At 66.6% G+C, this 57,671-nt stretch carries 49 protein-coding genes (2 of these 49 running past the window's edge); 23 read left to right on the top strand and 26 right to left on the bottom strand.

Annotation, left to right across the window (positions count from 1 at the left end):
• The 4 genes in view from ACVXZ4_RS17080 to ACVXZ4_RS17065 are tightly spaced (at most 41 nt apart) and all read right to left on the bottom strand, a layout consistent with a single transcriptional unit that may run on beyond the window.
• A protein-coding gene (locus ACVXZ4_RS17080; RefSeq protein ID WP_461795979.1) for a DUF4397 domain-containing protein crosses the window boundary here: on the bottom strand, window positions 1-595 show its 5' portion. 224 nt of this gene lie to the left of the window's left edge; the window shows 595 of its 819 coding nt (coding positions 1-595); its start codon is at window positions 593-595; its stop codon lies off the left edge, out of view.
• Window positions 596-636: 41 nt separating this feature from the next.
• Entirely contained in the window at window positions 637-2,619 is a 1,983-nt protein-coding gene (locus ACVXZ4_RS17075) for an ArnT family glycosyltransferase (protein WP_461795978.1), read from the bottom strand.
• A complete protein-coding gene (locus tag ACVXZ4_RS17070) occupies window positions 2,616-4,172 on the bottom strand; it encodes a glycosyltransferase family 2 protein (RefSeq protein WP_461795977.1) in 1,557 nt (518 codons plus the stop codon). The genes ACVXZ4_RS17075 and ACVXZ4_RS17070 overlap by 4 nt, the downstream gene beginning before the upstream one ends.
• Window positions 4,169-4,627, bottom strand: coding sequence for a GtrA family protein (locus tag ACVXZ4_RS17065; RefSeq protein WP_461795976.1), 459 nt, complete (start codon window positions 4,625-4,627; stop codon window positions 4,169-4,171). Before ACVXZ4_RS17065 ends, ACVXZ4_RS17070 begins: the two co-directional genes overlap by 4 nt.
• A 185-nt stretch (window positions 4,628-4,812) precedes the next feature.
• On the opposite strand from ACVXZ4_RS17065, the gene ACVXZ4_RS17060 reads away from it, so the two are divergent.
• Both ACVXZ4_RS17060 and ACVXZ4_RS17055 read left to right on the top strand, forming a co-directional pair.
• Window positions 4,813-5,670, top strand: coding sequence for a hypothetical protein (locus ACVXZ4_RS17060; RefSeq protein WP_461795975.1), 858 nt, complete (start codon window positions 4,813-4,815; stop codon window positions 5,668-5,670).
• A 451-nt stretch (window positions 5,671-6,121) separates the two neighbouring features.
• Window positions 6,122-6,985 (top strand): hypothetical protein, encoded by an 864-nt coding sequence (locus ACVXZ4_RS17055; protein ID WP_461795974.1) that lies wholly within the window; start codon window positions 6,122-6,124, stop codon window positions 6,983-6,985.
• 26 nt (window positions 6,986-7,011) lie between these two features.
• On the opposite strand, the gene ACVXZ4_RS17050 is transcribed toward ACVXZ4_RS17055, so the two are convergent.
• Both ACVXZ4_RS17050 and ACVXZ4_RS17045 read right to left on the bottom strand, forming a co-directional pair.
• Window positions 7,012-7,866: an EamA family transporter gene (locus ACVXZ4_RS17050; protein WP_461795973.1), complete on the bottom strand. Its 855-nt coding sequence runs from the start codon at window positions 7,864-7,866 to the stop codon at window positions 7,012-7,014.
• Window positions 7,867-7,874: 8 nt separating this feature from the next.
• Window positions 7,875-8,741, bottom strand: a complete 867-nt coding sequence (locus ACVXZ4_RS17045; RefSeq protein ID WP_461795972.1) for an EamA family transporter — start codon at window positions 8,739-8,741, stop codon at window positions 7,875-7,877.
• A gap of 172 nt (window positions 8,742-8,913) precedes the next feature.
• On the opposite strand from ACVXZ4_RS17045, the gene ACVXZ4_RS17040 reads away from it, so the two are divergent.
• Window positions 8,914-11,412, top strand: a complete 2,499-nt coding sequence (locus tag ACVXZ4_RS17040; protein WP_461795971.1) for a 5'-nucleotidase C-terminal domain-containing protein — start codon at window positions 8,914-8,916, stop codon at window positions 11,410-11,412.
• A 248-nt stretch (window positions 11,413-11,660) separates the two neighbouring features.
• On the opposite strand, the gene ACVXZ4_RS17035 is transcribed toward ACVXZ4_RS17040, so the two are convergent.
• Window positions 11,661-11,861 (bottom strand): hypothetical protein, encoded by a 201-nt coding sequence (locus ACVXZ4_RS17035; protein ID WP_461795970.1) that lies wholly within the window; start codon window positions 11,859-11,861, stop codon window positions 11,661-11,663.
• 148 nt (window positions 11,862-12,009) lie between these two features.
• Here ACVXZ4_RS17035 and ACVXZ4_RS17030 point away from each other — a divergent pair, with 148 nt between their 5' ends.
• The gene (locus tag ACVXZ4_RS17030) at window positions 12,010-12,978 is read left to right on the top strand and encodes a lysostaphin resistance A-like protein (RefSeq protein WP_461795969.1); all 969 of its coding nucleotides are present in this window, start codon (window positions 12,010-12,012) and stop codon (window positions 12,976-12,978) included.
• Between the two features lie 44 nt (window positions 12,979-13,022).
• Window positions 13,023-14,963 (top strand): DNA helicase RecQ, encoded by a 1,941-nt coding sequence (gene recQ, locus ACVXZ4_RS17025; protein ID WP_461795968.1) that lies wholly within the window; start codon window positions 13,023-13,025, stop codon window positions 14,961-14,963.
• Between the two features lie 592 nt (window positions 14,964-15,555).
• Here the strand turns inward: recQ and ACVXZ4_RS17020 are convergent.
• Window positions 15,556-15,903 (bottom strand): LysR family transcriptional regulator, encoded by a 348-nt coding sequence (locus ACVXZ4_RS17020; protein ID WP_461795967.1) that lies wholly within the window; start codon window positions 15,901-15,903, stop codon window positions 15,556-15,558.
• Window positions 15,904-15,987: 84 nt separating this feature from the next.
• Here ACVXZ4_RS17020 and pip point away from each other — a divergent pair, with 84 nt between their 5' ends.
• The 11 genes from pip (at window position 15,988) to ACVXZ4_RS16965 (ending at window position 31,824) form a co-directional block, all read left to right on the top strand.
• On the top strand, window positions 15,988-16,947 hold the full coding sequence (gene pip / locus ACVXZ4_RS17015) for a prolyl aminopeptidase (RefSeq protein ID WP_461795966.1): 960 nt from the start codon (window positions 15,988-15,990) through the stop codon (window positions 16,945-16,947).
• A 184-nt stretch (window positions 16,948-17,131) separates the two neighbouring features.
• Window positions 17,132-21,610 carry a DUF4082 domain-containing protein gene (locus ACVXZ4_RS17010; RefSeq protein WP_461798017.1) on the top strand — a complete coding sequence of 1,493 codons (4,479 nt, stop codon included), beginning with the start codon at window positions 17,132-17,134 and terminating at the stop codon, window positions 21,608-21,610.
• A gap of 58 nt (window positions 21,611-21,668) precedes the next feature.
• The gene (locus ACVXZ4_RS17005; protein WP_461795965.1) at window positions 21,669-22,748 is read left to right on the top strand and encodes a Gfo/Idh/MocA family protein; all 1,080 of its coding nucleotides are present in this window, start codon (window positions 21,669-21,671) and stop codon (window positions 22,746-22,748) included.
• Window positions 22,745-23,740 carry an NAD-dependent epimerase/dehydratase family protein gene (locus ACVXZ4_RS17000; protein ID WP_461795964.1) on the top strand — a complete coding sequence of 332 codons (996 nt, stop codon included), beginning with the start codon at window positions 22,745-22,747 and terminating at the stop codon, window positions 23,738-23,740. Before ACVXZ4_RS17005 ends, ACVXZ4_RS17000 begins: the two co-directional genes overlap by 4 nt.
• A 14-nt stretch (window positions 23,741-23,754) precedes the next feature.
• Window positions 23,755-24,879 (top strand): DegT/DnrJ/EryC1/StrS family aminotransferase, encoded by a 1,125-nt coding sequence (locus tag ACVXZ4_RS16995; RefSeq protein ID WP_461798016.1) that lies wholly within the window; start codon window positions 23,755-23,757, stop codon window positions 24,877-24,879.
• Between the two features lie 55 nt (window positions 24,880-24,934).
• Window positions 24,935-25,558, top strand: coding sequence for an LbetaH domain-containing protein (locus tag ACVXZ4_RS16990; protein ID WP_461795963.1), 624 nt, complete (start codon window positions 24,935-24,937; stop codon window positions 25,556-25,558).
• On the top strand, window positions 25,555-26,655 hold the full coding sequence (locus tag ACVXZ4_RS16985) for a DegT/DnrJ/EryC1/StrS family aminotransferase (protein WP_461795962.1): 1,101 nt from the start codon (window positions 25,555-25,557) through the stop codon (window positions 26,653-26,655). Before ACVXZ4_RS16990 ends, ACVXZ4_RS16985 begins: the two co-directional genes overlap by 4 nt.
• Window positions 26,646-28,190, top strand: a complete 1,545-nt coding sequence (locus ACVXZ4_RS16980) for an oligosaccharide flippase family protein (protein ID WP_461795961.1) — start codon at window positions 26,646-26,648, stop codon at window positions 28,188-28,190. Before ACVXZ4_RS16985 ends, ACVXZ4_RS16980 begins: the two co-directional genes overlap by 10 nt.
• 112 nt (window positions 28,191-28,302) lie before the next feature.
• Window positions 28,303-29,364 carry a glycosyltransferase family 4 protein gene (locus tag ACVXZ4_RS16975; RefSeq protein ID WP_461795960.1) on the top strand — a complete coding sequence of 354 codons (1,062 nt, stop codon included), beginning with the start codon at window positions 28,303-28,305 and terminating at the stop codon, window positions 29,362-29,364.
• Window positions 29,364-30,599, top strand: a complete 1,236-nt coding sequence (locus tag ACVXZ4_RS16970) for a glycosyltransferase family 4 protein (RefSeq protein WP_461795959.1) — start codon at window positions 29,364-29,366, stop codon at window positions 30,597-30,599. Before ACVXZ4_RS16975 ends, ACVXZ4_RS16970 begins: the two co-directional genes overlap by 1 nt.
• A gap of 34 nt (window positions 30,600-30,633) precedes the next feature.
• Window positions 30,634-31,824, top strand: coding sequence for a glycosyltransferase family protein (locus ACVXZ4_RS16965; protein WP_461795958.1), 1,191 nt, complete (start codon window positions 30,634-30,636; stop codon window positions 31,822-31,824).
• Here ACVXZ4_RS16965 and ACVXZ4_RS16960 read toward each other — a convergent pair.
• The 4 genes from ACVXZ4_RS16960 to ACVXZ4_RS16945 all read right to left on the bottom strand — a co-directional run bounded on the left by ACVXZ4_RS16960 (window position 31,821) and on the right by ACVXZ4_RS16945 (window position 36,140).
• Window positions 31,821-32,672, bottom strand: coding sequence for a glycosyltransferase (locus ACVXZ4_RS16960; RefSeq protein ID WP_461795957.1), 852 nt, complete (start codon window positions 32,670-32,672; stop codon window positions 31,821-31,823). The genes ACVXZ4_RS16965 and ACVXZ4_RS16960 overlap by 4 nt on opposite strands.
• A 91-nt stretch (window positions 32,673-32,763) precedes the next feature.
• The gene (locus ACVXZ4_RS16955) at window positions 32,764-33,888 is read right to left on the bottom strand and encodes a right-handed parallel beta-helix repeat-containing protein (RefSeq protein WP_461795956.1); all 1,125 of its coding nucleotides are present in this window, start codon (window positions 33,886-33,888) and stop codon (window positions 32,764-32,766) included.
• A gap of 160 nt (window positions 33,889-34,048) precedes the next feature.
• Window positions 34,049-35,413 carry an O-antigen ligase family protein gene (locus ACVXZ4_RS16950; RefSeq protein ID WP_461795955.1) on the bottom strand — a complete coding sequence of 455 codons (1,365 nt, stop codon included), beginning with the start codon at window positions 35,411-35,413 and terminating at the stop codon, window positions 34,049-34,051.
• A 1-nt stretch (window position 35,414) separates the two neighbouring features.
• Window positions 35,415-36,140: a hypothetical protein gene (locus ACVXZ4_RS16945; protein ID WP_461795954.1), complete on the bottom strand. Its 726-nt coding sequence runs from the start codon at window positions 36,138-36,140 to the stop codon at window positions 35,415-35,417.
• A 118-nt stretch (window positions 36,141-36,258) separates the two neighbouring features.
• Here ACVXZ4_RS16945 and ACVXZ4_RS16940 point away from each other — a divergent pair, with 118 nt between their 5' ends.
• Window positions 36,259-36,924: a hypothetical protein gene (locus ACVXZ4_RS16940; protein ID WP_461795953.1), complete on the top strand. Its 666-nt coding sequence runs from the start codon at window positions 36,259-36,261 to the stop codon at window positions 36,922-36,924.
• Window positions 36,925-36,955: 31 nt separating this feature from the next.
• On the opposite strand, the gene asnB is transcribed toward ACVXZ4_RS16940, so the two are convergent.
• On the bottom strand, window positions 36,956-38,833 hold the full coding sequence (asnB, locus tag ACVXZ4_RS16935; protein WP_461795952.1) for an asparagine synthase (glutamine-hydrolyzing): 1,878 nt from the start codon (window positions 38,831-38,833) through the stop codon (window positions 36,956-36,958).
• Window positions 38,834-38,975: 142 nt separating this feature from the next.
• Between asnB and ACVXZ4_RS16930 the strand changes: the two genes are divergently transcribed.
• Window positions 38,976-40,292 carry a glycosyltransferase family 4 protein gene (locus ACVXZ4_RS16930; RefSeq protein WP_461795951.1) on the top strand — a complete coding sequence of 439 codons (1,317 nt, stop codon included), beginning with the start codon at window positions 38,976-38,978 and terminating at the stop codon, window positions 40,290-40,292.
• Here the strand turns inward: ACVXZ4_RS16930 and ACVXZ4_RS16925 are convergent.
• The 8 genes from ACVXZ4_RS16925 to ACVXZ4_RS16890 form a co-directional block, all read right to left on the bottom strand.
• Complete coding sequence (locus ACVXZ4_RS16925; protein ID WP_461795950.1) at window positions 40,289-41,224, bottom strand: glycosyltransferase family 2 protein; 936 nt, start codon at window positions 41,222-41,224, stop codon at window positions 40,289-40,291. The two genes, ACVXZ4_RS16930 and ACVXZ4_RS16925, sit on opposite strands and share 4 nt — an antisense overlap.
• A complete protein-coding gene (locus ACVXZ4_RS16920) occupies window positions 41,221-42,237 on the bottom strand; it encodes a TolB-like translocation protein (RefSeq protein WP_461795949.1) in 1,017 nt (338 codons plus the stop codon). The genes ACVXZ4_RS16925 and ACVXZ4_RS16920 overlap by 4 nt, the downstream gene beginning before the upstream one ends.
• Complete coding sequence (locus ACVXZ4_RS16915; protein ID WP_461795948.1) at window positions 42,234-43,496, bottom strand: MFS transporter; 1,263 nt, start codon at window positions 43,494-43,496, stop codon at window positions 42,234-42,236. Before ACVXZ4_RS16915 ends, ACVXZ4_RS16920 begins: the two co-directional genes overlap by 4 nt.
• Window positions 43,497-43,517: 21 nt before the next feature.
• Window positions 43,518-44,204, bottom strand: coding sequence for a hypothetical protein (locus ACVXZ4_RS16910; RefSeq protein ID WP_461795947.1), 687 nt, complete (start codon window positions 44,202-44,204; stop codon window positions 43,518-43,520).
• A complete protein-coding gene (locus ACVXZ4_RS16905) occupies window positions 44,201-44,899 on the bottom strand; it encodes an acyltransferase (protein WP_461795946.1) in 699 nt (232 codons plus the stop codon). Before ACVXZ4_RS16905 ends, ACVXZ4_RS16910 begins: the two co-directional genes overlap by 4 nt.
• Window positions 44,899-46,464, bottom strand: coding sequence for a sugar transferase (locus ACVXZ4_RS16900; protein WP_461795945.1), 1,566 nt, complete (start codon window positions 46,462-46,464; stop codon window positions 44,899-44,901). Before ACVXZ4_RS16900 ends, ACVXZ4_RS16905 begins: the two co-directional genes overlap by 1 nt.
• 262 nt (window positions 46,465-46,726) lie before the next feature.
• Complete coding sequence (locus ACVXZ4_RS16895) at window positions 46,727-48,346, bottom strand: MFS transporter (protein WP_461795944.1); 1,620 nt, start codon at window positions 48,344-48,346, stop codon at window positions 46,727-46,729.
• On the bottom strand, window positions 48,343-49,164 hold the full coding sequence (locus ACVXZ4_RS16890; RefSeq protein ID WP_461795943.1) for a tryptophan-rich sensory protein: 822 nt from the start codon (window positions 49,162-49,164) through the stop codon (window positions 48,343-48,345). The genes ACVXZ4_RS16895 and ACVXZ4_RS16890 overlap by 4 nt, the downstream gene beginning before the upstream one ends.
• Before the next feature lie 76 nt (window positions 49,165-49,240).
• On the opposite strand from ACVXZ4_RS16890, the gene ACVXZ4_RS16885 reads away from it, so the two are divergent.
• Window positions 49,241-49,675, top strand: coding sequence for a MarR family winged helix-turn-helix transcriptional regulator (locus ACVXZ4_RS16885; protein ID WP_461795942.1), 435 nt, complete (start codon window positions 49,241-49,243; stop codon window positions 49,673-49,675).
• 513 nt (window positions 49,676-50,188) lie between these two features.
• On the opposite strand, the gene trxA is transcribed toward ACVXZ4_RS16885, so the two are convergent.
• A complete protein-coding gene (gene trxA / locus ACVXZ4_RS16880; RefSeq protein ID WP_461795941.1) occupies window positions 50,189-50,575 on the bottom strand; it encodes a thioredoxin in 387 nt (128 codons plus the stop codon).
• A 194-nt stretch (window positions 50,576-50,769) separates the two neighbouring features.
• On the opposite strand from trxA, the gene ACVXZ4_RS16875 reads away from it, so the two are divergent.
• Window positions 50,770-52,845, top strand: coding sequence for an acyl-CoA dehydrogenase family protein (locus ACVXZ4_RS16875; RefSeq protein WP_461795940.1), 2,076 nt, complete (start codon window positions 50,770-50,772; stop codon window positions 52,843-52,845).
• 32 nt (window positions 52,846-52,877) lie between these two features.
• Complete coding sequence (gene ypfJ, locus ACVXZ4_RS16870) at window positions 52,878-53,762, top strand: KPN_02809 family neutral zinc metallopeptidase (protein WP_461795939.1); 885 nt, start codon at window positions 52,878-52,880, stop codon at window positions 53,760-53,762.
• 3 nt (window positions 53,763-53,765) lie between these two features.
• Here the strand turns inward: ypfJ and ACVXZ4_RS16865 are convergent, their stop codons facing one another.
• On the bottom strand, window positions 53,766-54,446 hold the full coding sequence (locus ACVXZ4_RS16865; RefSeq protein ID WP_461795938.1) for an SOS response-associated peptidase: 681 nt from the start codon (window positions 54,444-54,446) through the stop codon (window positions 53,766-53,768).
• 125 nt (window positions 54,447-54,571) lie between these two features.
• Between ACVXZ4_RS16865 and ACVXZ4_RS16860 the strand changes: the two genes are divergently transcribed.
• Window positions 54,572-54,991 carry a hypothetical protein gene (locus ACVXZ4_RS16860; RefSeq protein ID WP_461795937.1) on the top strand — a complete coding sequence of 140 codons (420 nt, stop codon included), beginning with the start codon at window positions 54,572-54,574 and terminating at the stop codon, window positions 54,989-54,991.
• 6 nt (window positions 54,992-54,997) lie between these two features.
• On the opposite strand, the gene ACVXZ4_RS16855 is transcribed toward ACVXZ4_RS16860, so the two are convergent.
• A complete protein-coding gene (locus ACVXZ4_RS16855; protein WP_461795936.1) occupies window positions 54,998-55,627 on the bottom strand; it encodes a LysE/ArgO family amino acid transporter in 630 nt (209 codons plus the stop codon).
• A gap of 69 nt (window positions 55,628-55,696) precedes the next feature.
• Between ACVXZ4_RS16855 and ACVXZ4_RS16850 the strand changes: the two genes are divergently transcribed.
• On the top strand, window positions 55,697-56,605 hold the full coding sequence (locus tag ACVXZ4_RS16850) for a LysR family transcriptional regulator ArgP (protein ID WP_461795935.1): 909 nt from the start codon (window positions 55,697-55,699) through the stop codon (window positions 56,603-56,605).
• Here the strand turns inward: ACVXZ4_RS16850 and ACVXZ4_RS16845 are convergent, their stop codons facing one another.
• Window positions 56,606-57,259: a class I SAM-dependent methyltransferase gene (locus tag ACVXZ4_RS16845; protein ID WP_461795934.1), complete on the bottom strand. Its 654-nt coding sequence runs from the start codon at window positions 57,257-57,259 to the stop codon at window positions 56,606-56,608.
• Between the two features lie 74 nt (window positions 57,260-57,333).
• Window positions 57,334-57,671, bottom strand: partial view of an alpha/beta fold hydrolase gene (locus ACVXZ4_RS16840; RefSeq protein ID WP_461795933.1) — the final stretch only. 442 nt of this gene lie beyond the right edge of the window; only the last 338 of its 780 coding nucleotides appear in the window; its start codon lies beyond the right edge, outside the window; its stop codon occupies window positions 57,334-57,336.

Below are 57,671 nucleotides of genomic sequence, written 5' to 3'. Positions count from 1 at the left end.
CGGTGAGGGTGAGCGACCAGGGGCCGGCCGCGACCTCGGCGTATCCCGTTGCGGTGCCCGACTTGGCGTTCTGGGCGATGGAGATGCCGGTGGCCGTCTTCACGTCGATCGACGAGGTCTTGGTCGACGCCTGGATGAGGCGGATGCGCGCCTGCCCCGCGGCCGGGGTGGAGAGGTCATCGGTGAAGACCTTCAGAGCGAGTTTCTTGTTGGGTCCATAGGCGGCCACTGTCGACGCCTTGCCTGCTTTGACGGAGACGGAGGCACTCAACATGGGCTTGGCCGTCGACTTCGACCCCGCCGGCACCATCGCGATCGTGTAGACGCCCGTGGGCATCGACCGGTAGCTGGACACCGCTCCGTACTTGACGCTGTCGAGGTCGTAGACGGATGCTCCGCCCATGAGCGCGGTGACGCGCACGTCCACCGATTTCGTGTCGGGGGAGAGGTGGGCGATCCGCAGCCAGCCGACCGCTCCGGTGGCCGCGGGAGCCTCTCCGGTCGCGGCGAGTGCCGGGGTGGCGGTTGCTCCGATCGCGACGACCGCCACCAGCGCGGCGGCGCTGACGAGGGAACGCAGGGTGATTTTCTTCATGATGATCTCCTGTTCGGGTGAGGCGGATGTTCGTGGTTGGGCTACGACACGACGCCGGAGGGCGCTGCCGGGGAGTAGACGAGTTGCATGGATCCGTCCACGACGGAGACGGAGGCCGGGGAGTATTGGCCGGTGAGTCCCGCGACATAGGCCTTCGCAGCAGCAGTCAATGAGCCTCCGCGCACGGCGGGTTCGCCGTCGAGCGCAGAGATCCGCACCACTCTGCGAGGCTGGTCTCCCTCGCCGGCCTGCATCGGGAATCCCGAGACTGTCACCGACCCGATGGCGAGTTGGCTCCCGAGGGCGAGCGGGATGCGGATGTCGACGCGCCCACCGGTGAGGAGGTCGCGATTGGCCGCCGACACCGATAGGCCCGGGTTGCCGGCGAGTTGCGTACCGGCGGTGGAGGCCTGGGCCGTCTGGGTCGCAGCCGCCTTCTTCGCTGCGCTGAGCCCGTCGGGCTCGATGCGACGGATGTCGACCGCTTGCGTCCCGCGCCCGAAGGACGCGACGACGACCGAGTTGGTGATCGCTTTCTTCACCTGCGGGAGGGAGTTGGGGAAGCTGCGCATCGAATCCGTGGTGATCACATAGTCGGAGTCCTTCCAGCCCTGCGGCGACCCGGCCTTGACGGCGGGGTCGGTGTCGAGCTTGTAGTACCAGAGGACGTTGTCGCGCGACCAGCCGGCCTTCACGAGATCGACCCACATCGCGTCATCCACGATCATGCGGTTGCTGTGCGGGATGTTGTCGATGGCCCAGCTCTCGGCAGAGCGCAGCGGTGAATCCAGGTCTGCAAGCAGGAATCCGCGAAGCTGCACGGTCCAGAGCGGAACGGCGGCGACCACGGCGACCGCGGTGACGGCCACCCAAGCGCCGGCTCGTATCCGCGTAGCGCCCCGGCTGTGGCGCACCGCTCGCACCGCCTTCTCCGCCATCGCCGCAATGAGGATCGCGGCGAAGGGTAGGAGCACGATCACGTAGGGCACCGGGAGGTAGCCGTTCGGCCGGAACATCGCGGCGATCAGGAACACCATCATCACGGCGATCGGCCGCAGTCGCGTGAAGAAAACGGCGGAGACGGAGGCGAGCGTTCCGAGCACGATGATCACCGGGTCGAGTTGCCACCACATTGAGAAGGTGCGCACGATGAGACTGTTCGGGTCGATCACGGATCCGCTACCCGCTCGGGACCCGAGCTGGAAGAGCACGCCATCGGTCAGGCTGGACTTGCCGGGGGAGGGCAGTAGCTCTCCCTTGATGGCCGCGAGAAGCAGGTAGCTCGATCCCACGAGAACGAGCACCGTTCCGGCGACCGAGAGGGTGTAGCGTCGCGTGGCCTTGTGAGAGGAACGCACCATCATCCAGGCAAGGAAGGGGAGCGCGAGAAGAAAGGTCTCCTTGCTCAGGACAGCGATGCTGAAGAGCGCGGCGGATGCGGCGAAGCTCGCGAGCTGCGACCGCTTGTTGAGCGCCAGGATGAAGGCCCCGAGGAGCCAGGGCAGCGCGATGTTGTCTAGATACACCGTTCGGTGGAATTGCAGGGCGAGGGGGGACAGCGCGAAAACGAGAGCTGCAACTGCACTCGCCGCCCGGCCGATGCCGAGACGCCGAGCGAGGGCCCAGACGAGCACGACGCTGATAAGGGTGGCGACGATAACCGCCTCGCGTGCGGCGAGCACGGCAAGGTCGTAGCGGGAGAACGCGCCGGTGAGTTGGGCGTATCCCGCGATCTGGATCCAGCCGAGCGGCGGATGATCGTAGCTGTACGTGTAGTGAGCCAGCTGGCCGAAGGCCGATACCGCGTAGGCCTGTGCTGTGTAGGTTCCCTCGTCGTCGATGCGCTGAGGCGAGCCGCTGAAGTTGAGGAAGGAGACGATGGCGGAGATGACGAGTACCGGGGAGATCCACGGAAGCGCGAGACGGTGGCGCACGTAGAACCGGGTGGCCACACGCCCGATGCGGTGGCCGCTTTCCCCGAGGAACTCGCGAATGGGGGTGTGGGAGAGAGTAGCGCTGGTCATCGGGTCGCCCCTTCATTCTCTGTCTCGCGGCTTTCGGCGAAAGAGGGGCCGGAGTCCACGGTCTGGAAATAGTCGAATTCGCTGTGTCCTGTCGTGGTGAGCACCGGGGTGCCGGCGGGCAGACCGATCGCCGAGTTCTGGGCGACGACGGGTTCGCGGTGAGCTCCGGTGTGCTCTGTCTTCTCCCAGCCGGTCTCCCCCTTCAGCTGACGGAAGACGGCGCGGATCGCGGCGGCGGCGAGGAACACCTGAAAGGGGAAGGTTCCGAGGACGAGGCGCACGTAGTCCCGGATTCGCACCTTCTCGTTGTAGACGCGCCCGAAGTCGCCGAGACCGGCTATCTCGACCGCCACGGTGATGAGCGTCGGAGCGATCGGGATGAACGTGATGAGCGCGATCGGAGTCGGTACCTTCACGAAGAAGATCAGCACGAGCGAGACCGGGATCATGATGCCCGAGATGGCCTGAAGGAATGGCATCGCGAGCATGTACCGCGCGAACAGGCGCTGCGTGCGGGTCGGAAGCTTCTTCCATTCGCCCTTGCGCAGCACCTGGAGGAAGCCCTGATTCCAGCGTGTGCGCTGCTTGAACAGCGAGGTGAGAGAGCCGGGGGTCTCCTCGCGGGTGACGACCTCCGGGCTGTAGGCCACGACGACCTCGGCTCCGGCGCTCGAGAGCCGAACGCCGAGCTCGCAGTCCTCGGCCAGGCATTCGGCATCCCAGCCGTCCGTGAACTCGAGCCATTCGCGGCGGACGAAGACCGTATTGCCGCCGAGGGGGATGAAGCGCGCGCCGGCGTGGAAGTGCAGGCGGGAACGGAACCAGAAGTAGTACTCCAAGACGTTTCGCAGCGACCACCAGCTCGTCCTGAAGTTCATCAGCTGCACACCGCCCTGCACCACGGCGGCGCCGGTTTCGGTGAACTTGGAGTCGATCAGGCGCAGGAGACCGGGATGCACCTCGTCCTCGGCGTCGAATACCCCGACGATATCCCCGGTGGCGAACGCGAGGGCGGTGTTGAGCGCCTTCGGCTTGTTCTTGGGGACGCTGTGGTCTATGACCACGGAGATGAGGTCGGGATGCCGAGCGGCAGCCTCTCTGGCGACCCGCTCGGTGCCGGGGTCATCGTTTCCGACGATCGCGATGATCTGGACATGCGGGTGGGTCTGGGTGGCGAGCACGTCGAGTGTCCGCCCCATGACCTCCTCTTCGTGTCGACCGGGCACGAGCAGCGTGAAGCTGTGAGCCGGTGGCGCCGTCTTCTCCGAGAAACCGGTGCGCTTGAAGTTGCCGTCGGACTTCCAGGCATGGAGCATCCACCAGAGAGTGGTCACGGCGATCGCCGTGAGCGCGGCCGCGACCAGCACAAGGGCCGAGATTGCGAGGATGGTCGGCAGATCCAGTCCGCCGAACGCTCCGGTGGAGTCGGTCGGAGAGATCAGTCCGACGCCTCCGCGGTTGGGCACAGGACCCGTCGAACCACCCGTGGAATCGGGGGAGGGGGGAAGTACGGGGGAAGCGGCGAACAGCACGAGGGGGGTGAGCAGATTCATGCGGGAGAACCTTCTTTAGTCGCGGGAAAGACCAGGAATCGGTAGGAGAAGTAGCGAAAGGTGGTGCCGAGCACCAGCCCGACGCCATTCGCGGCGATGTTGTCGGCCAGTGGGGTGACCAGGCCGAGAACATAGTGGGAGACGAACAGGCAGAATGCGGCGATCCCGAGCCCGAGGACGTTCGAGATCGCGAACATGACGCCCTCCCGCCACACCGCTCGCGTGCGGTGTGCGCGGAAGGTGAGGTACCGGTTGCCGAGCCAGGCGACGATGGTCGCCACGGTGACCGAGACCACTTTTGCGGTGATGGTGTGCTGATGCAGCGGGCCGAGCAGGAGCACGTTGTAGATGGTGAAATCCACGACGAACGCGACCAGTCCCACGCCGCCGAAGGTCACGAGCTGGGTGAAGCGAGCCTGGAGGGAACGAGCCTGGGTGGCGCGTTTCCCCCTCACCCGAGTGGCACCCGATCGGGGGGGATTTATTGTGGACATGTAGCTTCCTTCGGGGAGCTCGCCGAAGTGGATTGCACAATGTCGCGACAATCAGGCCTTTCACAGTTCATCGTTACGCGCTGTTCACCGGCCCGAACGAACGGCGAAATCTAGGCGGGGCGACGCGGGGCGACGAAGATGGAGGGATGTCCTCCCCTCGCGCTGCGTCACCGCGATCTGCAGTGATGCTCCGCGCCGTCGGGGCCGTGGCCCTGATCGCCGTGGCCGTCGGTGGGCTGTCCTCCGGCCGCGAGCCCGCCGACGCCGCATCGCCTCCGCACCACGATCTCGCCGTCGCCGGCGTTGCTAGCTTCGACCCCGGGTACATCATCTCCGACCGGGTGCTGTCCGATTCGCGATCGCTTTCTGAGGCGCAGGTGCAGTCCTTTCTCGCCGAAGAGGCTCCCGGGTGCGCCTTCACGAGCGAGACAACCTGCCTGCGGGCCTATCGGTCAGACCTGCCCGCCCGTGCGGCCTCGCCCGGCGGCCAGTGTGCCGCCATCGACGAGGAATCGGCGGTGCTCGCCAGCCGGATCGTCGTGCAGGTGGCCCGCGCCTGCCTCATCAACCCGGAGGTCCTGCTCGTGATGCTGCAGAAGGAACAGGGACTCATCACGGCGGTGTCCCCGACGGACCGCGCGTACCGCGTGGCCATGGGATACGGATGCCCGGACTCCGTCGCGTGCAACACGGAGTTCTACGGGTTCGCGTCTCAGGTGTACCGGGCGGCGAAGCAGCTGCGCAGCTACCTGCTGGATCCCGCGCACTGGCGCTACCGGGTGGGGCCGGTCGCAGTGAAGTTCCATCCTCAGGCGACCTGCGGTGCGACGGTGGTGGACATCCGCAACCAGGCGACCGCCGCGCTCTACAACTACACCCCGTATCAGCCGAACTCCGCAGCGCTGGCCAATCCGCGAGGGAAGGGCGACGCGTGCTCGTCGTATGGCAACCGCAACTTCTGGGTCGACTTCACCGCCTGGTTCGGCTCGCCGACCGAGGGCTGAGGCCTGTCGAAGCGTCACGGGCGGCGGGGCGGTCCTCTCGCTGATCCGTCCCTGGAAAGGTCGCGCTGACGATTTTGTTTGCGGCCACGGCCCCCCAATTCGGGGGAGAGGGTCCGAGCCGCGCGTCGGTTCTACCGTCACGATAGGGGTACAGTCTGTCCGCTGTACCCCGGCTATCCCAACTCCGCCTTCATCGGGCATTTCTCGAATTGAGATCGATATCACGAATGTTTCATTGGCGATAGCTCAATCGGAGGGAATCTTACACAGTGAACGAAACCGCGTTCCGGCCGGCGCTGGCGGGGCCGCAAGGGGTACAAAATGCCACCGAGCGACGTGCCAATTCTGTTAGCGTTCCAGATGTGAGGCGCTCCCTAGGCGACTCACGGAAACGCTGCGACTAACCACCCGACACAGCACACGTACACCTGTGACTGAATCGGGGGATTCCATGTCTTTCAGCGACTTCGCACCATCCGCAGTGGCCTATCGCCGGGCACTGGCGGCACTTGTCGTCGGTGTCATCGCGGCCACTGTCGCGGTCGTCTCCCTTGGCGACACCGATCGGGCAGATGCCCGCACGACACAGCCTGTCCGTTCCGAGATCGTCACCAGCGGCACCGCGCACGCGGCCGCAGCGAGCTCCGCCTCGCTGTGGACCCGACGGATCTCCCTCCTCACCCCCGTGACGGCCCTCCCCGTGACGGTGATCGCCGAGGCGGCGGTCGCCCCGGCTTCCACCCCCGCGGTCGCCCCGGCTTCCGCACCGCGACCGGCCACCGTGGTGCTCGGAGACTTCCTCTCCCAGCGGGATGTGCGCCTCGAAGCCATCGCCCGGGCCGCCACCAAGGCGCGTGCCGAGAAGGCGGCGGCTGAGGCTGCCGCTGCCGCTGCCGCAGCAGCCCAGGCCGCCGCCGTCGCTGCGGCGCAGGCGGCCGCCCAGGCCGCAGCGCAAGCGGCGGCAAACGCAGCCGCCCGCGCAGCCCAGGGCTTCGTACAGCGGGTGTGGACGAGTGGATTCCAGAACGAGATCAACCAGTGCCGCGGCGCGGTCGATGTCACGGCCGTCTATCACGTGAGGGTGATCGCCGAACACAGCAACTGCGGCGGCAACCGGTTCCCCACCGCTTCCGGTGCGATCGTCACGATCACCGGCCTCGATGCCGGCCGCTACCGCGTGATCGGTGTCGTCGCGCACCTCAACGGCGAGGTCAACCACGCCGAGGACATCCCGCGCGGTTACGACCTGCTCTTCCAGACCTGCGCCAACGGCTTCACCGACATGAGGTTCACCGCCCTCCAGCGCATCGGCTAGAGCCCGGATCGCACGGGCGCCGGTCGTCAGGCCAGCGCGAGCAGCGCGGCCGCCACGAGCGCGACTCCGAGTCCTGCCCACTGCACCGGAGCTATCCTCTCGCGCAGCACCACCGCAGCGAGCACGATGGTGCCGGCCGGGGCCAGGGCGTTCAGCACCGAGACGATCGAGAGCTCGCCCGCCCTGAGGGCGAGGAGGAACAGGAAAGCGGCCGCGGCATCCGTCAGCCCACAGAGCACGGCGAACCCGACGGTGCTGCGGCTGATGGCGGGTCGGGGTATGCCACGCCGCGCCAGCCGCTGGCTGAAGAGCACGACCGCCATCACTATGCCGGTGACGACGAAGGTGATGAGGAGTGGGGCCGGCCCACTGTCCGGCGGCGTCAGGTCTATGAAGACCAGGTAGCCGCCGATCGCGACGCCCGCCCCCACCGCCATGAGGATGCCGCGCCTGCTCGGCCGCACGGCCCGCTCGCCCGGCACGAGGCAGATCAGGATGATTGCGACCAGCCCCACCAGGAGGCCGAGGTAGCCCAGCCCGCTCAGGCGCTCCCCGCGGGCGAAACCGATCGCGATCGGGATCGCGGCGGCGACGAGGGCGAGGATGGGGGAGAGGATGCTCATCGGCCCGATTGCGAGACAGGCGTACAGCAGCACGAGGGCGACCGCACCGCAGACACCGGCGAGCACACCCCAGAGCAGTACCGGTGCTCCCCACTGACCGGGGAGCAGCACGGTCGCCACCACGAGCACCGAGAACCCGGCGACCGAGTTGATGAGCGTCACCCGCACCGCGCCGGTGCCACGCGCGGCGAGACCGCCGAAGAAATCGCTCGCTCCGTAGATGACGGAGCCGGCGAGGGCGAGGGCGACGCTCAGCACGGCGGTCCCTAGGCCAGTGCAAGCATGGCGGCGGCGGCGAGGGCGAGAACGAGGCCGACCACCTGCACGGGTGCGATCCGCTCCCGCAGCAGGATTGCGGCGAGAAGGATCGTGCCGGCGGGGTAGAGGGCCGTGAGCACGGACTGCACGGTGAGCTCGCCGAGGCGCAGGCCGAGCAGCAGAAGGGCGTTCGCGGTCGCATCGATCACCCCAGCGATGACGGCGAGCGCCAGTCCCGGCTTCCAGCCGCCGCTCGTGGCGGGAGTGGCTCCGCGCCGACGCACCCAGAGCGTACCGATCCCGATCGCAGTGAACATCACGACCGCGTTCACACCACGGCTCACGACGAGCGGCACAAGGCCCGAGTCATCCGGAGTCAGGTCGATCAGGATCAGGAACACACCGATCAGCGTGCCGGACCCGACCGCCATGGCGAGTGCCCGCAGCGAGGGCCGCACCGCCCCCTTCTCGGGCACGAAGCCCACGAGCACGACGGCGACGAGGGCGATGACGATGGCGACATAGCCGAGGACGTTCAGGCGCTCGCCCCGGATCACCCCGGCGACCACCGGCACCACGGCCGAGATCACGGCGGTGAGCGGGGAGAGGATGCTCATAGGCCCGATCGCGAGGCACGCGTAAAGCAACACGACGGCGAGGGCTCCGGTGATGCCGGTGATCCCGCCGAGCAGCACCGCCGAAGAGGACCACACGCTCGGAAACAGCGGGAGGGCGATAACGAGGACGACGAGGCCGGAGAGGCCTCCGATCGCGGTCACACGAACGGCACTGATGCGCTTGGCGGCCATGCCTCCGGCGAAATCGGCTGATCCGAAAATGAGCGCTGCCGTGACGCCGATGAACACAGCGAGCACGGGTGACCTTTTCCAGTGGGAGAACTCAACGGTAGCGGTAACCACCGATGACCATTCGATGAAGTCCCTTCCATCGGCGGCACTCCACCGGCTAGGGTGCAAATCACCCCCCGATCGGGGGTGGACCTGATCGTCTGCACCCGGTGCACATTCCAAGGAGTCTCACGCAGCCATGGCACCCTTCCGTTCCCGTCGACACATCCTTCCGGCGATCGCTCTGGCCGTCGCTCTCGGCATCCCGACCCTCGCCGGGTCCGCCGCCTCGGCAGCCGAGGCCCCGGTCGCCATCGACATCCTGAGTTTCAACGACTTCCACGGTCGGCTCGAGGCATCCTCGCCGTCGGCGGGGGCCGCGGTGCTCGGAGGGCTGGTGAAGTCCTTCCGGGCGGCGAATCCCAACACTCTCGTGGTGTCGGGCGGCGACTCGATCGGTGCCTCGACGTTCACGAGTTTCATCCAGGACGACAAGCCCACCATCGACGCCCTCAACGCGGTCGGCGTCGACGCGAGCGCGATCGGCAACCACGAACTCGATAAGGGTCAGGCCGACCTCGAGGGTCGCGTGATCCCGGCCACCAACTACCCGCTGCTCAGCGCGAACATCTACAACAAGACGACCGGCCAGCCCGAATTCGCCCAGTACGCCCTCAAGCAGGTGGGCGGCGTCACGGTCGGCTTCATCGGCGCGACGACGGATGAGACACCCTCGCTCGTGAGCCCGGCAGGGGTCGCGAACCTCGAGTTCCGGGATATCCCGACCGAGGTCAACCGCGTTGCAGACCAGCTCAGTGACGGTAACGCGGCCAACGGCGAGGCGGATGTCATTGTATTGACAGTCCATGAGGGAGCAGCGGATGCCACGCTCGCGAGTGCCACCGGCGACTCCGCTTTCGGCAAGATCGTGAACACGGTGGACGCCAACGTCGATGCCATCGTCTCCGGTCACACGCACCAGGCCTATAACTGGCAGATCCCCATCCCGGGAACCGACCGCACCCGCCCCGTTCTCCAGGCCGGCAAGTACGGCGAGAGTTATGGACACCTCTCCCTCTCGGTCGACCCCACCACGAAAGCCCTTCTCAGCATCACCTCAGAGGTGAAGCCGCTGTTCGGAGCCTTCGCCCCCGACCCCACCGTCGCCGCTATCGTCGCCGCCGCGGTGGCCGCGGCGAAAGACAAGGGTTCGGTGCCCGTCGGCACGATCACCGCCGACTTCAACCGGGCGAGCCAGAAGGACGGCGTCACCGAGAACCGGGGAGGGGAATCCCCCCTCGGCAACTTCGTGGCCGACGTTCAGCTCTGGGCCACGAACGGAAAAGCGCAGGTCGCGCTCATGAACCCGGGCGGCCTCCGTACCGACCTCAAGTACAAGGCCAGCGCGAACACTCCGAACGATGTGGATGGTCGCGTGACCTACCAGGAGGCCGCGAGCGTTCAGCCCTTCGCCAACACCCTCGTCACCGAGACACTCACCGGCGCACAGCTCAAGCAGGTGCTCGAAGAACAGTGGCAGCCCGCCACCTCGACGCGCCCCTTCCTGAAGCTCGGCGTCTCGAAGTCCCTCGAATACCGCTACGATCCCACGGCGGTCGCGGGCAGCCACATCACCGGCATCACCGTGAACGGCGCGCCCGTGGCATCCACCGATTCGATCACTGTCGTCGTGAATTCGTTCCTTGCCTCCGGCGGTGACAACTTCCTGACACTCGCGAAGGGCGCGAACGCGGGTGACACCGGCAAGATCGACCTGCAGAGCATGGTCGACTACTTCGTCGCCAACCCGGTCGCGTCTCCCGACTACGCCCAGCGGGCCGTGGGAGTCACTCTCTCGTCGACAGCTGCGAAGCCAGGCGACGTCGTGACACTCGGCCTGTCGTCGCTGCTGTTCTCGAACGGGGAGCCGAACTCCGGCACCGCCACCGTGAGCGCGGGCGGGGTGGTGCTCGCCCAGTCGGTCATCGACCCGACGGTCGTCGACCTCGGTGACGAGACGGGGCGGGCATCGGTGCCGGTCACCATCCCCACGAACACACCGGCGGGCACGTTGGTGCTGACCGTCGCCGTACCGCAGACCGGAACGTCGATCGAGGTGCCGCTCACCATTACGGTGCCGGCCATTACCTCCGTCACCGCCCCTACGATCAGTGGCACCGCGAAGGTCGGTCGCACACTCACGGCCTCCCCGGGAACGTGGAGCGTCGCCTCACCGACCTTCGCGTACCAGTGGAATCGCGCCGGGGTGCCGATCGACGGGGCGACCGCGGCGACTTACACCCTGGTGCCGGCGGACGCCGGCGCGGCGATCACCGTGACGGTCACCGCCACCGCACCCGGCACGTCCGCCGGAGTCACGACCTCGACGGCCGTCACCGTCGACCGCCTGACCTCGACCACCCGCGGGACGGTCGACCGGGTGCTGGTGCGTCACAACTCGCCGGTCACCTATCGCATCGTGGTCTCGGGCCGCGGCCTCGTGCCCACGGGTGACGTGGTCGTGCGGGACGGGCGCTCGGTGATCGCGACGGTCACGCTCACCCCCGCCGACAATGGGCGGGCGACCGTGATGCTGCCCAAGCTGAGCCGCGGCATCCACCTGCTGACCGCGACCTACGGGGGAGACGCGCAACTCGCGGATTCGGCGTCGTTCCCGTCGCTGGTGTTCGTGTACTGATCGATGACCGGCGGAGGTAGCCCTCGCCGGTCTCGGTAGCGAGTTGCACCCTTTGCGGCTTCCCGAACGCTGCATCCCGCGAAACGGTGCAACTCGCGGGCTGCCGCGCTCGCGGCAGCGGTGAACGCACCCGCGACACGTGCGTCCGCCGCCACTTCGCACCGATGACGAGCCCGAGGTGAACGCATCCACACTGCGCGAGTTCTTCCGCCCCTACCGCGGCGAAGCGACGGCCTGACCGATCAGTCTCAGGCGCCGAGCCCCTGCAACACATGGAACATCACGTACGCCGGCCAGACGATGGCCTTGAGGAGGCCGAAGACGACCTGCAGGAATGAGCCGTCGCTCGTGGAGATGAAATAGATGGCCGCCCCTACGTAGGCGAGGAGAAAGACGAATCCCCACTGCCCGTCCCGCACGATTCCGCGACCTCGACTGTTTGTCGCCATCTGACTCTCCCGACCTCGAACTGACCTCAGAGCTTCTGGCCTCCCAGCCTAGCCAGCCCGGCCACACTGCGGCAGGGCGGCAGATGTCCCGCGAATTGGGGAGTCCGGCTCTGGCCGGACTCCCCGCTTCAGTGGTTAGGCTCGCCGCGTGGAATTCGCCTATCACCGCCTCGCCCGTAGTGCTCCCGGCTATCGCTGGTGGAAGCCCCTTGTCACGGGACTGATCGCGCTCGGCATCTTCATCGGCTTCACCATCGTGCTCGTCGTGCTGTTGCTCGCGTCTACGCTGGTGTTTCCCGAAGTGCGCCCGGTGATCACGAAGCTCATCACCACTGGCGAGATCGACAACAGCCTTCCCGTGATTCTCGCGTTCTCGCTCTCCTCGATCGCCGTGATCCTCCCCTCGGTCTGGCTCGCCCGCCTCATCATGGGGCCGCGCCCGGTCGGCCTGCTCTCGTCGATCGCCGGGCGGTTGCGCTGGCGGTGGATGGCCCGGCTCATCCTCCCCGTCGTGATCGCGTACGGCGCCTCGACCCTGTTCTCCGTGGTGCTGATGCCCCTCCTGACCGGCGAGTCGATCCCACCCGCCACCGTGTCGTCGAGCACCTGGATCGTCGTGCTCGTCGCGGTGCTCCTCGTGCCGGTGCAGGCCACCGCAGAGGAATTCTTCTTCCGTGGGTACCTTGCCCAGACGATCGGCGGCTGGCTGAAGCATCCGCTGTTCGCGATCCTGTTGCCGGTACCGCTCTTCACCATCGGCCACCAGTACGACGTCTGGGGACTCATCGACGTGTCGGTGTTCGCCGTGGTCGCCGGATGGCTGGTGTGGCGCACGGGCGGGCTCGAGGCATCCATCGTCGCCCATGTCGTGAACAACACGGTGATCTTCGTGATCGGCGCCTTCGGGCTCGTCGACGTGAACTCCAAGACCGGAAGCGGCCTCGAAGTCGTGATCTCGGCGGCCACACTCGCTCTCTACGCGTGGCTCGTGGTGCGCGCGGCGAAGCGGTTCGGGCTCCAGCGCGTGCGTGTGGTCGCGCCTCCTCCTCCGCCGGACCCCGGGACGATCGTGCACAGCGACGCCGACCCGGAGGGCGCTGTCGCACCCCGCGGTTAGACTCGCCCGGTGGGTCGGAACCCCACGAGAAAAGGATCTGTGCGGTGAGCTGGAGTGCGGAAATCCCCTGGGATCCCGATGACCTCGAGCCTCCGGACGATTTCGCCTATGAGCCTCCGGGGGCCGAAGATCGTGAGCGGGAGTTCATCGCCCGCGAGCCGGTCCGGCCCGCCAGCTCCAAGTACTCCAGCGCGAGCGATGCCCTGCACACCGTATTCGGCTACGACAGCTTCCGCGGCGACCAGGCTGAGATCATCCAGCAGGTCGTGGACGGCGGGGATGCCCTGGTTCTCATGCCCACCGGCGGCGGCAAGTCGCTCTGCTACCAGATCCCTGCCCTCGTGCGCGAGGGCACCGGGGTCGTAATCTCACCGCTCATCGCCCTCATGCAGGACCAGGTGGATGCCCTTTCCGCGGTCGGCGTGCGTGCGGCGTTCCTCAACTCGACCCAGGACCAGTCCGAGCGCCGCGGGGTGGAGCATGCGCTCCTGAACGGGGAACTCGACCTGCTCTATCTCGCCCCGGAACGGCTGAGGGTGCCGGCGACTGCCGACCTGCTCGACCGCGCGGCGATCTCGCTCTTCGCCATCGACGAGGCCCACTGCGTGTCGCAGTGGGGGCACGACTTCCGGCCGGACTACCTCCAACTCTCGATGCTGCACGAGCGCTGGCCCAGTGTGCCGCGCATCGCCCTCACCGCCACCGCCACAGAGCAGACCCACCTCGAGATCCAGAAGCGGCTGCAACTGACGGATGCCCGGCACTTCGTCGCGAGCTTCGACCGGCCGAACATCCAGTACCGCATCGCGCCGAAGAACGCGCCACAGCAGCAGTTGCTCGAGCTGCTGCGCAGCGAGCATCCCGGCGACGCCGGCATCGTCTACTGCCTCTCGCGCGCCTCGGTCGAGAAGACCGCCGAGTTCCTGGTGCAGAACGGCATCGCGGCCCTGCCGTACCACGCGGGACTCGACTCGCGAGTGCGGGCGGCGAACCAGTCCCGGTTCCTGCGCGAGGACGGCATCGTGATGGTCGCCACCATCGCCTTCGGCATGGGCATCGACAAGCCGGACGTGCGTTTCGTGGCCCACCTCGACCTCCCGAAGTCGGTAGAGGGCTACTACCAGGAGACCGGCCGGGCGGGGCGCGATGGCCTGCCGTCTACGGCCTGGCTCGCCTATGGCCTGCAGGACGTCATGCAGCAGCGCCGCATGATCGACGGGTCGGAGGGAGATGCCGAGCACCGCCGGCGCCTCGGTCTGCATCTCGACGCGATGCTCGCGCTGTGCGAGACCGTCGAGTGCCGACGGGTGCAGCTCCTCGGATACTTCGGTGAGACATCCGCCGCCTGCGGTAACTGCGATACCTGCCTCGCTCCGCCCGAGTCCTGGGACGGCACTGTGGCCGCCCAGAAGCTGCTCTCCACGATCGTGAGGCTGCAGCGCGAGCGCAACCAGAAGTTCGGCGCCGGCCAGATCGTCGACATCCTGTTGGGTCGCACGACCGCGCGTATCACCCAGAACGACCACTCCTCGCTGTCGACCTTCGGCATCGGCACGGAGCTCACCGAGCAGGAGTGGCGTGGAGTCGTGCGCCAGTTGCTCGCGCAGGGGTTGCTCGCCGTGCAGGGGGAGTACGGCACTCTCGTCGTCACCGAGGCGAGCACTACGGTGCTCGGAGGCCAGCGGCCGGTGATGTTGCGCCGCGAGCCGGAGCGGCCCGCGCGTCCCTCGAAGTCCCGTCGCAGCGCCCCCGCCGTCGACCTGCCCGCCGATGCGGCTCCCGTCTTCGAGCGCCTCCGGGCGTGGAGGGCGGCCGAGTCGAAGGAGCAAGGCGTGCCGGCGTACGTCATCTTCCACGACGCGACTCTTCGCGAGATCGCCACCGGCACTCCTACCTCCCTCGCGGAGCTCGGCACGATGAGCGGGGTGGGAGAGAACAAGCTGGCCAAGTACGGCGAGGCGATCCTCGAGGTGCTGGCGGGCTGAGCGATGCGGGCGAGCGTGTCTTCCGGGCTGAGCGATGCGCGCGGGCGAGCGATGTTGCGAGCCGGTCTTTTTTCAAGGGCTGCGCCGGCTACCGGGCTACTTTCCGGGCTGATCTGACTCCCGGGCTGCGTGCCGGGCCGGGCTGGCCCGACTCCCGGGCTCGTTTTGGGCCCGGCTGGCCCCGGTATAGATTCGGGGCCACCCGACTCCGGGCTGCGTTCCGGGTCGGGCTGGCTGCCGGTCGCGCGTGCCCTCGGCCGCGAGTTGCATTCTTTTGCGGGTCCACGGGCGTGGCGTCCCGCAAAAGGGTGCAACTCGCGGGATCGGGACCTCGCATCCCTGCGCGCTCTCGGGCTGAATCGCGACTGAGTCGCGGGCGGGCAAGCGCCCGCCCGGCAGGTCGAGGCCCACGCGCCGGGGAGGATGCGTTCCGGCTGAGGGGTGTGTGGAGGCCGTTCTCGGCGCGATCATCCGGTCGACGTCCCCCTCCGCCGGTCGCGCCGTGCCCTCGGCCGCGAGTTGCACTCTTTTGCGGGTCCACGGGCGTGGCATCTCGCAAGAGGGTGCAACTCGCGGGCCTGCAGGCGAGCGACTACCGCGACTGGCGGTTCTTATACGGCCGCGGCTCGCCTTTGACGATCGGTGCGCGTCCCGTGCCCTTCGATGCCTTGGCTTTGCCGCCGGGCGGCGCCGCGGGGGCGGGCGGACGATCATCGAATTCCGCGAGTTCGATCCGGGCATGATCGAGCAGGGCGGTTCCGGCGCCTGTGAGGGTCGTCGACTCCTGGCGGCGATCGAACAGGTCGGAGCCGACCTGGGCCTCAAGCGCGCGGATCGACGAGTCGAGTTTCGCGCGAGAGATTCCCAGCGAAGCGGCGGCGCGCACGAAATGCAACTCCTCGGCGACGGCGACGAAATGCCGCAGGTGGGTGATCTTCACGCAAAGCTCCTCGGTTCCCGCCCAGCGCAGCGGATGCCTTCAGGGTACGCGGCCCGCACCGCGACCGCCCCGTAGGCTCGAAGCATGCGCAGCTTCTACCCCGAGATCGAACCCTACGAATCCGGGCTGCTGGATGTGGGTGACGGCCAGAGCATCTACTGGGAGACCTCGGGAAACCCCGACGGCAAGCCCGCTGTCTTCCTGCACGGGGGACCGGGCGGCGAGACTCAGCCCAACCACCGACGGTTGTTCGATCCGGCGAAATACCGCATCATCCTCCTCGACCAGCGAGGCTCCGGGCGCAGCCTTCCGCACGCCAGCGACGCCGGGATCGACCTCAGCACGAATACGACCTGGCACCTGGTCGACGACCTCGAACTGCTCCGCCAGTACCTGCGGATCGATCGCTGGCTGGTGTTCGGCGGATCCTGGGGCAGCACGCTTGCGCTCGCCTACGCCGAGACGCATCCCGGTCGAGTGTCGGAGCTGGTGCTCAGAGGCATCTTCACCCTGCGCAAATCCGAGCTCGACTGGTTCTACGAGGGCGGTGCCGAAGCCGTGTTCCCGGATGCCTGGGAGGGATTCCTCGCCCCCGTCCCACTCGACGAGCGCGAAAACCTCATCCAGTCCTACCACCGGCTCCTCGCCGATCCCGACCCCGCCATCCATGGTCCGGCCGCGGTCGCCTGGTCGGTGTGGGAGGCATCCACCATCACCCTGATGCCCCGACCCGACGTCGTCTCGACCTTCGCCGACCCGCACTACGCGCTCGCCTTCGCCCGCATCGAGAACCACTATTTCGTGAACCGCGGATTCTTCGACGAGGGTCAGCTCATCCGTGACGCCGGCGTCCTCGCCGACATTCCCGGCGTGATCGTGCAGGGGCGCTACGACATCTGCACTCCGGCGGTCACCGCCTGGGACCTGCACCGCGCGTGGCCGCAGGCCGAGTTCGTCATGGTGCCGGATGCCGGCCACGCCTACGACGAGCCGGGCATCCTCTCCGCGCTCATCGACGCGACGGACCGCTTCGCGGAGGACTGAGCGGCCTCGATCGACCGCGCCCCCAATTCGGGGGGCAGGGGCACTATTCTGTCCCACCTGCTTGGCGTAGGGGTTCTGACTGTGTCACTATTAGCGCGTGCGATATACCCGAATTTCGCACCATTCCGGCGTACCCGAGCGCCGCGTCCTTTGGATTCTGGCCGCTCTCGGCACAACCCTCACAATGGTGCTGTCCCTTCTACTGCTCACCGACGTCACCCGCGTCAGTGCAGCTTCCACCTGCGCCCCCGGCGTCAACCCAATCGTCTGTGAGAACAGCAAGCCGGGAACGGATCCGTCCGTCTGGGACATCGATGGCGCCGGCGACTCGAGCATCCAGGGCTTCTCGACCGACATCAGCGTCAACGTCGGCTCCAGCATCGGCTTCAAGATCGACACGCCGGCTCGCGCGTACTCGATCACCATCTACCGGACCGGTTACTACCAGGGGCTCGGGGCACGCCAGATCGCCACCGTGACGCCGTCTGCGACGCTGCCGCAGACGCAGCCGCAGTGCATAACCGACAACACGACGCAGCTCTACGACTGTGGCAACTGGGGTCTCTCGGCGACATGGAATGTGCCCTCCGATGCCGTTTCCGGCGTCTACATCGCGCTTCTCAAGCGCGCCGATACCGGCGGCACGAGCCAGATCACCTTCATCGTGCGCGATATCTCCAGTCACGCGGCCGTTCTGTTCCAGACTTCCGATCCCACTTGGCAGGCCTACAACTCCTACGGTGGCGCCAACTTCTACCAGGGTGCCGGCGTGGGACGCGCCTACAAGATCAGCTACAACCGTCCGGTCGTGACGCGTGGAGCAAGTGACGGTCGCGACTTCTACTTCGCGAACGAATACCCCATGGTGCGGTTCCTCGAGAAGAACGGGTACGACGTCAGCTATTTCAGCGGCGTAGACACCGATCGATTCGGGTCCGCGCTCACAAACCACAAGGTGTTCCTGTCGGTCGGCCATGATGAGTACTGGTCGACGGGCCAGCGCGCCAATGTCGAAGCCGCGCGCGATGCGGGCGTCAACATGCAGTTCCTCTCCGGAAACGAGGCGTACTGGCACACCCGGTACGAGAACTCGTCGACCAGTGGCACGAGTGTGCCCTACCGCACCATCACGTCGTACAAGGAGACCTGGGCTGATCCTGCCGGGAAGATCGATCCGAGTCCGACCTGGACCGGAACGTGGCGCGATCCGAGGTTCGCCTCCCAGGCGAACGGCGCCGGACTCCCGGAGAACGCGCTCACCGGCACGCAGTACATGGCGAACTTCAGCGACCTGCCCGTCACCGTCTCGGCGGCCGAAGGCAAGACACGGCTCTGGCGCAACACCACGCTGACATCCCTCGCGGCGGGAACGACGGCTGCTCTTGCGCCCCACACGATCGGCTACGAGTCTGATGAGGATGTCGACAACGGGTTCCGCCAGCCCGGTCTCGTGCATCTGTCCACCACCGTCGGCCCAACTCCGCAGTACTTGCAGGATTTCGGCAAGAACGTCCTGCCGGGTACGACAACGCATAACCTGACGCTCTACCGTGCCGCCAGCGGCGCACTGGTCTTCTCGGCCGGCTCCATCCAGTGGACCTGGGGTCTCGACCAGACCCACGACGGTGCAGGCGCCCCCGCAGACAAGCGCATGATCCAGGCCGAGGTCAACCTCCTTGCCGACATGGGCGCGCAGCCGGGCTCGCTGGACTCCACGCTGGTTCCCGCGTCAGCAAGCTCGGACGTGACCCCTCCCACGGCGACCATCACGAGTCCCGCCGCCAATGCGGCTGTCGTGAACGGAGCCAGTATCACGGTCACGGGCACGGCATCCGATGTCGGGGGTGTCGTCGCAGGCGTCGAGGTGTCCACGGACCGCGGAGCGTCCTGGCATCTCGCCACCGGAACGACATCGTGGTCGTACACGTACCTGCAGCAGGGTGCCGGCGCCCAGGCAATTCAGGTGCACGCGGTGGATGACAGTGCCAACTACTCGAGCACGCCGACATCCGTCACCGTCACTGTCGCCGGACCGTTCTCCGTACTCGGCAACGTCGTTCCGAAGACGGTTGACAGCGGTGACGGCGGTGCTAATGAGCTCGGTCTGAAGTTCACTCCCGCTGCCGATGGCTATGTGTCCGGGGTGCGCTTCTACAAGAGCGCCGCCAACACCGGCAGCCATTCCGGCTCCCTCTGGTCAGGCGCGGGCGTTCGTCTGGCCACCGTCGCGTTCTCGGGTGAGTCGGCGAGCGGATGGCAGACGGCCAAGTTCGCCACCCCGGTGGTCGTCACCGCGGGAACCACGTACACGGTGTCCTACTCGTCACCGAAGGGCCACTATTCTGCCGAGGCCTACTACTGGGGCTACCGAGGGAACACGGCCGGACCGCTCACAACAGCGGGCGGTTTCGGCGCTGCTTCAGCAGGGGTTTACGGCACACTCGGCGGCTTCCCCGCATCCAGCTACCAGGCGACCAACTACTTCGTGGATGCGGTCTTTGCGACCTCGGATGCGTCGGCTCTCGTCGCCACCAACCAGTGGCCTCTCGACGGATCGTCGAGCGTTCCAGCGAGCACCACGATCAGCGCGCACCTCTCGAAGGTGGTGTCGGCTCCGTCGGTGTCGTTCTCGGTGCTCGACCCCACCGGCCTTGCGGTCTCCGGTACGACCGTCTACGACCCGTCGACCCAGAACGCGACGTTCACTCCCGCCGCAGCACTCAAGGGTTTCGTGAAGTACAGCGTGAAGCTCAGCGCGCAGGACACCACCGGGATGCCCGTCTCGAACGGCGCAACCTGGAGCTTCACAACGGTGAAGCCCGCCAGTGTGAACGGAGTCTGCCCCTGCGGCCTGTTCGATGACTCTGTGGTGCCGACGGTGCTGCAGGCCGGTGACCCGAATGCCGCGTTGAGCCTTGGCGTGCGATTCAGCCCGACCTCCGCCGGAGTGATCAGCGGGGTCGAGTTCTACAAGGGAGCCGGCAATACCGGCACGCACACGGGGTCGTTGTACACCTGGGACGGCACCCTGCTCGCCACGGCGACCTTCGCCAATGAGTCGACGTCTGGCTGGCAGACCGTCATGTTCTCCAGCCCCGTTGCGGTCACCGCCGGAGGACTTTATGTCGCCTCGTACAGCACGACGAGCGGTAACTACTCGCTCACGCCGGGCGGATTCGCCGCGGCGGTGACCAAGGGACCGCTGCAGACCGCGAGTTCCGCCGGAGCATATTCGTACTCCGGGTCGTTCCCGTCGAACCAGTCGACGACGAACTATCTCGTCGACGTCGTGTTCAACAACCCTCCGCCTGCGATCTCCGTGGTCAGCCAGACCCCGGCCTCCGGGGCGACGACGGTCGATCGCGGCACCGCGGTGAAGGTGGTGCTTTCGGCGCCTGTGGCAGCGGGATACTCTCTGGCCGCCAGCAGCAGCGGGGGCGCCATCGCCGGAACGACGAGACAGTCAACGGATGGCACGACTCTCACCTTCACCCCGACCTCGACGCTGCCCAACAATGCTTCGGTACAGATGGTGCTCTCTGGCGTAGTTTCGACCGGGGGTGCCTCGTTGGCGACCCAGACATGGGCGTTCACCACCGCAGACACCACGAGCACGACGACGCAGACCTCGTTCTTCTCTGCTGAGACCCCGACAGTGCTGGCGGCCACCAACGACTCGTCCCCGGTTGAGCTCGGAATGTCGTTCACTCCGTCGGTCGCTGGAACCGTCACTGCGATCCGGTTCTTCAAGGGCACCGGCAACCTCGGCACCCACACGGGTCACCTGTGGTCCTCGACGGGTTCGCTACTTGCCACGGTCACTTTCACTGGCGAGACGGCGACAGGGTGGCAATCAGCCTCGCTGTCGACCCCCCTCGCGTTGACAGCGGGTGTGAAGTACGTGGTGTCGTACCTGGCGCCCCAGGGCCACTATTCCTACACCGCGAACTACTTCTCGTCTGCCAAGACCGTCGGAGCGCTCACGGCGGGCGCCACTACCAATGGCCTTTATCTCTACGGAGCGTCAGGCGGATTCCCGACGGGCAGCTACCAGGCGACGAACTACTTCGTGGATCTGGTGTTCTCGAGCAGTGTGACGCCTACTCCGACTCCTACTCCGACGCCTACTCCGACACCGACACCTACCCCGACACCGACGCCTACCCCGACACCGACTCCCGGTGCGCCGGTCTCGTTCTTCTCGACCGAGACACCGGCGGTCGCGGCGGCGAACGACTCGGCGGCGGTCGAGCTCGGGATGTCGTTCACCCCGTCCTCTCCGGGCTCGGTGACGGCGATCCAGTTCTACAAGGGCACCGGAAACGGCGGCATGCACGTTGGCCACCTGTGGTCCCCGACCGGCACATTGCTGGCCACGGTGACCTTCTCCGCAGAAACGGCAACAGGCTGGCAGAGTGCCGCTCTCTCCACACCGGTCGCCCTGACTGCGGGCCAAAAGTATGTCGTCTCCTACCTGGCTCCTCTCGGCCGCTATTCATACACATCCAATTACTTCTCCACGGCGAAGACCGCCGGCGTGCTCACCGCGGGTGCTACGACGAATGGGCTTTATCTCTACGGAGCCTCGGGGGGCTATCCGACGGGAACGTATGGCGCGACCAACTACTTCGTGGACGTGAGCTTCACTCCCGCAGTATCGTGAGGCGGGGGTGTGCTGATGCCGCCCGAGCCCTCGAAATAGTTTTTGATATGGGGGAGTAATGACGGATAAATTCACTGTCGCAGTGGTCGGGGCCGGATACTGGGGTCCGAATCTCGCTCGTAATTTCAGTTCGAGTGCGGACTGGGAACTGCTTGCCATCTGCGATCTCGACCGGGAACGCGCGGAGAAGCTCTCGGCGCGGGTCGGACACGTCGACGTCTACACCGACCTCGCCGCATTGCTGGCCCGCGACGACCTGGACGCGATAGCCGTAGCCACTCCCGCCCGCACTCACCACCCCGTGGTGATGGCGGCCCTGCGCGCGGGCAAGCATGCGCTCGTCGAGAAGCCGCTGGCCGACAGCCGCCTGCACGCCGCCGAAATGGTGGCCGGAGCATCCGAACGTGGCCTCACGCTCATGGCCGACCACACCTATTGCTACACGCCGGCGGTGCTCAAGATCCGCGAACTCGTGGCAAGCGGTGCCCTGGGAGAGATCCTCTTCATCGACTCCGTACGAATCAATCTGGGGCTCGTGCAGCCTGATGTGGACGTCTTCTGGGACCTCGCCCCCCACGACCTTTCGATCATCGACTTCATCCTGCCCGGTGGATTGCGCCCGCAGGCGGTGTCCGCCCAGGGCGCGGACCCTCTCGGAGCCGGCAAGTCCTGCATCGGGTACCTCACGGTGCCCCTTCAGAACGGGGCGATCGCCCACGTCCACGTGAATTGGCTGAGCCCCACCAAGATCCGCAGCATGATCGTCGGTGGCACGAAGCAGACCCTCGTCTGGGATGACCTCAATCCCCAGCAGAGACTCAGCATCTACGACCGCGGCGTCGACCTCGCCCAGCAGTCGAGCGACAATGCCGATCGACGCGCGTCGACCGTCTCGTATCGTCTCGGCGACACTTGGTCGCCCGCTCTCCCCGAACACGAAGCTTTGGGAGCGATGGCAACGGAGTTCGCCTCGAGCATCCGTGATGGTCGACCGGCGAGAACGGACGGCCACGCGGGCCTCCGTGTCCTCTCGGTTCTCGAAGCAGCGAGCCGCAGCCTGGCGGACGCAGGAAACATGGCGCCTGTCGAGACCGGAAGTCTCGACGGCGCGCCCGTACTGGTGGAGGCAGCAAAATGACCGAACTCGCAGGCGCGAATGTGCTCGTGACGGGAGGGGCGGGGACCATCGGGTCGACGCTCGTCGACCAGCTTCTCGATGCCGGTGTCGCGCATGTCGATGTGCTCGACAACTTCGTGCGGGGTCGACTCGGAAACCTCGAGCCGGCGATGACCTCCGGGCTGGTCACGATCGTCGACGGCGACATCCGGGACCGTGACCTGGTGAACGACGTCACCCGCGGAAAGGATCTGGTCTTTCATCAGGCTGCGATCCGAATCACCCAGTGTGCCGAGGACCCGAGACTCGCCCTCGAGGTTCTCGTCGACGGCACCTTCAATGTTTTCGAGGCCGCCGTGGCCAACAAGGTCGACAAGATCATCACCGCGTCCAGCGCATCCGTCTACGGAATGGCCGAGGAGTTCCCCACCGGGGAGCGCCACCATCACCACAACAACGACACCTTTTACGGAGCGGCCAAGTCATTCAACGAGGGCATGATCCGCAGTTTCCGTGCGATGAACGATATCGACTATGTGGCGCTTCGATACTTCAACGTCTATGGACCGCGGATGGATGTGCACGGCCTGTACACCGAGGTGCTGGTGCGGTGGATGGAACGGATCGTCGACGGAAAACCGCCGCTCATTTTCGGTGACGGACTCCAGACCATGGACTTCGTCTTCACCACCGACATCGCCCGCGCCAACATCCTCGCGGCATCGAGTGACATCCGGGAAGGGGTGTACAACGTGGCGAGCGGATCCGAGACCAGCCTTCTTGGGCTCGCAGAGTCGCTTCTGCGCGCGATGGACTCTGAGCTCTCGGTAGAGCACGGCCCGGCGCGCGCGGTGAACGGGGTCGAGCGAAGGCTTGCTGACACGTCGAGCGCTCGTCGTGACCTGGGATTCGAGACCCGTGTTGAGCTCGAGGAGGGTCTGCGCCAACTCGTCGAGTGGTGGACTCCTCTTCGCGACGAGATCGCGGCCGGACGCCCGGAGGCAGCCGCGTGACGCGAATCAACGTGATGAAGCCGTGGATGGGCGCGGAAGAGATCGCCGCGGTGACCGAGGTGATCGAATCCGGCTGGGTGGCCCAGGGACCGAAGGTCGCGGCGTTCGAATCCGCTTTTGCAGAAGCGATGCAGGCCGAACATGCCGTTGCCACGTCCAACTGCACCACCGCACTCCATCTCGCTCTTGTGGTCGCGGGAATCGGCGCCGGTGACGACGTGGTGGTTCCGTCGTTCTCCTTCATCGCCACGTCGAACGCTCCCGTCTACGTGGGGGCGCGGCCCGTCTTCGCCGATGTCGATCCGCTCACGGGCAACGTGACGGCAATCACCATTGCCGCCGCGCTGACCGATGCGACACGCGCTGTCATCGTGGTGGACCAAGGCGGAGTTCCGGTCGACCTCGAACCCATCAGGGCTCTCTGCGATCCCCGGGGAATCGTCGTGATCGAGGATGCGGCCTGCGGCGCCGGATCGACCTATCGCGGACGCCCGGTCGGTGCCGGGGCTGAGCTGACCGCGTGGTCCTTCCATCCTCGCAAGATCCTCACGACAGGTGAGGGGGGGATGCTCACGAGCTCGAACGGGGAGTGGGCGGCTCGAGCCCGCATCCTGCGTGAACACGCGATGAGCGTCTCGGCGGCCGATCGACACTCCAGCATCCTCTCGCCCCCCGAGCAGTACAACGAGGTGGGCTACAACTTCCGGATGACGGACCTCCAGGCCGCGATGGGACTGGTTCAGCTCGGTCGGCTGCCGCTTGCGGTCGCCCGGCGTCGTGCGAACGTTGCCGAGTACAGCGCCCGGCTCGCAGACGTGCCCGGACTCCGCATCCTCACCGATCCTTCATGGGGCACAAGCAACTTCCAGTCCTTCTGGATCGAGGTGCTCCCCGCCTTCCCGCTGACCCGTGACGGACTCCTCGAACACCTGGCCGGCGACGAGATCTCCGCCCGCCGCGGAATCATGGCCGCGCACCGCCAGCCGGCCTACGCGGGCGCGGACGCCGGTACGGCCGACCTGAGCGTCACGGAACGCCTTACCGACAACACCCTCATCCTCCCGTTGTATCACCAGTTCGAAGAGTCCGATCGCGAGCGGGTCATCATGTCGATCCGGTCGGCGGGTGGAGTGGCCTGACATGGAACAGGTGGTCCTAGTGGGCGCAAGCGGGCTTGCGAGAGAGGTTCTCACCGTGCTCAGGGAGACCGGCAACGGCGGCCCCTTCGCACTCGTCGACGACGATGCAGCCGGGCTCGGGCGGGAATTCGATGGCGTCCCCGTGCTGGGAGCGATCGACGATCTCTTCCGTTTCCCCGATGTCCGGCCCCTGCTGTGTGTAGGCTCCGGCGCGGCTCGGGAGCGGATCGCCGAGCGACTCCGCGGCCAGGGTTTCGGGGACGCCAGTTTTGCCACGGTGATCGATCCCAGCGTGCGAAATCCGAGTGGCAGCCCGATCGGGCCGGGGTCGATCCTGCTTGCGAATGTCACCCTCACCGCCGACGTGACGGTGGGCCGTCACGTCGTGATCATGCCCGGCGTCACCCTCACCCACGATGATGTCATCGAAGACTTCGCCACGATCGCGGCCGGGGTGGCACTCGGCGGGGGCGCGAGAGTGGGCCGTGGCGCCTACCTCGGAATGAACTCGTCGGTCCGCCAGCACGTCACGGTCGGCAGCTACAGCACCCTCGGAATGGGTGCTGTATTGCTGCGGGATCTTCCCGATAATGAAACGTGGGCGGGGGTTCCCGCCATCCCCCTCGCGCGAGTTCTTCAGCAGTTCGCCGATGAATCCGTATCAGGAGAAGGCTCATGACCCTCGTCCCCATGCTCGATCTCTCTCTCCAGCACGCGCAGGTCGCCGACGAGATCCGAGAGGGATTCGACCGCGTGATCAGCGCGACGAGCTTCATCCAGGGACCGGATGTCGCTGCCTTCGAATCGCAGTTCGCCGAATACTGCGGCATCGAGCATGTCGTCGGTGTCGCAAACGGAACGGATGCCATCGAGCTCGCCCTTCGTGCCGCCGGCATCGGACCGGGGGATGAGGTGATCGTGCCCGCGAACACTTTCGTCGCGACGGCCGAGGCCGTCGTCCGCGCAGGAGCGACCATTGTGTTCGGGGACTGCGACGAGACGTATCTTCTCGATCTCGAGAGCCTTCGCGAGCAACTATCCCCGCGCACCCGGGCTGTCGTCGCCGTGCACCTGTACGGCCAGACCGCCGATGTCGACGGCATCAGGGCTGTGATCGGCGACCGGGACGTCGTCGTCGTCGAAGATGCGGCCCAGGCGCAGGGGGCGCGCTATCACGGACGCCGGGCGGGATCGCTCGGTGATGTGGGCGGAACGAGCTTCTACCCCGGCAAGAATCTCGGTGCCTACGGTGATGCAGGCGCTGTGCTCACGAACTCGGCCGAGTTCGCGCGCCTTGCACGGACCATCGGCAGCCACGGTGGACTTCGCAAATACGAGCACATCGTCGTGGGCACCAACTCCCGGCTCGATACGCTTCAGGCGGTTGTGCTGTCGGCTAAGCTCAAGCACCTCGACGACTGGAATGCCGAGCGCCGGGCGATCGCGACCCGGTATACGCAATTGCTTTCGGATGTCGCGGGGGTGCAGACTCCGGTCACGCTCGACGGCAACGAACACGTCTTCCACCAGTACATCGTGCGGGTCGCCGATCGGGACCGTGTGGTCGCCGAGATGAACGTTGCCGGTGTGGGTGCCGGCATCCACTACCCCCTTCCGGTGCACCTTGTGCCCGCATTCGCGAACGAGCGCTTTCCGCGCGGATCCTTTCCGACTGCGGAGTCCACCGCGTCGCTCATCCTCTCGTTGCCGATCTACCCGGGACTGACCGCCGAACAGCAGGACCGGGTGATCGAGGTACTCGTGTCATGTCGCTGAACGCGCAGGAGAACCCCGCCGACGCCCAGCTTCCCGACCTGTCCCTGACAGACAAGGTGCGTCGCGGCGCATTTTGGGCTGGTGGTAGCTCGATCTTTCTCCGGTTCGCCAACATCGCGCTCACCGCGGTGGTTGCACGAATCGTGGCACCCGAGGAACTGGGCATATTCGCCCTGACCCTGGTTATCTACGGGATCGTCGTGAGCTTGGCCGAGCTAGGGGTCTCGTCGGCGATCGCCCGCTCCGACCTCGACCCGGACGAGATCGCGCCGACGATCGCCACGATCTCTATCGCGACCAGTCTTCTCCTCGCGAGCGCAGTCGCGGTCTTCGCCGTGCCGATCGCCACGGCACTGGGTTCTGCGGATGCCGCTGTGCCGATCCGGATCATGGCCCTGTGTGTCGCGATGATCGGGCCGTTTGCTGTGCCGGGTGCGCAACTCCAGCGGGAGTTCCGCCAAGATGTCGTGTTCAAGGCCACCGCGATCTCGTTCGTGCCTTCCAGCATCGTGCTCATCGTCATCGCGCTTCTCGGCGACGGGGCCGTCGCGTTCGCCTGGTCGCGGGTGATCGGCCAGATCGTGATGGGCACGATCATGACTCTCGGTGTGAGCAAGCGCTACCTCCCCGGGTTCTCGGCGAAACTGCTGCGTCCCCTGCTGCGCTTCGGACTCCCTCTCGCATTCGCGAACGTGCTCAGTAATGTGTTGCTCAACATCGACTACGTGTTCGTCGGGCGATTTCTCACGCTTTCCGATGTCGGGCTCTACAACCTGGCGTTCAACATCTCGATGTGGTCCACCGCGGTTATCGGCACCATCCTCAACGGCATCGTGCTTCCCGCTTTCTCACACGTGCGCGCGAAGGGTGGAGATGTCCCGGATGCGCTGCGTGGCGCGGTCCGCACGGTCGCCTTTGTCGCCTGCCCGATCGGCGCGGTGACCATCGCCCTCGCGACGCCCCTTGTCGTCACGATCTACGGCCACAAATGGGCGAGCGCGGCCCCGGTGCTCGGGGTGCTGGCGGTCTACGGTGTCATCTCGGTCATCTGCCTCCTTCTCGCCAATGTCATCATCTCGGCGGGACGGACCGGGATCCTCTTCCTCGTGCAGGCGCTCGCGATCGTATGCCTGGTGCCGGCGATGTGGGCCGGAGTGACTCTCGGGGGCCTTATCGGGGTGGGTGTCGCCCATATCGTCGTCATTCTGCTCGCGACCTTCCCGCTCTACGTGCTCGCGATCAGACGGGCGATCGGTACCGGCCCAGTGCTGATCCTTCGAGCGATGCTCTGGCCGGCGCTCGCGGCCGCTGCTGCCGGAGTCGCAGCGTGGTCGGTCGCGTTGTTGCTCCCCGGGGATCCCCTGAAACTGCTCGTCGGAGGACTCGCCGCCGTTGCCGTGTACGTGGTGCTGACTGCTCCCCTCGTGCAGGCGGTGATGCCGGGTGGCCTCGCCCGGCACAGGGTCGTCAGCGCTGTCATGAATCAGGTCGGGCGTCCGAGCGCCTGGGTACTGGCCCGAACGTCAACGAAATGAGTATGTCGTGAAAATCGGACTCCTCTATCCCAATCGAGACCCCCTCTCGCCGGGCAACTGGTCTGGCTCGCCCCACGGCCTTGCCGGTGGACTTCGCGCTCTCGGCATCGAGGTGATTCCGCTCGGGACAAAGCTCCCCATTGGCATCCATCAGGCTGTTGCGGTGTTGTCGAGGATCGGCGGCAAACGCGGCGCAGTGGCGGATCGCACCCTGGTGCGTCAATATTCCCGAACGCGCATGCTTTCCCGCCGCGTCGCCGAAAATGCGGCGAACCTTGACGGGATCATCGCGATGGGCCTTGAGATGTTCGATCTGGAAGCCGTTCTGCCCCCCGGTGTCCCAGTCGCCACCTTCGATGATGGGACTCTCCTACAGATGTGGTGCAATCCGGATTCCGATATCCGCGAGTCTGGCTTTCCGGAACGCGAGGTGAAACTCTGGTTCGAACGCCAGGCCAAGTCGGCTCGGGCGGCAACGGTGTGTTGCGTGGCTACCAACTATGCGGCGGGATCGTTCATCGAGGACTACGGTGTTCCCGCCGATCGAGTCGTCGTCGTGGGGATGGGGCACCGGCCGCGTTCTGCACCGCCGGAAGGCGAACGGGATTGGTCGATTCCGCGCTTTCTCTTCGTCGGCGTCGACTGGCAGCGCAAGAACGGCGATGCTGTGCTCCGGGCATTCCGCACGGTGCGGGAGAGCTTCCCTTCCGCGACGCTCGACCTGGTCGGCAGACACCCGCTCGTGACGGAGGAGGGTGTTCGCGATCATGGTTTCCTCGCCCGGGAAGACACTGCATCCCAAGCGCTCCTCGACGCTCTGTTCGCGACCTCCACCGCGTTCGTCCTCCCCAGTCGATACGATCTCTCACCGATCGCCTACATGGAAGCGGCATCGGCCGGGCTGCCCGTCATCGCCTCCGCGGAGGGCGGCGCGGGGGAGGTCCTCGGCGACGCGGCGATCTCTGTCCATCCCGCCGACGAAACAGCGCTGGCGGACGCGATGCTGCGACTGGCCGACCCCGAAACGGCCCGGGCCATGGGCACACGGGCGTCGGCGGCGGCCTCGACAGCGAGCTGGGCGCATGTCGCCGGTCGCATTGTCGATGCCCTTCGCGCTGCGCCCAGGCATGCCCCCGCCCCGCGGGAATCAACGGGGCCGGAGGCGAAAGCCTGATGGCGACCACGGCACGCAAGACCGTTCTCGTACAGCTCAACAGCCTCGGCATCCGCGGTACCGAGCTGAATGCCGTGGACTTCGCGCACGTCGTCGAACGCCACGGCTACGACTCCATCCTGATGGGCCCGCGTGATTCGCTTCCCGACGGGCCGTCGCTCTTCGATGTAGCGGCAGAGCGAGGGGTGCGGCTCGAGGCGTTCGACCGACCCGCAACGGTGATGCAGGGAGCACGGATGCTCAGCTCGCGCGCGCGCTCTCTCGGCGCGGACATCGTGCACGTGTACGGCCCATGGGCCGCGCGGCCGGCCTACTGGGGACCAAGTCGGTTCGGTCGTCGTCCGCTGGTTCTCACCGACTACGAGATGGCGCTGAGCCCCGACACCTTCACCGCGCCACAACTGATCATCGGCACCGGCTATCTTCTCGACGAGCAGGAGCACCGGTTCGGCCCGACCACGATGATCAGCCCGCCCGTCGACCTCTCGCGGGACAGCCGTGAGGTGGTGGACGGACGAGAGTTCCGGCGCGAACTCGGAATCTCTCCCGACCAGGTCGCTGTGGTGCTGATCGGACGACTCGACACCACGATGAAGGCGCTGAGTGTCGAGATCGCTGTGAAAGCGATGGAACTGATCGATCGAGACCGCGTGGTGCTGGTCGTGGTGGGAACGGGAGACGCCGAAGAGCGCCTGCGAGGGCTCGGCGACGGCGTCAATGATCGGCTCGGACGCACCGCCGTGATCTTCGCCGGCTCGCGTTCCAATCCGCGGCCCGCCTACGCGGCCGCCGACATTTCGCTCGGTATGGGTGGATCCGCATCCCGGGCGCTCGCATTCGGAACCCCGCTCATCGTGCAGGGCGAGAAGGGCTGGACGCGCACCTTCACCCGCGCGAGTGCTGCTGCCCTGTATCGAAACAGCTTCTGGAGCGATGACGCGGACGAGGCTCCTGTCGACGACCTCGTCATCCGTTTGCGCGAGCTCGCTGACGACGCCTCTCTCCGCACGACACTCGGCGCCTTCGGGAGGGAGTTCGCTTCAGAGAACTTCGGGCTCGAGCAGATGGCGGCGAAGCTCGCCGAGTGCTACGCGACGGCCTCGGCGACGTATGGCGCACGCTCGTGGCTTCACGACATCCATTTCGAGGTGATGGCCGCCCGCTATCGCCTCACGGGCCGCAAACCACAGCTCGGTGCGGACGGGCAGCCGTCCGCCTATCGGTTCCAGCTGTGAACCGGACGGCAACCCGATGAGCTCGAGGATCAGTGTGTCCGAACTCCTCGGACGCGTCCGGCGCAATGGCCCCGCGGACGCCGGGCGTCGCATCGTTCGACGGCTGTACAACCGGCTCGATGTCGGCGCACTCGACTTTCCGCTGCTGGCTGAGGACGTCGCGGACTCGACCCGACTCGACCTCACCGCGAGTGATCTCCCGGCGGGAGACTCGCGGCCGGTCACCGTCGGATGGGTCTGCACTCCGCCCTCGCCCGGCTCCGGCGGGCACACCACCCTCTTCCGGATGGTGAAGAGCATGGAGGATCGCGGGCATCGCTGCGTGCTCTTCCTCTATGACCGACACGGTGGCGACCTTCAGCGTCACGCTGCCATCATCCGCCAGTACTGGCCAGAACTCACTGCCGATATCCGCGACGCCACCGAGGGGATCATGGGCGCCGACGCCTACGTTGCCAGCTCCTGGGAGAGCGCGCACGTGCTCGCTTCGAGGTCGTCCGGACCGGCGGCGAGGCTGTACTTCATCCAGGACTTCGAGCCGTTCTTCCATGCACGCGGCACCCTGTACGCCCTCGCGGAAGACAGCTATCGGTTCGGGTTCCGCAACATCGCCCTCGGCGAACTGGTCGCGAAGGAACTCGAGAACCGGGGGATCCCCCACGCTCTCGCGCCATTCGGGTGCGACACCTCGGTCTACTCCCTGAGCAATGTCGACGGACCGCGAGCGGGAGTCGTCTATTACACGAAACCGGGGTCCGACCGTCGGGGCTACCTGTTGGGGAGGCTCGCTCTCGAGGAATTCCATCGCAGGCATCCCGAGGAGCCCGTGCACCTCTACGGGGACGCATCGGACGACTGGACGATCCCGACGGTGCAGCACAATCGGCTTCATCCGAGCGAGCTGAACACGCTCTACAACGCCACGAAGGCAGGATTGGCGATCTCGTTCACCAACATCACCCTCGTCGCGGAGGAGATGCTCGCCGCCGGCAACATCCCGATCGTCACCGAGGCGCCGTACGCGAAGGACGTGCTCCCCAATCCGCATGTGCAGTGGTCCCTCGCGACGCCCGGCGCTCTCGCCGACGCCCTCGGGGCCGCGGTAGAGCACAGGCCGGCGGAAGCGGAGCTGAGCGCTGTCGCCGCATCCGTGCGCCAGGGGTGGGGGCCGACACAGGATGTAGTCGCCGCCGAAATCCTCGCGGCTGTTCGGGCGCGCTCCTAGCGCCGCGAACTGTCGTCGCGTTCCCAGCGCACGGTGCTGCCGCCCGCTCGCGCTCGTGCCCGGGCAAAGGTGATGAGCGCCACGTAGACGACCGCGGCAGGACCGAGCGACGGATGCCGGCGAAGGAGCCCCATGATGTCGTGCAGTTGCCCCCGTTGGGTGGTCGATATCGGACCGGCGCTCGACTGTCGGGACACGTCCGCTTGGGTGCGATAGGTGCGTACGAGGATCTTCAGCAGGTCGGAGGTCGACCGTGGCGTGTGAACCACGACCGGATCGGTAGGCACTATCGCGACCTCGCCGGCTGAGAAGAGATTGTCGATGAACAGGTCATCTGAGACTATTTCGGGGAAGATATCGAACCGGGCCCTTCCCTCGACCGAGAGCGCATACGTTCCCGCACCCCAGAGCACCTCGGAGATCGACGGCAGTTGCTCCCGAATCCGGTACCAATCCCGAACGGGCCGTCGTGCTGACGAGTAGTCGAACCGAAGGGGTGGGCGAGCGGCGAGTACGGACCCCGACTCGAGCGCGCTCAGCACGGCGATCGCCGCACGCTCGGACATCTCCACATCGGCATCCAGATAGATTCGGGGTCCGGGAACAGCCGCCAGGTCGCCGGCGCGCAACGCCCCGGTCTTCGAGGCGGTCTCGAGGTCGAGAACTGTCACCCCGTCGAATTGTGCCGCGATCTCCGAGGTGTCGTCGGTGCAGCCGTTGCAGACCACGATCACCTGGAACGGCGCCACCCGGCCCACGGGCAAGAGCGATTCGAGGCATCGCCCGATGACCGCCGCCTCGTTATGGGCCGCGATGACGATTGCACCGACAGGCCTCCGGACGATCATGGCATCACTGTACCAACGACCCGCAGACGAAAGGAGGGACGCATCGGCGCCGAGCGTCGCTGCGTCCCACCCGTGGTGTGTCCGGCGCGGGCTAGAGACCACCCGGCGTGCTGACGAGGGCGCCGCCCAGCATCACGTTGTTGCTCCATTGGTTACCGTTGCCGGCGTAGAAAGCCACAGCGGGTCCATATTTTCCACACGAGGAGTAGGCGGAATTACCGAATGTGTTGTCGAGGAACCTCACATTGCTCGGCTTGATTCCGGCGTCATATCCGGCGTAGATGCAGTAGCCTCCGCCGTTCATGAGGTTGCCCTGCACTAGGGAGTTCATCACGGCCTTCTGCTGGCCGTACAGCGCCACTGCGGCGGAGAAGTTGGGAGCGGTACCCGAGTCGAGCCGGTTCCCGGTGATCACGTAGTTCGTGCCACCCTGCGTGAAGATCGCCTCGTTGTGGCTGCCGCCGCTACCCGGATCTCCGCTGACGCTGAGATCGTGGACCCAGGAGTTCTTGATCGTCACGTTCCCGTCGACCATGTAGAAGCCCTTGCCCCACCCGTGCACGTTGCACCCGTCGCAGGTGAAGTTGCTCCACCCGACCGCGGCGTCGAAAGCGCCGGAGACTCCTGGCCCAGCGATCTCGACGCGCTGGATGAGCGTGCCCGTCGATTCGTTGTCGATCTGTCCGGTGACCCGAGAGTTCTTGATGGTCACATTCGGCGCCATGATCGAGACATCGCCCGTGATATCGAGACCGTCGATCACGGTTCCGGCGGTCCTGATAGTGAGGCTCCCGGATGCGGTCAACCGCGTTCCCGCGGGAACTCCAGTGGTGGCAGCGGTCGGCCAGACTCCCGGAATGAATACCGGCGTGGACGGCCCCGGAGCGACGGGCGGAGCGGACACCGGCGGAGCGGCCACCGGCGGGGTGGTGACCGGCGGTGTGGTGACCGGCGGCGCCGCGACCGGAGGTGTCACGACGACGGGCACCGGCTTGGCCTTCGCTGCTTTGATGCGAGCGGCCTGGCCGTGCCGGGTCTTGTGGGAACCCCAGGCGTGATGCGAACTCGTGGTGTGGGCGCTGGTGGTGCGGTTCTGGGACAGCCCGTGTGCCGACGCGATCGAGACTGCCGAAACCGCGATACATGCTGCGGCGCCTATTGCGATGAGCGCCTTTCCTTTCCAGCGCAGCCCGGAAAACTTTCCTTCTAATTTCACAGTGATTTCCTCCATGCGCCGGAGACACAGTTGGTCGCCGACGCGCCATGCCCTGTGGATTGTGCGGCACCCGAAGCCGCGTCCGAAAAAGGCAAGAATCTATTCACCATATGTGAGCCCCCGAAGGAAGCCGCAAGAATCTCGATCATCTAATAAACCTCTAATGTCGGTCCGCGATGAACAACGGCCGATCGGCCGAGTCCTTGACAACATCTTCGCGACGAGTGAGGCGCCAGTAAGCGCCGCACAATCCGACGAAGAAAAACAGCGTTCCCGCTGCCTGGGGGAATGAGAGCCCGTCGAAGAGAGCGAGCAGGATACCGCCGGAAACGACCGAGCCGACGAGAGCGAATCCGACGTGCTGGGTCAACGGATCGTCGGCGCCACGGGCGGCGATCCCCGCGCTCAGGGCAGCGGTCGTGATGAGAGCGACGAAGAGAATTGCGCCGAGAAGCCCGACCTCGATGAGTAGCAGGAAGTATTGGTTGTCGAGAATGCGATATTGCGGGAGGAACGTTCCGAAGCCTCGGCCGAAGAACGGGCTGCGCGTGAAGAACTCGATCACTATGCCGAGACTGTCGCTGCGGGATGCGGCGCTCGGGTCATTGCCCACGGAGACGAACAGATACCGAAGCGTCGTGATCGAGCGGGGCGATGCGACATAGGCGACTCCGACCATCGCGACGGCGGCGAGGGCGAAGCCCCATCGAATGGACCGCGACCAGGTGGGAATGAGCACGATCGATCCGGCGACGAGACCGATGATCGCCGAGCGCGATCCGGAAAGCAGCAGGGCGAGCACTATGAGCAGGGGAGGCGCCCAGCGCGCAAGCCAGGACCGATTCTTTTCTCTCAGCGCGAGCGTGATCGCCACCGGGAAGATAACCGCGAGGATGAGCCCGTACTCGAGCGGATGATTCGAGGTACCGGCCGGACGGAGGATCCCCCCGCGGGTCTCGAGAGTCGCGTAGCTGTCACCCACAGTGAGTCCGGGAGACGGAATCAAGTCGACGAGAGAGAGCTTTGTGACGAACTGGAGCAATCCGAGGCTCGCCACCAGCGCACCGGCCGTCACACAGCGTCGAATCAACACCAGGAAACGATGGATGTTGGGGATGCCGTCAGAGGCGACGAGGAGAATGCCGGCCCAGCCCGCGAGCCGAATCATCCCCGTATCCGCGGTGCTCACCTCATCACCGGGAAGGGCACGGGTCATCGCTGCGACATAGCTCACGAGGGCAGCGAAGAGGAAGAGGAAGAGTGCAATCCGCACCGGCCGGACGATGGGACGCGTCGGGGAAGTGCTTCGCTGCACCCGGTAGAGCGACCACAGCATGACCCCGGCGAGACCCCAGACCACGGCGACCGACCCCGCTGAACCCAGGGCGTGGATTGTGCGATTGGACGGGATCGCGTACAGCACGACGAGATAGATCGTCAGGAATGTGGTGGAATCCGCCTGGCTTGCACCACTGTCATAGGGCGCGCGGTCCGCGCGAGTCCCGGCGCGAGTGGCGGTCGACATCTCAGTCCCGTGCTCCGGTGGTCACCTTCGGAGACGAGTTCTGACCGGGCGATCGGGAAGCCCCTGGCTTGCGCCTCACCGCCGGTGCCGCTTCGACATCCGGGCTCTTCGGCCCCGTGCCGCCGTTCTGCCGTCTTGCGAGGATTCGACCGTCGACAAAGGCTGCGGTGAGAAGCGTCAGGATCAGCCCGAGCGCCCCGACGGCACCCACCACCTGGATTCGTGTCTTCAGGTCCGGGGTCGGTGCCTGGTCGACAGCGAACGCCGACACCGTGATCCGAGCTTTATCCGGCACGTCCAAGCCGCTCTGCAGGGAATCCATTGCCGGCTCTGCTGCATCCACCACCGCGTTCATCACCGCTCGAGCGGTTGCCGCCGTCGGCGCGCTCGCTTCGACGATGATGATCGGTCCGGTGGTGGAGGAGTCTCCGGACACGGTGAACTCTGTGTCCGGATACGACTTCTTGATCGGCAGGCTGATCTCGTCGGCATTCAGCTTTCGGGTGAGCACATCGAGGGCCTGGCCGAGCCCGCCGAGGTACAGATAGGGATTGCCCCCCGCACCGACAACCGTCGAAGGAGGAAGCAGCACCATGCTGGTGCGCGCGACATAGGATGCGGGGACGACGTAAGCAAGGCCGACGCACATTCCGGCAGTCACAAGAAGACCCACGAGCACGACGGGCCATCGCCTGAGAAGACTCGCCGCGAGGTCTCGCAGATACATAGCTTGCGTCCTTTTGCTGATATCAGTCTGTCTTCCAGCTTATCGGCCGAATTTCTGGATGCCTGCCCCCTTTACGGGGCCCTGAGTACTTCAAGGAGTCCGTGGGAGAATCCATTGCGTGACTCTGAATGGATTCCTGCGCTCCCTGGGACGCCGGTGGTATGTCCTCGCAGTGTTCGCCGCGCTCACGGCCCTCGGTGGCTTCCTCGCGGTCAAGGCGTCGGGAGTGTACTGGACTCGCGTCACCGTCGTTCTCCTCGCCCCGGCATCGCTCGACAACCAGAACACGCTCCGTTCGCCGACTGAGAGCCTCATCGACTTCGCTGCTGTGCTCGAGCGGCAGGTCAACGGCAATCATGCCCAGCCGCGGTTCTCCTTCTCCTCTGCAACGCTGTATGGCGCGGGCGTGCGTGACGGTTACAAGGTCAGTCTTCAGAACGACGGCGGGCAGTGGAGTGATTCGTTCACCCAGCCCGTGCTCGACGTCGAGGTGGTGAGCCCCACCAAGGGCGGGGCCGAAACCCGGCTTCGCGAGGTGATCGACCGCATTGACACTCTGGTTCAGAGTCGGCAAGTCGATGCGTCCGTGCCGAGCAATCAGATGATCACGACGTTGCAGTCGCCTTCGCCCGCATCGGTAAGCCACATTGGCGGCAGCCGCGTGCGTGCCCTCGGAGCGGTCGCCCTGGTCGGCGCGATCAGCGGTATCGCGGTCACGCTGCTGTTCGACCGGCGAATGCTCGCGCGCGCGGCGCGGAGATCGGCGAGCACCCCCGGCGGGTAGCGCTACTGCTCCGCAACGTGCCTGGGTCACGCTACGCGGGGATATCGCCCGATGCCACCCGGGAGCGCGACCCCGCCCCGAAGAATGTCTCATGCCAGATCTCGAGGCTCATCAGGGTCCAGATGCGGCTCTCCTCGTTGAACTGGCCGGACTCGTGCCTGGTCAGCAGCTCGCGCACTGCAGCGCGATCGAAGTTCTGCGCGACGAACGAATCGGCGCCGGTGAGGCGGTCCCACATCGAGTCCCTGAGGTCTGAACGGAACCAGGATTCGAGTGGAACCCGGAAGCCCACCTTGCGGCGATCGACGATCTCTGCCGGGATGTAGCGCCGCGCGACCTCCTTGAGCACCCACTTGGTCGTGCCTCCCCTCACCTTCACATTCGACGGCAGGCGGAAGGCGAGCTCGACGAGCCGGTGATCGAGCAGGGGCGGGCGGAGCTCGAGCGAGGCGGCCATCGACATCCGGTCCCCGCGTTCGAGCAGGTTGTCCGGAAGCCAGCTGTCGAGGTCGGAGAGGAGCATCTGCCGGATGACGTCGCCCTGCCGCTTGGTCGAGACGCCTCCCGTTCGGCGGGGGAGTGACCCGAGGAGCGACTCCCGCTCGCGCTTGGTGAAGGGCGCGAACCAGGTGCGGAACTGCTCCTCGCGATCGACGGCGCCCGTCGCGCGCACCGCTATTCGCGCGCGGGCGAGACGGCCGGACATCCGTGGTTCGAAGAAGTTCGCGGCCGAGGAGCGAAGCCAACCGGGGGCTGCGGATGCCGCGGCGACAGCGCGCGCCGCCCGGTACTTGGGGTACCCGGCGAACAGTTCGTCGCCACCCTCCCCGGAGAGGATCACCCGCACAGACTCCCGGGCGGCCTGGGCGAGCCGGAAGACGGCGATATCGGCCGGTTCGGAGATCGGGGCATCCCGGTGCCAGGTCATCGTGGGCCAGAGGGCCTCGAAATTGGAGGCGTCGACCATCACCTCGTGATGATCGGTGCCCACATGCTCGCTCACCTTCCGCGCCCACTGCAGCTCGTCGGTGCGAGGGTCGCCGAAGCCGGCGGCGAAGGTCTGGACCCGTCGGTCGGGGCGCAGGGAAGCGATCTTCGCGACGATGAGACTGCTGTCGACCCCGCCACTGAGGTAGGCGCCGATCGGCACATCCGCCACGAGCGCCGAATCGACGGCGGTGGTGATTGCAGAGTCCACCGCGTCGACCGCGGCGGCGGGGGTCCAGGTGCCGCTCGGGTCTTCCTCTGGCGGCTTCCAGTAGCGCGTGATCGTGATCGCGCCGTCGCGGGAGACCTCGGCACGATGGGCCGGCCGGAGCTTCGAGATGCCGGCGAAGAGGGTGTTCGGCGAGGGCACCGACCGGCCGGACAGGTAGGAGTCAAGACTCTGCAGATCGACGCTCGGGGTCGTCGGGATCGCGGCGAGGATCGCCTTGATCTCCGAGCCGAAGATCAGCCGCTCGGCGGACACCGTGTAGTTGAGCGGGAGGATTCCGAGCCGGTCCCGTACGAGATGAGTCGCGCCGGTCAGGGTGTCGTGGGCGGCGAAGGCGAACTGCCCGACGAGCCGGTCGACGAATTCGATGCCGTGCTGCACGATTCCGGCGAGGATCACTTCGGTGTCACCGTCGGTGTGGAACGGGTAGTCGAGGGTCGCACGCAATTCGCGGTAGTTGAAGATCTCGCCGTTGAAGCACAGCACCCAGCGTCCATCGACGCTCGTCATCGGCTGCACTGAGCCGGACAGGTCGATGATCGACAGCCTGGTGTGGGCGAAACCCACTGTTTCGCCCTGCCAGAACCCCGACGCATCCGGTCCACGATGGGCGAGACTCTCGCCCATGGCGACCAGTGCAGCACGGTCGATGGCGCGGCCATCGAACCGGTGGATGCCCGCGATTCCGCACATAAAATGAGCATATCCAGATAACATCGGAGCTGTCGACAGGCCGGTTTTGCCCACCGCTGCCGTCCCGGATTCTCGAGCACTGCGATCGGAGTACCCAGCAATGCGAGAAGGTTCGCGAGCCCGAAACCGTGTGCTTGTCATCGTGCAGAATCTGCCCGTTCCGCTGGATCGCCGAGTCTGGCTCGAGTGCCAGGCGCTGAAGGCCCAGGGCTACGAAGTCTCTGTCATCTGCCCCAAGGGGCCCGGCGATCCGGCCCGCCAGACTATCGACGGAATCTCTATTTACAAGTACCGACCGGCGCCGGAAGCTAAGGGCGTCCTCGGCTTCGCCGTCGAATTCGCGTACTCGTGGCTGCGCACGGCCGCCCTCGCGCAGCGCGTCTGGCGGGAACACGGCTTCGATGTGATCCAGGCCTGCAACCCGCCAGACACCTATTGGCTTCTCGCCCGGATCTGGCGCATCCGCGGTGTGCGTTTCATCTTCGACCAGCACGACCTCAATCCCGAGCTGTTCCTCTCCCGCTTCGGTGAGCCGAAGTCGGCCGGCGCGCGCCTGCAGTTCGGCTTCCTGCGCTGGCTCGAGCGCCAGACCTATCGCGCCGCGGATCACGTGATCTCGACCAACGGGTCGTATAAGGCCGTGGCGATCCGCCGGGGCAAGCGCCCCGCATCGTCGGTCACTGTCGTGCGAAGTGGACCGGACACCCGGGTGATGCGGCCCATCTACGCCGAACCGGCGGAAGGGATCGGCCCGGGCCCGATCCTCGTCTACCTGGGAATCATGGGCCCGCAAGACGGCGTAGACACGGTGCTCACCGTGATGGACGAGCTGGTGCACCGGCGCGGGCGCACGGACCTCCGCGCGGTGCTGATGGGCTTCGGGGACTGCCTCGAAGACCTCAAGGTGCAGTGCACGTCGCTCGGCCTCGACGAGTATGTCCACTTCACCGGTCGTGTGGGACTCGACGTGATCGCGACCTACCTGAGTGCGGCCGCGATCGGGCTCGGTCCCGACCAGAACACCCCTCTCAACAACGTCTCGACCATGAACAAGACCATGGAATATATGGCCTACGCGCTGCCGTCCGTCTCCTTCGACCTGGTCGAGACCAGGGTCTCGGGTGGCGACGCGGCGATCTACGTTCCCTCTGGAGACTTCGAGGGATTCGCGGACGCCATCGAAGGACTCCTCGATCATCCGGATGCCCGGGAGAAGCTCGGCCGCGCCGCTCGCGAGCGCGTCGAGACGGAGTTGGACTGGCAGGAACAGGCCAAGGCCTATGTGGGCGTCTTCGACGAGGTGTTGGGTCGCGGCGTTGACGAGGCCCGGCTGGCCAGCTGGCCCTTCACCGCAGAAGCCGGTGTGCTCTCGCCGGATCGCGAATACGTCGACCTCGACGATGACACCCGCTACTCCGCGTTCCTCCGCGACCGCGGTCGCCCGGCCGCAAGCAGCTAGCGCTCGGCTCGCGGGAGTTCGCGCCACGACCGCTGGTCGAGGAGTGTCTTCAGGATCTGCCGGTGAGCGGCGCTATAGCTTCGAATCAGCTCGTGCAGGATCACCGTTGCATGAAAGGCCGCGGCATAGCCCGCCGAGTGGTACTTGCGCACGTACCGCACCCGGTTGACGGCCATGAGGGTCTCGAGGCGCACCGACGCACCGGATCCGCCCTCGTCGTGCCGCATCCGTGCCGCCGGTTCGAACCAGATGGACGCACCGAGTTCGCGGGCTCGCCGGAGATAGTCGACCTCTTCGGAGTAGAGGAAGAACCGTTCGTCCCAGTCGCCGATGGCGTCGGCTATGTCCCGCCGTGTAAGCACGGCTGCTCCGGTCGACCACTCGACGGGATGGGCACTCTCGTAGCTCGCGGGCGAGAGCACCGTCTCGGAGAAGAGGGCCGGCCGGCCCGGGAGGTGTGCGCCGAACAGGGCGTCGCCGAGGGAGTTGACGATCGTCGGCTCACGGCGAAGGGAGAGGGAGGTCGCGCCATCCGCTCCGATGAGTCTTGGCACGACCACTCCGGCTCCGGATGCCACGAGCCTGTCGAGCATCGCCCTCAGGCAGCCGGGCTCGACCGAGAGATCCGGATTGAGCACGAGCACGGCATCCGCCGATCCCAGTCGGGCGGACGCAGCGTTCACACCGCCGGCGTAACCGAGATTGCCGCCGGTGGGGACCACGATCACGTTCGGCTCGGCAGAGAGCAGCGAGACCGTCTCGTCGGCCGAGTCATTGTCGGCGGCGATGAGGCGGACGCGCAGCTGCAACGCCTCGACCCGGAGGCTCTCGAGCAATCCGGCGACATGATCCGCATTGTTGTAGGTGACGACGACGATAGCGATCTCTGCGTGCTCGTCCGCGGCGACGAAGGATGCCCGTGGCCCGCTCATCCCCGCACCACCGACGGCGACCACGCATGCTGGATGAACCGGGTGCCCGCTGCGGATCCGTTGGAGGCGATGGACCAGACGTCGCTGTCGCCGGGGGAGTCGGTTCTCGGCATCCCGTAGAGCAGCGTCGAGTCGTCGAGCCAATCGACCTGGTCGTCGACGCTGCGTTTTTCGGGCAGCAGTTTCTCGACCCCGGTGGCCAGATCGAGCACGGCGATCGACCAGTAGGCCGTGGCCGACGTGGAGACGTTCTTCTTGTAGGCGATGCGGGTCCCGTCGGGGGAGATCGACGGGCACTCGGAGGTCTGTTTCACCGTGGTCAGCGTGCGGGCAGCGAGATCGCCCTTCACCAGCCAGGTATGTCCACCGGTGGCGGCAGTCGCATAGAAGACGTTGTCGTCCGAGGTGAAGGTGACTCCCCAGAAATTGCGGTCGGCCGCTGTGTTGCGCTGCCCGTCGATCATCAGGGCGAAGGCTTCCAGGTTGCCGTAGTCGACGCCATCTGTGCTGGAGATCTGGGTCGCGGTGGCGAAACCCACGGTGCCATAGGACTCACCGGTGACGAAGGAGGTGAACGCGACGAGTTTCGAGTCGGCGGAGATACGGGTGCGGCTCGGGATGCCCGGCAGGGCCCAGGCCTTCTTGGCCTGCCACTTCGCGTCGTAGAGCGTCGCGCTGAAGGTGGTGAGCACGCCACGGTCGATGCGCAGGCACATCGAGTATCGAGCGGTCGAGTAGACCCGGTCGCAGGCGACGGTGCCGATGACGCGGGTTCCGCCCGGGGCCGTAAGGGGCACGCTCGACTCGAGGCCGTAGCCCGCGCCGACGGCGGTGTTGCGGAAGACGATCCGGGAGGCGCCGTCGGTGGCTGGCGCGTTCGTCGTGTCGACCTCGCTCGGCGCGTTTTGGCGAGCCTGGTAACTCGAGAATGCGACGATCCCGTAGGCCGTCGCGCCACCGAGCAGCACGATCGTCAACACCGCAGCGATGACGAGCCTGAGCCGAGAGGTCATGCGGTCTTTGCCGCGGTGAGCAGGGGGCGGAGGATCACGACGACGGCCGGGATGGCGAGCGCGAGCAACGCCGCGACGATGAGCATCGCATCCACCCGCCCGATGGCGAACCAGAGGATTCCGAAACTGGTCGAGGCGATGAGCCGTGCCACCGCGACGACGGTCTGCGTCGCAGCGATGCCGCTCGCGGTGTTGTCGGGGGGAGAGAACTGGGCAGCGAGGGCGGCGAGCACCCCATCCGTCGCGGCGTAGAAGAAGCCGAGAAGCACCATGCAGAGGATAGTGATCGTCGCTCCGCCGATGGGCAGGGCGGTAAGGGCGTACGCGGCGAGGAGCGCCCCGTGGCCGATCACGAAGACCCGTACCCGGCCGAACCGGTCCGCGAGCCTGCCGAGGGGTACCGCGAACACGAAGAAGGCGACGTTGGTGCCGACATAGAGCAATGGGAACCACTGCGCGGCGAACGAGCCCCGTGCCTGAAGCACCAGGTAGATGAATCCGTCGCCGACGGTGAGGAGCCCGAGCACGCCGGCGGCGAGCATCAGCCGGCGAAGGCGCGGGTCGTTGAGGTTGCGCCAGCGGAACGGCCGGCGCGGTTCGGAGCTGGCGGCAGCGCGCTCGGACCGCGGCCGACGGTTGGGCACGAGGAGACCGAGGAGGATGACGCCGACTATCGCGAACGCGAGCGACACCACGAACACTGTGGTGTAGCCGGTCGGGATGAAGTAGAGGATGACGAAGGCGAGAAGCGGCCCCACCGCCGCCCCGATGGTGTCCAGCATGCGATGGACGCCGAATGACCGCCCGAGATTGGACGGATCCGACGAAGCGGTGATGAGCGCATCGCGCGGGGCGGTGCGCACCCCCTTGCCCAGCCGGTCGACGGTGACGACGGCGATGATCATGGCGAATCCGCCGGCGAACAACAGCCAGACCTTCGCAAGGGCGGAGATCCCGTACCCGAAGAACGCGATCCACTTGGGCTGGTCGGCGCGATCGGATGCCCAGCCGCCGCCGATTCGTACCACCGCGCTCACGCCCTGGTAGAGGCCGTCGATGAAGCCGTAGGCGATGGTCGAGAGGCCCATTGCGCTCGTGATGTACAGCGGCAGGATCGCCGCGACGGACTCGGACGAGACATCCGTCAACATGCTCACGATGCCGAGCGTGATCACCACAGAGGAGACGCGGCGCTTCACCTGCGCGTTGCCGTCCGATGGCTGCTCGGCGTCGCCGCGCTCATTGAGCGAGATGTACATGAAATCGACCTTAGAGGGCGACTAGGGGGTCGCGCGAAGGACGGCGTAAATCGAATAGTCCGCACCGGTCTTTGTCGGCGTGACCGTGAGTGTGACGGTGTCGTTGCCGTGCGCGAATGAGAAGGCGGTCGACCCGCCGACCGCGGGGACCTCAGTGCTGTACAGGCCGATCTTCGCGAAGGCTGACTGGTAGTAGTCGAGGAGGTCGGGGGCGGCGAGGGAGGTCTTGGCGACAAGGGTGGCCTGCACGTTGTTGCCGCTCGAGGCGACGGCGGAACTGCCGATCGTCGATCCGGCGGCGACCGGAATCGTGGCGGGGAACCCGGTCACAATCGCCCCGTTCTTCGACGCCGTCTTCGGGGCGGCGCCGCTCAGAAGCGGCGCGATCGCGGCGGAGGCCGGGTTGGCGAGGGAGTCGGAAGTTCCCCCCGCCTGCACCTCGGTCGACGTCCGTGTGGTGGTGCCCGGTGGTGTCGCCGAGGATTGCGCTCCCGGGGCTACGGTGGAGTCGGGGTTCGTCGGCCCGGTCGTCGAGACCGGCACCGGTTCGGTCGTCACCGACGGTGTGGGCGCGGCCACCGGGGCGAGGGCGGCGCCCGGCAGCACGGAGAAGCTGATCGCGGCAGCGAGCATCAGTGCAGCAGCGATGAGCCCGGCCACGATGGCGCGGCGGGGAGTGATCCAGCGGGGAGGAGTTGCCGGAGTCATACGAGTCGGAGGGTTCCGTCGCTCTCGCGATAGACCTCGGCGGTCTTCGGACAGACAAAAACACCGTCGCCGTCGTCTCGGAGCACGGCTCCGCTGCGGCCGACCCACCCGATGCGGCGGGCGGGAGTCCCAGCGACGAGGGCGAAGTCCACGACATCCTTGGTGACGACGGATCCGGCGGCCACCAGTGCCCAGCGCCCGATCGTGATCGGTGCGATGCAGACCGCGCGGGCGCCGACTGACGCACCGGTGCGCACGGTGACCCCGACGGCATCCCAGTCGTCATTCGTCTTGCGCGACCCGTCGACGTTGATCGCGCGGGGGAACAGGTCGTTCGTGAACACGACGCCGGGCCCGACGAAGACGCCGTCCTCGAGCAGAGCAGGTTCGTAGACCAGCGCGTAGTTCTGAACCTTGCAATTCTTGCCAACGATGACGCCTGGCCCGATGTAAGCGCCGCGGCCGATGATCGACCCGCCACCGACCCGTGCGTACTCCCGCACCTGCGCGAGATGCCAGACGAGGCTTCCGTCGCCGATGGTGGCGCGCGGGTCGATATCTGCAGTCTCGGCGATCTGGGCCGGGGCGAGGATCTCGGCAGCGACCTCGACCTGCCGTTCGACGTCGGATGTCGCTCCGGCAGCGAGATCGTCGGCGAGCGCCGAGGGGGACGCCGGTGCTGCCATGAATTTCATCAATACGCTCCCACCGGGTGGGTGAGCACCCTGAACGTGCGCCACAGGATGATGAGGTCCCCTGTGAGCGACCAGTTCTCCACATAGTAGAGGTCGAGCCTCACGCTCTCCTCCCAGCTGAGGTCGGATCGTCCGTTGACCTGCCACATGCCGGTGAGTCCTGGCTTGATGTACAGGCGACGGTGCACGTGGCGCTCGTAGCCCTGCACCTCGCTCTCGAGCGGGGGGCGCGGGCCGACGAGGCTCATGTGGCCGACGAAGACATTCCAGAACTGCGGGAGTTCGTCGAGCGAGAACTTGCGCAGTACCTGTCCGACCCGGGTGACGCGGGGGTCGTTCTTCATCTTGAACAGCAGTCCGGATCCCTCATTCTTCTCTTTGAGGGCGGCGAGGTCGGTCTCGGCGGTCTGAACCATCGACCGGAACTTGAGCATGCGGAAGGTCTGGCCGTTGCGACCGACCCGTTCCTGGCGGAACAACACCGGGCCAGAGCTGTCGCGACGGATGGCGACGGCGACGATCGCAAAGACCGGCGTGAGTACCAGCAGCGCGAGACCGGACAGCGCGACGTCGACGACGCGCTTGAGGAGGTGCTTGCCGCCCTCGAACTGCGGGAGTTCGACGTGCATGAGCGGGAGTCCCTCGACCGGGCGGAAGTGGATTCGCGGGCCGGCGACGTTGGTGAGGCTTGCGGCCACGACCAGCTCGGCGCCGGTTCCCTCGAGTTCCCAGCCGAGGTCGCGGATGTAGTTGCTCGACCCTCCCGGCTTTCCGGCGACGATCACGGCATCGGCGCCGATTGCGCGCACCGCGTCCGCGACATCCTCGAGACGGGAGATCACTGGGACGACGCTCTTGGCGAAGGTCGCGTTGAGGTGCTGGCCTTCCGGTATCGAGAGACCGACGATGCGGTACGCCGCTCCGGACTTCTTGTCGACCTGGCTCACCACGTACTTCACGTCATCCGCGTCACCGACGACGATCGCGCGGGACAGATAGTGGCCGGCGAGGCGCTTGTGGTTGAGCCAGCGGCGCCACAGCCAGCGATTGAGAAGCAGCGCCCCGAGACCGACCGGCAGGGCGACGATGAAGAAGCCGCGCGCGATCTGCACCTGGAAGACGAGGAAGAGGATGCCGAGGATGCCGAAGGTGAGCACACTCGCATTCACGACGCCCTTGTATTCGGCGAAGCCCATACCCAGTACGCGCACGTTGCGGGTGCGGTATCCGGCGAGCATGACGAGCCAGAGGATGCCGACCAGCGTCGCCACCGTCACGTACTGCACTGAAACTCCGACGACATCCACCTCCGCAGCGCTCAGCCCGAATCGGCCGAGCAGGCACGCGGCGGTCGCCAACACGACGATCGCCGTGTCGGTGGCGACGAGGTTGCGGCGAAAGTGCCGCCCCCAGGAGTTCGAGTTGTGCGGAGCCTCCGCGGCGACCGCGCGACTGCTCTCCGGCAGGGAGTGCGTGTCGACGGCGCTCGTGTGACGCACTCGGCCGCGAGGCGAGACCGAGTGCGTGCCGAGCGCGGGCATGCCGCTGCTGACCTCACTGGTCATGTGACACCCACCGGGCGATCACAGGGAATGAGAATATTTTTTTGGCTTGGAGGGGTCGCCAAGCGCACAATGTCGGGTACATCGGGCCAATCCTGCAGTTTCGGGTTACAGGTAATTAATCGGGTAATGGGTCGTGTGTCGCAGTTCGAGCGGCCAGGGTGGACCGGAAAATGAACGGCGGGCGGGATACGACCCGGCTTACAGCGTAGCGGGTATCCGGAGAATTATCATGCCCCGATTTCGGGGGGCATTCCGCGCGAAGCTATGCGGTGGAGCTCCCGGGGTGGGTCGTCGCCGCGAGTTGCTCCTCGCGATTGCGCGAGACTCCGCTGAGACGCAGGGTCGCGAGGAACCCGAGCACCAGGAAACCGGCGGCGGAGAACGCGGCGAAGCGCGTGGCGTCGCTGAACGCGATGCGGGCATCCTGCGCGATCGCGGCGCTCTGCTTCTCGAGGCCGGGGATCGCAGCCCCGGCACTGTCGACTACGGCATTCACGACCTGGGTGCGCTCGGCGGCCGGGAGGTCGGACAGGCGGGCGTCGAGGGCATTGCCTGCCGACGTGAAGAGGATCGTGCCGAGGATCGCGATGCCGAGGGCGGACCCGATCTGGCGGGCAGTGCTCGAGGTGCCGGAACCCTGACCGCTCGCCTCGACCGGAACATCCTTGAGCACGACGCCGGTCAGCTGAGCGGTGGCGAGACCGACACCGAAACCGTAGACGAAGAGGAACGGCACGATGACGAGCCAGGTCGCGCTCGCCGAGATCACGAAACCGAGGCCGGCGACACCGATGATCTCGGCGACGAGCCCGACCCTCACGATGGTGACGGGGGAGACCCGGTTGCCGAAGGCGCCCGCGAAACCGCTCGCGACGAACGAGCCGATCGCGAGCGCGAGCAGCACGAACCCGGTCTGGAGCGCGTCGTAGCCCAGCACGTTCTGGAGCCACAGAGGCAACGACAGGATGATGCCGAATTCGCCGAGGGAGACAATGAGTGCGGCGATGTTGCCGTTGCGGAAGGAGGGGATGGTGAACAGGCTGAAGGCGAGGAGCGTCGTCTTGCCCACCCGCTGGCGATGCAGGCCCCAGAGCACGAAGGCTGCACCGGCGAGGATAGTCATGGCGAAGGTGAGCGGGATGATCGAGAGGTTGAACGGCCAAGTCCAGTCGCCGATGGTGAGCGGCTTGTTCACCAGCCACCAGCCGTAGGTGCGACCCTCGATGAGCCCGAAGACCAGCGTCGCGCTTGTCGCGATGGAGAGGATCGCGCCGACGACGTCGATTCGTCGCACGTCGGTCGCTTTCGACTCGATCACGAAGAGCAGCGTGCCGACGATGATCAGGATGCCGAACGGGATGTTGATGCCGAACGCCCAGCGCCAGGAGAAGTAGGTGGTGAGCCAGCCCCCGAGCAGCGGACCGACCGCGACCATCCCGCCGATCGTCGATCCCCAGACGGCGAAAGCGATGCCGCGTTCCCGGCCCCGGAAGGTGGCATTGATGATCGAGAGCGTCGTGGGAAGCACCATCGCCCCGCCGATGCCCTGGATCACGCGCGAGCCGATGAGCAGGTCCCCGGTCTGGGCGAACGCGGCGAGGATGGAGGCGAGGGCGAAGATCGTCACGCCGATGATCAGCATCTTGCGCCGACCGTAGCGGTCGGCGAGCGTACCGAACACGAGTAGCAGGGCGGCGAAGACGAGCGTGTAGCTCTCCTGCACCCACTGCACCTGCGTGGAGGTGATGTCGAGATCCTTGATGATCGACGGGATCGCCACGTTCACGATCGTCGAGTCGACGATGATCAGGGCGACCGCGATGCTGATGAAGACGAGTCCGGCCCACCGCCGGCGCGAGGATCCCGCCACGGTGTCGCTCATGCCGCGGCCACCTTCCGGCCCGCTGTGCTCGTGCGCGCGATGCGACGGCTTCGGATTCGCAGGATGAGGGTCACGGCCACGACGGCGGTGACGGCCACGATCGCGGCGATGGCCGCCGGTGGCGAGACCAGGTCGCCGGTCAGTCGGGCGACCGCGACCCAGGCGAGACCCCAGGAGAGGGATACGGCGGGTGCGAGTCGACCCTGGCCACGGATGGCGACGAGCACTCCCACGAGCCCGGCGACGGCCACGATCACCACGGCCCAGGCATCCGCTCCCAGTCCGAATCCGCGGAACCCCGAGGCGACGAGAAGAGCGGTGATGTTGGCGGCGGTAGCGACGCAGACCCAGCCGAGATAGAGGCCGACGGTGCCGTCGGCGACGATCGTCTCCACGAGGTTCTTCGGGCGCGAGGCGAGCGTGATGCGGAAGGCGAGCACGAGCACCACCAGCAGGGCGGCGATGATGGGCACGCTCGCGGCGAGGAACCCGAACTGGATGCTGAGGATCCAGGCGGCATTGAGGATGAGCGACGCCGCGATCGGGTAACCGAGTCGTCTCTGGCGCTCATCGGAGCGCTGCGCCGGCAGTGACTGCCAGACGGCGTAAGCAAGGAGGCCGGCGTAGATGGGCGTCCAGATGGCGAAGGCCGGTCCTCCGGGCGCGATGGGGGTGGCATCCGCCGCGAGGGCTCCGCCGGCCGCATCCTGGATCGGGGTGCCGCCCGCGGCCCCGGACCCGATGAATGCGCCTACCACGGCGACGATTGCGCTGACCAGCACGACGGCCTGTCGCACGGTGTCCCGGGCCTCATTCACGATGCGCTCCCTATTTCATCAGCCAGCTTACTATTTCACGATAGCCTTAACCGGGAAATAGGGAAGTGGCGACGCGATGACGGATCCGGTCGGAATGCAGGGCTGGCCAACCGGCCGTCTGCTGTCGACAGCGGCGCGACTCGTCGAACACGCGTGGGGAGAGGCGCTCGAGCGACTCGGGCTCACCCATGCCGGGTTGATCGTGCTGCACTTGCTCGGCGCCGGAGCGCTCAGCCAGACCGAGCTCGCGAAGTCGGCGCGCGTCGAGGTGCAGACGATGTCCCGCACACTCGAGCGACTCGAACGTGAGGGCTATATCGCGCGCCAGAAGCACCCCGACGACGGCCGACGCCATGTCGTCACGCGGACTCCGGCGGGGGAAGCCGCCTGGAGTGCTGCCCGTACGCTCGAAGCGGACCTGTTTCCGAGCATCGCCGACAACGAGGGGATGCGCGCCGCCTTGCTCGAGATCATCCACTCGACTGCGGCGGATCGCTGGGACGCCGAGTGACCCCGCCCGGTTCTCGGCCCGCCCCCTCTGTCCCCGTGTGAAATGCAGGACTGGGTGTGACGCGTGGGGCTGGTGCGCCTCATCCGCGACATCTGTCACGACGGATCCTGCATTTCGTGCAGGCATGCAGGCGTGCAGGCGTGCAGGCGTGCAGGCGTGCAGATCCGGACGCGATGAGCGGCGGAGCGGCGGAGCGGCGGATCGGCGTGTGCTGCGGATGCCGCCCCCCTCCCCGTGTGAAATGCAGGACTGGGTGTGACGCGTGGGGCTGGTGCGCCTCATCCGCGACATCTGTCACGACGGATCCTGCATTTCGTGCAGGCGTGCAGGCGTGCAGGCGTGCAGGCGTGCAGCCGTGCAGGCGTGCAGCCGTGCAGGCGTGCAGCCGTGCAGCCGTGCAGCCGTGCAGGCGTGCAGGCGTGCAACCGTGCAGCCGTGCAGGCACGAGTGCAGCCGTGCGCGTCCGGACGCGATGAGCGGCGGATCGGCGCGTGCTGCGTGATCGGAGCGCTGCTACTCCGCCGGGCCGTTCTTGGCGGCGGCGTCCTGCTCGGCGAGCTTGCGGTGCACCTCGTCCATGTCGAGGCCCTTCACGGCCTCGATGACCTGGTCGAGTGCCGGAGCGGGAAGAGCCCCGGGCTGGGAGAAAACCAGGATGCCGTCGCGGAATGCCATCAGCGTGGGGATCGACGTGATCCCCGCCGCGCTGGCCAGGGCCTGTTCGGCCTCGGTGTCGACTTTGCCGAAGGTGATGTCGGGGTTCTTCTCGCTCGCGGCCTCATAGATCGGCCCGAACATCTTGCAGGGGCCGCACCAGTCGGCCCAGAAGTCGACGAGGGTGATCCCGGACGAGGAGACTGTTTCTTCGAAAGCATCGGTTGTCAGAGTGAGAGTAGGCATGGTGGGTGCAACGGCCTAGTAGGTGTCCGCATTCCCGCACCGCTCTCGACTGTGGATTGCTACAACGGAACCGGCGGAGTCGCGGCGCCTTTGGTGCGGGCCGCACCACCCCTTTTGTGCTCGGCGACGACGCTCGTAACGTCGAAGGCAGACCTCACGAAAAGCCGCAATTGCCCAGGAAAAGACGATCCTCCATGACCAACCTCGCTGACCGCGTCACCGCCGAGTCACTGCCCGCCGCCGATTCGACCGGCACACCTGCCGGGGGGATCGACGTCGCCTGGCTCGGCGACTACCTCCTCGGCACCTGGGCGGATGCCCGCCGCGAATCCCGCCGGCTCATGAAAGACAGCGCATTCCACCGTGACGACAGCCTCGGCCTCGACGCCCAGCGCACCCGCGTCCTCAGCCAGCTCAGACTCCTCGTCGACTCCGGATCCGTCCTCAAGGCATTCCCCTCCTCCCTCGGCGGCCAGGACGACCACGGAGCGAACATCGCCTCGTTCGAGGAGATCGTCACGGCCGACCCGTCCCTCCAGATCAAGTCCGGCGTGCAATGGGGCCTCTTCGGGGCGGCCGTGCTCCACCTCGGCACGCGCCGGCACCACGAGAAGTTCCTGCCGGGCATCATGAGCCTCGAGGTGCCCGGTGCCTTCGCGATGACCGAGACCGGTCATGGTTCGGATGTCGCGGCCATCGGCACGACAGCCACCTACGACGAAGACACCCAGGAGTTCGTGATCGACACCCCGTTCCGCGCCGCCTGGAAGGACTACCTGGGCAACGCCGCCCTTCACGGCACCGCCGCTGTCGTCTTCGCCCAGCTCGTGACGAAGGGTGTCAACCACGGGGTGCACGCCTTCTATGTGCCGATCCGAGACGCGCACGGCTTCCTGCCCGGAGTCGGGGGCGAGGACGACGGCCTCAAGGGTGGCCTCAACGGCATCGACAACGGTCGGCTGCATTTCCACGACGTGCGGGTACCGCGAGAGAACCTGCTCAATCGCTATGGCGACGTGGCCGCCGACGGCAGCTACAGCTCCGACATCCAGAGCCCCGGTCGGCGCTTCTTCACCATGATCGGCACCCTCGTGCAGGGGCGCGTCTCGCTCGACGGAGCATCCGTCGTCGCCTCGAAGCTCGCGCTCTTCATCGCCATCACCTACGGGTCGCAGCGCCGCCAGTTCACCGCTGCAGACCCCACGAAAGAAGAGGTGATCCTCGACTACCAGCGCCACCAGCGCCGTCTGCTGCCGAAGCTCGCCACGACTTTCGCGATGTCGTTCGCGCACGAGAAGCTGCTCACCGCGTTCGACGGGGTCTTCTCCGGAGCGCGGGCGAGCGACGCCGACCGCGAAGACCTCGAGACCCTGGCCGCGGCCCTCAAGCCGCTCAGCACCTGGAGCGCCCTCGAGATACTCCAGGAGGCGCGTGAGGCGTGTGGGGGTGCCGGATTCCTCGCCGAGAACCGTCTCACCCAGCTGCGTGCAGACCTCGACATCTACGTGACCTTCGAGGGGGACAACAATGTGCTCCTCCAGCTCGTCGCCAAGCGACTGCTCACCGACTACTCGCGCAAGTTCAAGAATGCGGATGCCGGAGCGATGGCCGGGTACGTCGCCGGGCAGGTGAGCGATGCGGCCGTGAACCGCTCCGGACTGCGCAAACTCGCCCAAACGGTGGCGGACTTCGGATCGACGGCCCGATCGGTCGGGTTCGTTCGCGACGCCGCATCCCAGCGCCAGCTCCTCACCGACCGGGTCGAGACGATGGTCGCCGCGCTCGCCGGGCGACTTCGGGCGGCGCAGAAGGCGACCCCGATCGAGGCGGCCGCCCTCTTCAACGCCAACCAGAACGAGCTGATCGAGGCCGCTGCCGCCCACGCCGAACTGCTGCAATGGGAGGCCTTCACGGAGGGATTGGACGGCATCACCGACCCGAAGACCGCCGAGGTACTCACCTGGTTGCGTGATCTCTTCGGTCTCGGACTGATCGAGAAGAACCTCGCCTGGTACCTCATCAACGGCCGTCTCTCGACGCAGCGCGCCGTAGCGATCACCGACTACATCGACGATCGGCTGTTGCCGCGCCTGCGCCCGCACGCGCTCGACCTCGTCAACGCCTTCGGCTTCGAGCCGGAGCACGTGAGGGCGGCGATCGCGTCCGGCGCAGAGCGCGAACGGCAGGATGAGGCCGCGGCCTATTTCCGCGGTCGCCGTGAGGCGGGGCTCGAACCGGTGGCAGAGAAATCACTCAAGAGCAAGCGGTAGTCCCGGGCGCTCGCCGCCGGTAGCGTTCGAGCATGACGTTCAACGACAACGCCGACATCTCCGCCGGCAAGGCATCGCGGCGGGGCCGCACCGGACTGATCGTGGGTGGCGGCGGTGGCGGCCTCGTGATCGTCATCGTGCTCTTCATCGTCTCGCAGGTCACGGGCGTCGATGTGACCGGGTTGGCCGGCGGTGGCGGATCGCCCTCGGGAGGATCGAGCGCCGACAGCCTCGACCAGTGCACGACGGGCGCCCAGGCGAATGCCGACATCGACTGCCGCATGAAGGCCGCCGCGGCCTCGCTCGAGGGCTACTGGTCGAAAGAGTATCCAGCGCTCGGCGGCACCTACTCGTCTCCCCAACCCATCGCATTGTTCAGCGGATCGGCGAACACCGGATGCGGCGGTGCCTCGAGCGCGACCGGCCCGTTCTATTGCCCCGCCGACGAGACCCTCTACATCGACACCGCCTTCTTCGCCGACTTGCGTGACCGCTTCGGTTCGAGCGGCGGACCTCTCGCGCAGCTCTATGTCGTCGCTCACGAGTGGGGCCACCACATCCAGAAGCTCGACGGGGTGCTCGACCGGCCGCACAGCGATACGGGTCCCGGCTCCACGAGCATCCGTACCGAACTCCAGGCGGACTGCTATGCCGGCGCCTGGGTCGGCGCCGCCTCGACGGTCCCCGACGAGAATGGCGTGCCGTTCCTCAAGCCGCCGACGGCAGCCGAGATAGCGGATGCCCTGAGCGCGGCCTCCGCAGTGGGTGACGACCGCATCCAGGCGGACTCCGGCAAGGTCAACCCGGAATCCTGGACCCATGGGTCGAGCGAGCAGCGCCAGCGCTGGTTCACCACCGGTCGCACCTCGGGCGCTGAGGCCTGCGACACCTTCGCGCCGAACACCGCCCGGTTGTGACCGTCAGGACCGGGCAACCGGTTCGTCATCGGTGACCGCCGCGAGCTCGACGATCTCGAGCGACTCCGCGACCGGGATCGCGGCGGAGACCGCGGCATCCACGAGGTCCTGGGTTCCCTCGACACGCGGATCGAGCCACACATCCCAGAAGTCGCGCGGAAGCGGCACCGGGTTGCGGTCGTGGATGTGATCCAGGGTGTGCACGGAGTCCGCGGTGAGGATCGTGGTGGTGAGGGTCCAGACCCCCGGATCGTCGTCGGTGAGGGAGTGGTCCTTCCACCAGGAGTAGATGCCGGCGAACGCCATCGACTCGCCGGCAGGCGCCCGCAGATAGAAGGGTGTCTTCTCCTTCGTGACCGGGTCGGTCTGCCATTCGTAATAGCCGGAGGCGGGAATCAGCGCGCGCTTCGAACGGATCGCCGCCTTGAACGATGCCTTCTCGGTGATGCCTTCGCTTCGGGCGTTGAAGGTAGGCACCTTCATCTTGAGGGTCTTCGACCATCCCGGAGTCAGCGACCAGCGCGCCAGTTCCAGTCGGCGAGTCGGTTCGGGGGAGTCCTTCATCGACTCGATCACGACCGCGACCGGGTCGGTGGGACGGATGTTCCAACCCGGCCGCCAGTCTCGGAAATCGCCGCCGACGGCCACGAACTCCTCGATCAGGTCGTCCGTGCTCTTGTCCATCGCGAAACGTCCGCACATGCCTTCCATTGTGGTGTGCCGCACCGACAGGCGCGAGCGGAACCCCCTGTCGCGGCCGCCGTGCCACGCCCTAGGCTGTCGGCATCCGCCGCTATCAGGGAGCGCCAATGAAGACATCCGCCCTTCTCGGCTGCGCCGTGCTTCTGGGCATCGGAGCGCTCGCCCTCTCCGGCTGCGCGCCTGAACCAGTGGCGCCGACCCCCGCGCCCACGGTCACCGTGACGACGACGCCCATGCCGGAGTCCCGCTCTGCGTCCGACTCCCTCACCGCCCTCGATGCCTGGTTGGCATGTTCGTCTGCGGTTCAGGGCAACTACGCGCTCGATAACGCCGGCACGGAGATGGCGCCCTACGATGCCACGATGGTGTCAGCCGGGGCATCCGGAGGGTTCATCGTGAAGGTGAACTTCCAGCCTCCGGGCGGATCGACCACCAACGCGGTGCCGGGGGCGCAGGGCATCTGCACCGTCGGCGGCACGGTGGGCGAACCGGTCATCAAGGAGATCGCGTTCACCGACTTCGGCTAGCGCTGCTCAGTGTCCGAGGGCGAGACGGATGCCGAGGCCGATCATCACGACGGCGATGAGCGCGTCGAGCACCCGCCAGGCCACCGGCCGCGCGAAGACCGGACGAAGCAGACGCGCGCCGAATCCGAGGCCACCGAACCAGAGGATGCTCGCGCCTACGGCCCCTCCGACCCACCACCAGCGTTCGGACGGGCCCTGTTGCGAGGCCACCGATCCGAGGAAGAGCACGGTGTCGAGATACACGTGCGGGTTGAGCCAGGTCAGGGCGAGAATCGTCGTGACCGAGACTCTCAGGCTGGTGCTCCCCGACGGCGACTCGGTTATGAGAGCCCCAGGACGGATCGCCCGGCGCGCGGCGAGTGCCCCGTAGACGAGGAGGAACCCCGCGCCGAGCACACGGATGACGACGAGCGCGATCGGCGCGGCAGTGATGAGCGCACCAAGGCCGAGCACCCCGGCGAGGATGAGCACGGCATCCGAGAGCGCGCAGATGGCGACCACCGGGGCGATGATCCGGGTGCGTCCTTCGATGCCGAGGCGCAGCACGAACGCATTCTGGGCGCCGATCGCGATGATCAGGGAGAGACCGGTCACGAGGCCGAGCATGGCCGGCAGCAGGGTCGTGGAGGGGGTCATGGAACCCACCGTAGGACGCGCCTGATCTGAAATCCAGCTACTGTTTTTCAGGCTGCATAAGCTGGGCTAATGCATCGATTCTCACTCGACCAGCTGGACACGCTCCTGGCCGTCATCGACGCCGGATCGTTCGAGTCGGCGGCGGCTCGGCTCCACGTGACCCCGTCGGCCGTGTCGCAGCGCGTGAAGGCGATGGAGCAGGCATCCGGCCGAGTGCTCGTGCAGCGCACCTCCCCGGTTGCACTCACCGAGGCCGGGAATGTGCTGCTGCGGTATGCGCGGCAGGTCGACCTGCTCGAGGCAGACACGTTGCGCACGCTCCGGGTCGACTCCGAGCCGGGCCGCCCCTTCCGGGTGTCGCTCGCAGTGAACGCGGACAGTCTCGCCACCTGGTTCCTCGATTCGCTCGCCGGGCTGGGCGAGCGGCTCGGCGTTGTCTTCGACCTGCACCGCGAAGACCAGGAGCGCACGACCGCCCTCCTCCGCGCGGGGACCGTCATCGCCGCGGTCACCTCCACGCGGGAGGCCGTGCAGGGCTGCGTGATCGAGCCGCTCGGCATCATGCGCTACCGGGCGGTCGCCACCCCGGCTTTCCGCGATCGATGGATGCCGGGGGAAACCGTTCTGACCCGGCTCGCGGATGCACCGGTCGTCACCTTCGATCGCAACGATGGGCTGCAGGAGCGGTTTCTGCGGGAGTTCAGCGGGAGCGGCAGCGGGAGCCCGGCGGCTCACTACGTGCCGACATCCGCCGACTTCGCCCGGTCGATCATGCTCGAGTTCGGTTGGGGACTGCTGCCCGAGCAGCAGTGCCTCGCACCGATCTCCGCGGGCGTGCTGGTGGAACTGGCTCCCGCGCGTCCGGTGGACGTGCCGCTGTACTGGCAGCGGTGGAACCTGGCGTCCCCGCTGCTCGACGCCGTGTCGGGGGCGGTGCGGGCGGGAGCGGCCGGGCCGCTGCTGCGGCCTGCCGGCTGACTAGCGGTTGCGCCGGAGGGTCAGGACGCTGTCGGAGATTGCCCGCGAGATGCCGTCCGGCCCCGTCGTGATCCGTTCGACGATCGCGTTCGTGAGCACTGTCCAGTCGTCCGAGTCCAGCCGCCCGTCAGCCGACTCGTCAGAGAACAGGGTAGCGAACACGTCGTCCGGCGTCGGGAGCTCCAGCAGCGGATGCTCGTGGGCAGCGCCATCCGGATGGTCCCAGTGCGGCGCGCCCGAGTGCCCCACGACGAGGAAGATCCCTCCGGATGCGACGGCGGCCGCCGCCCGCCGGAGTATCCGCTCCCGCGGCAGGTGGACCTTGGAGTGCAGGAAACACGAGGTGACCAGGTCGTAGCGGGTCGGCGGATGCCACTCGGCGAGGTCAGCGGCTATCCAGGTGATGTCGTCTCCGGGCTGCTCGGCTGCGGCGCCGAACGCCAGGGCGGTCGCGGAGATGTCGACCGCGGTCACCGACCATCCGTTGTGGGCGAGCCAGAGCGCGTCTCCCCCTTCCCCGCTTCCCAGGTCGAGGGCCGAGCCCGGCTCGACGCCCGCGATCTCGCGCTCGAGCGCCGCATTCACATTTCCGCTCCAGGACCTGCCGTTCTCCCGGTAGCGATTCTCCCAAAAGTCGGCGGCGCTCATCGGCATGGTGCAACTGTGGGGCCACGACCGGGGAGCGGCAAATCGTTGTGCCGAAACGGCAACCGCAGGAAGTGCCGTCGTTACGCCGCTTCGAGGAACGTCAGGATCTCGCGGGCGAGGCGTGGATTGCCCTGGGTGCCCAGGTGGCCGGCGCCCGCGTGGACGCTCACCTGCGCGTTCGGCATGCGCTCCGAAGTGTGCGTGAACAGGGCGGACGAGTAGAACCGGTCGAGCTCGCCGCCGGTGATCAACGTGCGCACCTCGATGGTCTCGAGACGGTGGTCGAGGTCGAAATCGTCCTCGGCATCCAGGGTCACGAGCAGGTCGCGGTCGCCCCGTCCGATGATGGCGCGCGGCGCGATCAGCCCGGCGATCGACCTGAGGGCGTGCTCGAACGGTGTGGCGCCGGTATTGCCGA

The organism is Lacisediminihabitans sp. FW035 (genome assembly GCF_054880895.1).
The sequence above is the reverse complement of the archived record's forward strand: the minus strand, read 5'-3'. Positions and strand labels throughout refer to the sequence as shown.

What these genes read in the sequence shown, in the direction of transcription:
- ACVXZ4_RS16850 (WP_461795935.1), top strand. Translation starts at nt 55,697, where the DNA reads ATGCATCGATTCTCACTCGACCAGCTGGACACGCTCCTGGCCGTCATC.
- ACVXZ4_RS16920 (WP_461795949.1), bottom strand. Translation starts at nt 42,237, where the DNA reads ATGACCTCTCGGCTCAGGCTCGTCATCGCTGCGGTGTTGACGATCGTG.
- ACVXZ4_RS16905 (WP_461795946.1), bottom strand. Translation starts at nt 44,899, where the DNA reads ATGAAATTCATGGCAGCACCGGCGTCCCCCTCGGCGCTCGCCGACGAT.
- ACVXZ4_RS17000 (WP_461795964.1), top strand. Translation starts at nt 22,745, where the DNA reads ATGACCGAACTCGCAGGCGCGAATGTGCTCGTGACGGGAGGGGCGGGG.
- ACVXZ4_RS16925 (WP_461795950.1), bottom strand. Translation starts at nt 41,224, where the DNA reads ATGAGCGGGCCACGGGCATCCTTCGTCGCCGCGGACGAGCACGCAGAG.
- ACVXZ4_RS17060 (WP_461795975.1), top strand. Translation starts at nt 4,813, where the DNA reads ATGTCCTCCCCTCGCGCTGCGTCACCGCGATCTGCAGTGATGCTCCGC.
- ACVXZ4_RS16950 (WP_461795955.1), bottom strand. Translation starts at nt 35,413, where the DNA reads ATGTCGACCGCCACTCGCGCCGGGACTCGCGCGGACCGCGCGCCCTAT.
- ACVXZ4_RS17070 (WP_461795977.1), bottom strand. Translation starts at nt 4,172, where the DNA reads ATGAATCTGCTCACCCCCCTCGTGCTGTTCGCCGCTTCCCCCGTACTT.
- ACVXZ4_RS16855 (WP_461795936.1), bottom strand. Translation starts at nt 55,627, where the DNA reads ATGACCCCCTCCACGACCCTGCTGCCGGCCATGCTCGGCCTCGTGACC.
- ACVXZ4_RS16895 (WP_461795944.1), bottom strand. Translation starts at nt 48,346, where the DNA reads ATGAGCGACACCGTGGCGGGATCCTCGCGCCGGCGGTGGGCCGGACTC.
- ACVXZ4_RS16860 (WP_461795937.1), top strand. Translation starts at nt 54,572, where the DNA reads ATGAAGACATCCGCCCTTCTCGGCTGCGCCGTGCTTCTGGGCATCGGA.
- ACVXZ4_RS17010 (WP_461798017.1), top strand. Translation starts at nt 17,132, where the DNA reads ATGGTGCTGTCCCTTCTACTGCTCACCGACGTCACCCGCGTCAGTGCA.
- ACVXZ4_RS17035 (WP_461795970.1), bottom strand. Translation starts at nt 11,861, where the DNA reads ATGGCGACAAACAGTCGAGGTCGCGGAATCGTGCGGGACGGGCAGTGG.
- ACVXZ4_RS16875 (WP_461795940.1), top strand. Translation starts at nt 50,770, where the DNA reads ATGACCAACCTCGCTGACCGCGTCACCGCCGAGTCACTGCCCGCCGCC.
- ACVXZ4_RS16960 (WP_461795957.1), bottom strand. Translation starts at nt 32,672, where the DNA reads ATGATCGTCCGGAGGCCTGTCGGTGCAATCGTCATCGCGGCCCATAAC.
- ACVXZ4_RS16900 (WP_461795945.1), bottom strand. Translation starts at nt 46,464, where the DNA reads ATGACCAGTGAGGTCAGCAGCGGCATGCCCGCGCTCGGCACGCACTCG.
- ypfJ (WP_461795939.1), top strand. Translation starts at nt 52,878, where the DNA reads ATGACGTTCAACGACAACGCCGACATCTCCGCCGGCAAGGCATCGCGG.
- ACVXZ4_RS16845 (WP_461795934.1), bottom strand. Translation starts at nt 57,259, where the DNA reads ATGCCGATGAGCGCCGCCGACTTTTGGGAGAATCGCTACCGGGAGAAC.
- ACVXZ4_RS17055 (WP_461795974.1), top strand. Translation starts at nt 6,122, where the DNA reads ATGTCTTTCAGCGACTTCGCACCATCCGCAGTGGCCTATCGCCGGGCA.
- ACVXZ4_RS16915 (WP_461795948.1), bottom strand. Translation starts at nt 43,496, where the DNA reads ATGTACATCTCGCTCAATGAGCGCGGCGACGCCGAGCAGCCATCGGAC.
- ACVXZ4_RS16995 (WP_461798016.1), top strand. Translation starts at nt 23,755, where the DNA reads ATGAAGCCGTGGATGGGCGCGGAAGAGATCGCCGCGGTGACCGAGGTG.
- ACVXZ4_RS16945 (WP_461795954.1), bottom strand. Translation starts at nt 36,140, where the DNA reads ATGTATCTGCGAGACCTCGCGGCGAGTCTTCTCAGGCGATGGCCCGTC.
- ACVXZ4_RS16985 (WP_461795962.1), top strand. Translation starts at nt 25,555, where the DNA reads ATGACCCTCGTCCCCATGCTCGATCTCTCTCTCCAGCACGCGCAGGTC.
- ACVXZ4_RS16980 (WP_461795961.1), top strand. Translation starts at nt 26,646, where the DNA reads ATGTCGCTGAACGCGCAGGAGAACCCCGCCGACGCCCAGCTTCCCGAC.
- ACVXZ4_RS16865 (WP_461795938.1), bottom strand. Translation starts at nt 54,446, where the DNA reads ATGGACAAGAGCACGGACGACCTGATCGAGGAGTTCGTGGCCGTCGGC.
- ACVXZ4_RS16910 (WP_461795947.1), bottom strand. Translation starts at nt 44,204, where the DNA reads ATGACTCCGGCAACTCCTCCCCGCTGGATCACTCCCCGCCGCGCCATC.
- ACVXZ4_RS17040 (WP_461795971.1), top strand. Translation starts at nt 8,914, where the DNA reads ATGGCACCCTTCCGTTCCCGTCGACACATCCTTCCGGCGATCGCTCTG.
- trxA (WP_461795941.1), bottom strand. Translation starts at nt 50,575, where the DNA reads ATGCCTACTCTCACTCTGACAACCGATGCTTTCGAAGAAACAGTCTCC.
- pip (WP_461795966.1), top strand. Translation starts at nt 15,988, where the DNA reads ATGCGCAGCTTCTACCCCGAGATCGAACCCTACGAATCCGGGCTGCTG.
- ACVXZ4_RS16885 (WP_461795942.1), top strand. Translation starts at nt 49,241, where the DNA reads ATGACGGATCCGGTCGGAATGCAGGGCTGGCCAACCGGCCGTCTGCTG.
- ACVXZ4_RS17075 (WP_461795978.1), bottom strand. Translation starts at nt 2,619, where the DNA reads ATGACCAGCGCTACTCTCTCCCACACCCCCATTCGCGAGTTCCTCGGG.
- asnB (WP_461795952.1), bottom strand. Translation starts at nt 38,833, where the DNA reads ATGTGCGGAATCGCGGGCATCCACCGGTTCGATGGCCGCGCCATCGAC.
- ACVXZ4_RS17005 (WP_461795965.1), top strand. Translation starts at nt 21,669, where the DNA reads ATGACGGATAAATTCACTGTCGCAGTGGTCGGGGCCGGATACTGGGGT.
- ACVXZ4_RS16970 (WP_461795959.1), top strand. Translation starts at nt 29,364, where the DNA reads ATGGCGACCACGGCACGCAAGACCGTTCTCGTACAGCTCAACAGCCTC.